Source organism: Grimontia indica, from assembly GCF_000333895.2.
GTDB classification, from domain to species: Bacteria; Pseudomonadota; Gammaproteobacteria; order Enterobacterales; family Vibrionaceae; genus Enterovibrio; species Enterovibrio indicus.
In genome coordinates this window covers 1-57,671 of sequence record NZ_ANFM02000034.1, presented here as the reverse complement: position 1 = coordinate 57,671, position 57,671 = coordinate 1, and the positions used below count along the sequence as shown (strand labels likewise).

Genomic DNA, 57,671 nt, shown 5'->3' with positions numbered 1-57,671 from the left:
AGTCCCTGAACCTTGCTCCCATATTTGGCAAACTTAGCAGGCTTTGCCAGTGCATCCCCCGCATAAGGGATCATAGAAACTAATGACAAACCGGCTCCGAGCCAGTCCCCTTTTGCCGCCGAAATGACGGCAGAAATCCCATCACTTGCCGGTGTCGGGTCAAAAATCCCTGTGATATCTGTGATGATCTGCGGGTTGTTTTTGGCAATCTCTCCCGCTTCTTCCCATAGCTTTTTGTCTCTGGCTTCTTCTAACAAACGCGTATATTCGTTACTCATGACGCCCCCTCACCCTCAGGCCACCAATCCTTGTATTTTTCTGCGCCAGCACGTATCCAGACTTCCTCAAAGTCATCAGACAGCAGCGTATCGAACTTTTCTTCTGTGCTGGATGATTGGGATAACACCTGATGTATGGAGGGTTGTAGATGAAACTGGGGGTTGATCGTCCACATCAGGTTAATGAAAAGCCGCATATGGATAAGGTCCAGAACTTTGTAAGTAAAACAGTGCTCTATGCCCTGATTAACCATGGCTCGGACAAACCCTTTTGGATAGAAGTGCACCGTTTCGACTTCTTCATACTCCAGGTATTCAATCAAGTCATCGATCAGTTCGTCGCGATGGGCGAACAACGGATACTGAAGCTGCTCCTCGGTGAAAAACCAAGGTAGAGACGGGTCATGTTCTTCGGTTTTTAATCCCGGAAGTGGGTAAATGCCTGAATCTTCAATGTTGCCAGATACCGACCAGTTCATGGTCGCGTCCGCATTCAGCGTGTACGTGAAGAAGCCCTCTTCCCCTTCCTCAGCGTAAACACTGTTCATGGCGCTGAAAAACTCACGTCGCTGTCCTTCTGAAAACACAGGTAAATAACGGTTCAGCGTATTGGCATCGTAAAACCGGAAATAAACCAACTCCCCACTCGGCTCGACGACCTCTTTGACCCTTTGAAGTTTGGTGAAGAGGCTGTCTATCCCCTGATTGCTAACAAAGTACAGTGCCTGCTGTTTGCCAAAGGTTTCTTTGAGTAGCCAGTCAAAAAGCGGCTCTCCATGAAGAATTTCAGCTATCCAGGGAGATTCTTCCTGAAATTCTTCTAAATCTTCCCCGACAAACAGGCAACGATGACGCGTCGACATGCCCTGAACCGCGGCGATGAGCTGCTCGTTGTGTGAAGGGTCGAGAAGGACATAAAGGCGACATTCTTCACTTTGATTTTTGGCTTTGAGTAAGGATGCACTGAGGGTTTCTGTTACTGTCATTACCCTTTCCCCTTGGTGCATTTTTCTTTAAATGGCTTGTCCTCTTTGTCGCCACCGCCCGCACTCGAAAAATCAATTGCGTTGCCTTTGATTTTGACTTGATTGCCCTTAATCAAAATGCCGGATGCATCCATTTCAATCATGGCACCCTTTGTACTGAGCACGATTTTCTCCGCTTGAACGACGTATTTCTTGGTGTTGGAGTGAATCGATTTACCCGCAACAATGGATTTAATCGTCCCAACTTGCTCTGCGCTAACCAACGCGACCGATTCATTTTTTGCCCCTCCGACGGTCACTTGATACGCACCGCCCACCGTAAGTGTGCTGGCTATCCCGACCGTTTCAGTCAAAAAGCGGTTGACCTTGATGTGTTGATCATTGCCGACACTGATCTTCTGGGTATCACCGATTTTTACCGTTTCGTTATTCTTAACGTCCCTTTGCCTGTCATTACCAACAATGTCACCTTCGTTGTTTTCGATAACACGATTAACATCCTTCTGAGCATGGACATAAATCTCTTCTTTGCCTGACTCATCTTCGAAGCGCAGCTCGTTAAAGCCATCACCTTTGTGGGTTTGCGTCCGCAACACAGTCTGTGTTTTATGTGCTGGCAATGACTGTGGAACAAGGTTGGCAGCGTGATAGGTTCTTCCCGTTACAATCGGCTGGTCCGGGTCTCCTTCTAGAAAACTGACAATCACTTCGTGACCGATCCTCGGTACACTCACAGCGCCATAGCTCGCCCCTGCCCAGCCCTGTGCCACACGCACCCAGCAACTGGAGTTTTCGTTCCATTCCCCCACTCGGTCCCAAGGAAACTGGACTTTGACCCGCCCATGTTCATCACAGAAGATTTCTTCATTGGCTGGCCCCACGACAATCGCAATTTGAGGACCATCAACACGGGGTTTGATATTCGGCATCGGACGCCAGGTTCTGGTTGCCGGAATCACCAAAGCCTCGTTGTTGTAGGTCGTTTGGCCTTCGCCCCCCGATTCCTGTGCTGCCTGAGGCTGGGTACCTATATGAATAACCCTGACACCAAGCCATTCCATGTTGACGTCAGACGCTTCTTCAGGCCCTTCAACCGTCATTTTCAGACCCGGTGAGATGGCGGGAATATTGCTTAGCAAAGAAGCGGACAGACTTTCGCGCCTCAGAGATTCAAGCCGGAACTGAGTGAAAGGTTTCCCCGAACCGTCGTCTTTAAACCGTCCGGGATAGTCGTAGTGTTCATAACTCGCCCGCTGAAAGCTGAGATCTGTCCCTGTGTGGCTGTGCACCAACCCATAGTCGGGTTTTTTAAAACTGTAATCTTTGAGAGTTGCACTGGACGCCCCCATTTCGCTGGAGGGTTTGAAGCTACGGATATAGGGATATTCAGCCACGCCGCCAATGTTTGGCTCGTAAGTCAGTGGGGTAGATATAGCAGATAGTACGGAGCTGTCGTCCGCAAACACCAGAGAATGCTTACCGCCTGATTGCTCAAAGAAGTAAAACATGCCCTCTTCAGCTGCCAAGCGTTCGACAAAATCTAAATCAGACTCTCGATATTGAACACAATACTCGCGGGTAGCGGGCGTGTGTGTCAGTGAGAATGCGAAATCATCAACGCCCATCTCCTCCAGCAGCGTAGAGATGATTTGAACGGCATCTGCACTTTGGAAGATCCTGCTATTCTGGCGCAAGCTCAACCGCTTCAGCGCAGGAACCAGCTCCAGAAAGTAGTAGGTTTGCGAATGACCGGTGTCCCCGCGGGTAAAACGGCTGACGATGCCATGGAATTGCCGGTACAGCACACCGTCTTTCCATACGCAAAGTAAGCCGTCTTTGTCTACCAGTTGGTCAGGCGAAACGCCTGCTTCACGGCTTACCAGCTCAACTTTTGCCACGAAGGGCGTCGAAAGCCCCTCCTCAACGGAAAAGCCAAGAACACCAAACAATGAAAGATCCAGACTGCTGGTCTGAAAAGTGAACTGTAGCCCTGTCGCGTTCGCCATCGTTAAACCATCCCTAGACGCTTGTGCGGTATCTGTTCGATGGATAACGGGTAAGCATCAACTGAGTAGACGCTTACCCAGTTTTTTTTACCCTTCGATTGGCGCTCTCCAGTCGTCGGCACCTGATGTGCCTGCGACGGTATGTTCCCAATCGATTTTTCGGTAAGCCACGGACACGGTCACTAGCTGAGTAAACTCTTTTTTCTCTAAGTCCTGACAGTGCGGCATATTGCAGTCAATATCGATGATGGTGCCGTCTGTCAAAATGGTCGAGAAAAAGTGTTCCTGCTTACCTTCTACTGATGTCCTGTACCACTTGAGTTCAATCTTCGGCAGCATTTCACCCGATGACAACGCGTTATACATGAGGGGAACCGCTTTATTCAGCGCCACGGTGAACTTGAATGGTTTGTGGACACGTTGACCTGACGGCTGACCACTTTGTGGGTCGGTGGGAACGGTCACGATGTGATCAAATGCCTGAACCAGCATTTCATCTTCATGACCTTCAACATAGATGTTACCGACAGAATCGGCGGTAAATGCACCGGCAGTGATATTGCCTTGGGTTTGACCTTCAATCGCGATATAGCATGGAGTTGGCATTACGTATTCCTTCTGCAGCGAGTGTATGTATCGACCAATACACACAGGCAACACATATGCCAATTAGGTCTTTTCAGATAAACAGACACTTGAGAATTTCAACCAAATACCCGGGCAAAAAACTGCTCAAAATTTACGCAATTCTTGCCCGTTGGGTAATTTCTGGCCTGAAAGGTGAAACCAGATTAATCCTTAGAAACTGATCAGTACCGTTGCGAAAAACCGCTATCCGGCGTCACTGAAAGCTCCATAAATTCACAGAATGCGGTGACCGCATCACTACGCTCGCGCTTTCTCGACCAAACCAAACCCACATCCATCGGCGGTACATGATCAGCCAGTGGACGCACTTCCACCCTTCTCCCTTCCAATGACCAGGGCCGGTAAACCATGTCTGACAGAATGGTGATGCCGTAATCATTGGCGACGAGACTGCGCACGGATTCCACGGAAGAGGTGCGGAAAATGGTATTGGGCTGATAGGGCGTTTGGTTCCAATAGCGCAGAGCGGTATTACTTGCCTCATCGACCGTTAGCATAATGTAGGGATATTGAGCGACATCGTGGAAGGTCACCATTTTGTTTTCCAGCAGAGGATGACTGGAGCTGAGCCACAATCGACGCTGGGAACTCAACAGGGTTTGGAAACTGATGTCTTCCTGGTTAATTAGGTTGGACGTCAGCATAAAGGCAACATCAAATTCCCCTGACACCACGCCTTCTTCGATATCCCCCCGGGTGGCTTCCACCAGCTTCAGGTTCACATTGGGGTAGCTGCGCTGAAACCGGGTGAGGTAGGGTGGCACAAAGTATCCCGCCACGGTGTAAGACATGGCGACGGTAATTGTGCCTTCAACCTGATTGGCGGAGCGGTGCGAAAGTAACATGGCTTCTTCCAGCTCCTTCACAATGTGCGTGGCATGTTGGTAAAACTGGTTCCCCTCATAGGTCAGCAACATGCCATGAGGCTGACGCACAAACAGGTTCACATTCAGCATCTCCTCCAACTGTTTAATGGCGGTGGTAATCGCTGACTGGGAAACGTGCATGGCATTGGCCGCTTGAGAGACCTGCCCGGAGTCCGCCGTCGCGATGAAATAGCGAATCTGTTTCATGGTTGGGAGCATGTTCTGTTTTCCTTAAGTCTTGTATCCATTCTTCTGATATCCAGACCTGTCGACAGGTTTGAAAAATGACACCAAAAAACAATTTAATCATTAAATATCAACAAAATAACTCAGTTTCATTAGGTGATATCACAGCACTTTTTGTTATCTGTTTTTCTAATAACACTAGACAAAACTCTGTAATTTACATACCAGTGATGCAAATTTAACCTGTTATTAACACATCGAGCAATAGTCAAATCCGGCGTTTCTCGCCATGACCATTGCAAACATTGGTTGAAGTAACAGGGAGAAGAAACATGAACGGCAAACCTTCTGCTGTCCCATGGTTAACCTTGGTCGGTGCAATGGCGCTGGCTCAAAGCAGCACTGCAAACAGCGAAAACTGGTACCCGTATACGGTTGATGTCTGGACTACACCATTCGACATGAGCAGTGCCCGCGACGTGATGCAATATCAGCCCGTTGAAAAGGCCAGCAAGGCGTGGGACATCTGCGTCTCCTTCCCGCACCTCAAAGATGCCTATTGGACCGCAGTGAACTACGGCGTTGTGGATGAAGCAAAACGCACCGGTGTCGAAATGCAGTTGGTGGAGGCAGGCGGTTACACCAACCTCAATACTCAGCTTTCACAGATTGAAGACTGTGTGGCTTCCGGTGCAGACGCCGTGATAGTGGGCGCCATTTCTTACGATGGTCTCAATAATCTGGTGAAGAATATCGCCCAATCCGGTGTGCCGGTTATCGACATCGTCAACGGCATGTCATCGCCAGATATCTCAGCGAAGTCTCTGGTCTCATTTGGCGAGATGGGCGCAAAGATTGGCCAGTATCTGGCGGAGCGCCACCAGAATGATAAAGAGAAAGTGAAAGTTGGCTGGTTTCCGGGACCTCCTGGCGCAGGTTGGGTTGAAGCCGGAAACAAGGGTTTTCAATCTGCCGTAGAAGGCTCAAACATTGACGTAGTAGAAACCAAATACGGCGATACCGGTAAGGAAGTGCAGCTCAAACTGGTGGAAGACACCCTCGAAGCACATCCGGACCTGGATTACATTGTCGGTACGGCAGTGACGGCAGAAGCGGCCACCAGCCTGCTCCGCGCCCGAGGTCTCACTGACCAAATCGGCGTCCTTTCCTACTACTTCACCCCCGGCGTTTATCAGGGGATAAAACGTAACCTTATCGTTGCAGCGCCAACCGATTCAGCGGTTATCCAAGGTCGTGTCGCGATTGATCAAGCTATCCGTATCCTCGAAGGCAAACCCTACACCAAACATGTGGGACCGCAGCTTTATGTCATCGATGACAGCAACATAAACAGCTTTGATCGTAACAGCTCCCTCGCACCAGCGAACTTTAAACCGACGTTTACAGTGAAGCCGCAGTGATGGACGCACCGATTCTCAGCCTACACGGGATACACAAACAGTATCCCGGTGTAAAAGCGCTCGACGGGGTGGACTTCACCCTTGAGCCCGGCGAAGTTCACGTGTTGTTTGGCGAGAATGGCGCGGGGAAATCAACGCTGATTTCCATTATCTCCGGCGCTAACCAGCCAACGGCAGGAGAGATGCGCTTTTTTGAAGACACCGTGCGCTTCAAAAGTGTTTACGACGCGAGGCAAAAAGGCATCAGTGCGGTGTTTCAAGAGTTTTCTCTGGTCGACACCCTAACCATTGCCCAAAACCTGTTTCTGGGCGAAGAGCCATTGACCGGACACTTTCTGGATAACGCCACCCTGCACACCGAAGCGCAGGCACTGCTCGAAAAAATGGGGTTTGACCTTGATGCACACCTGCCCGTCAGCGAGCTTTCCCGTGCTGAAAAGCAAATGGTGGAAATTGCTAAAGCGCTTCGTGGCGAATTGTCAGTACTGATCCTTGATGAGCCGACAGCGTCCCTGACGCATCAGGAAACCGAGCAGTTATTTTCACTGATTGATCAGCTAAAAGCACAAGACGTCGGCATTATCTATATCTCTCACCGCATGGGCGAGATCCGCCAGATTGCGGACCGGATTACCGTGCTGCGGGATGGAAAATACATCGGCACCCGCGAGGTTGATACTGTCGAAGAGCAAGACCTCATCACTATGATGACGGGCAGGGAAATCGACAACGTCTATCCGCACGTGCCCTTTTTACCCACTGAAACCGTGTTGGACGTGCAATCCCTGACCACCGACAACCGACTCGTCGAAGACCTTTCTTTCCACGTCAGAGCCGGGGAGATTGTCGGCTTTGCCGGGTTGGTTGGCTGCGGCAAATCCGAAGCGCTCAGAGCCTGTTTTGGTGCAGAGAAGGTCACTGCCGGTTGCGTGGTGTTTAACGGTGAAAATGTCACAGGGCTTAGCATCCGCGAGATGTTGGACCGCGGCTTTTTCTATAACTCCCGTGACCGCAAAGACGAAGGTTTGGTGCTCAATCGCAGTTGCCGGGAAAACATCAGTTTGCCCTCTCTGGGTTCTCATCCCCTTTCCCATCGCCACGGCGCGCTGAATCTTGCCCACGAACGCAAGCAAACCCACAACCTTGCAACAAGGCTCAAGCTCTACCCAATGCAAACCGAGCGCGATGTCGGCCAGTTCAGCGGTGGTAATCAACAGAAAGTGTTGTTGGCGAAATGCCTGACCCGCGATGTCTCGCTGTATGTGTTCGACGAACCCACCGTGGGGGTGGATGTCGGGACACGCGCAGAAATCTATCGCTTTATTGCCGGTTTGTGCGAGCAAGGGGCAGCGGTCGTCATCATTTCTTCCGATCTGCCCGAGGTCGTGCACCTCTCCCACCGTCTCTACGTGATGCGTGAAGGACAAATCGCCGCTCACCTTCAGGGAGCAGAGATAACGGAAACCAAGGCGCTCAGCCACTTTTTTGAATCAATGGAGTATGAAAATGAACAGTGAGCCAGTGAAGGCCAGTTCCCAAGGCGCCGATCTGGGCGCGTCCAAAGGGCAATTTGCCAACCGGATGACACGGTTATTTGTGAAGGTGGGTGTCCTGCCTATCCTGGTGGTGATCGCCGTCGCTATCTTTGCATCGGCATCAGAAAACTTCCTGACTGCGCGCAACCTGCTGAACCTGCTACGCCAGTCCTCGTATCTGGTGATGGTCTCCATCGGACAGATGTTTGTGCTGTTAACCGCAGGGTTTGATCTTTCTGTCGGCACCATTATCGCCCTCTCGTCCGTGGTCGGGGCCACCACCATGGCAGCAACCTATGCGGCTTTCCCAGAATCTGTGTATCTCGCCATTCTTGTAGGGATGGCTGCAGGTGTTGCCGTTGGCTTGGTCGTCGGATTTATCAATGGCATCGGCGTCGCGCATTTTCAGGTTTCACCCTTTGTGATGACGCTGGGCATCTCCTCCATTGGTTTTGGTATCGCCCTTTATATGACAGGCGGATCGCCGGTGTATGGCATGCCAATGGAGTTCGGCAACACCTTTGGCTTTGGCAACATTTTTGGCTTGCCCACACCGATTCTGGTTGCCTTGCTGATGACGATTTTTGCCATGGTCATCGTCAACCGTACCCGTCTGGGCCGCTATTTCTATGCAGTTGGTGGAAACATTAATGCCGCCCGTCTCTCAGGGATCAACACCCACAAAACGCTGATTCTGGCGTACCTGCTCTGCGCGTCCTTCGCAGCCATGGCAGGGATGTTGATCACTGCCCGTCTTGACACTGGCGAGGCCAACATAGGCGCAGCAATGCCCCTCGAGTCCATTGCAGCCTGCGTCATCGCCGGTGTCAGTCTTCGCGGTGGGATCGGGCGAGTGGAACATGTCGTCTTGGGCGCGGTGTTTATCAGTCTGGTGCAAAACGGCATGAACCTAACCCGCGTGGAATCTTACCTGCAAACCGTGGTGATCGGTGCGCTGCTGATTTTTGCCGTCATCGTCGACCAAATTCGTATTCGATTGCGCGCCAAGCTGGGAGCCCACTGATATGCGCCTTACCAACACATTTCAAAAGGAAGGTCTCACTATGATCAACATCAACAGCGACATGGGTGAAGGCTTTGGCATCTACAAACTCAGTGACGACGAAGCGCTGATGCCTTACATCACTGAAGCCAATGTCGCTTGCGGGTTTCACGCCTCAGACCCCAACCACATGAAACGTACCGTAGAGCTTGCCAAGCAATACGGCGTGAAAGTCGGGGCGCATTTCTCGCTACCTGATTTGCAGGGTTTTGGACGCCGTAAAATGCATCTCAGCCAAGACGAGCTGCACAACATGATTGTGTACCAGATCGGCGCGCTGAAAGGCTTCCTCGATATGCTCGATATGCCGCTGAACCATCTCAAACCGCATGGCGCGCTCTACGGCATGGCAGCCTCTGATCCTGACATCGCTGAAACGATTGCCCGGATCGCACACCACTACCAGGTGCCAGTGTTTGGGCTGTCAGGCACCTGCCATGAAACCATTTACAGCGCACACGGTGCAGGCTTCATCCCCGAGTTTTTTACCGACCTCGACTACGATCAAGATGGGCATCTGGTGATCACCCAAACCCACGACGCCACTGATCCTGTCTATGCCGCCAAGCGCGTTCTGAAGGCGGTGGAACACGGCAAGGTCACGGCCAACAACGGTCAGGAGATCCCGGTTGTCGCCCAAACCATCTGTGTGCATTCAGATACCCCGAATGCGGTGGATATCGCCAAAGCGGTCAATGAGGTGTTACAGCCTCACCTTTCCCGCCAAAGCGATGTCTGCACCGCCGAAAAAGAATAGACGTTCGAAGGAGTGATACATGTCTGACAAAGAAATTATCTGCCCGTTACCTGGCATCTTTTACCGCTCGGCTTCCCCCGAACAACCCCGATACAAAGATCCGGGAGACGCTATCGAACCGGGTGACGTGATTGGACTGGTGGAAGTGATGAAATCCTTCCATGAAATTAAAGCGGAGACTTCCGGTGTGATTGACGACTTTTTGATTGAAAACGAAAGCCCGGTCAACGCAGGACAACCTATTGTCCGTCTGAAGTAAGCGCTCTGAATGCACACAAGGAGTCAGTATGACAATCGAAAAATTGCTCATCGCCAATCGCGGTGAGATAGCCGTGCGCATTATCCGCGCGGCCAAGGAAATGGGGATCCATACCGTGCAGGTATACAGCGAGGCGGACAAAGAGTCCCTTGCGGTAAAACTGGCTGATGAAGCCATTTGTATCGGTGCCCCGATGGCGAACCAATCTTACCTTTGCGGTGACAAAGTCATTCAGGCGGCAGAGCAGTCTGGCGCGGATGCTATTCACCCCGGCTATGGCTTTCTCTCTGAAAATGCCAGCTTCTCAGATGACGTGCGTAAGGCAGGCATCATCTTTGTTGGCCCGTCCGGCCAAACCATGACCAAGATGGCTGATAAAGCCCGCGCCCGTGAAACTGCGATGGCAGCAGGTGTACCCGTGGTACCCGGAAGTGCCCCCTCTGATAATCCGGAAGCGGCACTGGAGCAGGCCAAACTCATCGGTTTTCCAGTGATGATCAAAGCGTCAGCAGGCGGTGGTGGGCGTGGTATTCGTGTGATTGAAGACGAAAGCGAGTTCCTGACCCAGTACCATCAGGCATCTGCTGAAGCACAGTCGGCGTTTGGTGACGGCACGCTTTATCTCGAAAAATTCATTCGCCAATCCCGCCATGTGGAAGTACAAATTCTTGCGGATGGCCTGAATGCGGTGCACCTGTTCGAGCGAGAGTGCTCGCTGCAACGACGCCGCCAGAAAGTATGGGAAGAAGCGCCCTGCGCCGTCTTGCCGGATTTGGTGCGCGAAGCCATGTGTCAGTCTGCGGTCTCTCTGGCAAAAAGCGTCAACTACAAGGGCGCGGGCACCATTGAGTTTCTCTACGATGATGAATCTGAGTCTTTCTATTTCATCGAGATGAATACCCGCATTCAGGTCGAGCACCCGATCACCGAAGCCATCACAGGTGTTGACCTGATTCGGGAGATGATTCAGATCGCGTCAGGTCAGCACCTTTCTCTCAAGCAAGAAGACATTCAGCGTAGAGGCCATGCCATTGAAATTCGCCTGAATGCGGAAGACCCCTTCAACGGCTTCCTCCCTTTCCCCGGCGTCATCAAATCTTTCACCCCACCAATGGGCAGCGGTGTGCGTTTTGACGGACTCATCTACTCCGGCTTCGCCATTCCCCCTTATTACGATTCCTTACTCGGCAAGCTGATTGTCTGGGATGAGGACAGGGAAAGCGCGATTCACCGCATGGCAAGGGCACTGGACGAACTGTCGATTGAAGGGGTGAAAACCACACAACCGCTGTTTCAAAAGCTGTGTGAAGCGCCTGATGTGATTAACGGCAATTTTCACACGGCGTGGCTTGAACAATGGCTGGAGACACTCGACGCCCCAAAGCCTGAACAAGGTCAGTCTGACAACAAAAAGGATTGCTCGCTGCCACAAGCAAGCTAAGGAAGGACAATGAAAACACGCTATTCATACGGCGGCGACGAGCATATTTTCGTCGAAGTCAGCGAAGAAATGTCGCTCGCTGCCTTTTTCAAAAGCTTGTCGATCACCCAGGCCATCCGTGAAGCGAACCTGCCCGGCGTTGAGGAAATCTGCCCGGCAAACGCCTCATTTCAGGTGAAGTACAATCCCGACGTTTGCGCGCCTGAAACCATGCTCGCCGCGATTCAGGACATCGAAAAAGCGCAAGCGGCAGGAAAAGCAGAAATCGATACCCGCATCGTTGAGGTGCCGGTTTTCTACCAAGACCCCTGGACCCATGAAACCCTGATGCGGTTTCGCGATCGCCATCAGGATCCGGAAGGCACCGATCTCTCTTACGCCGCCAGAATCAACGGCTATGACTCCATTGAAGCCTTTATTGAAGCACATTCCGGTTCCCCCTGGTTTGTCACCATGGTGGGGTTCGTTTCCGGTCTGCCGTTCATGTTCCAAATGGTTGAACGCGACAAGCAAATACAGGTACCGAAATACGTCAGACCCAGAACCGACACCCCCAAGCTGACGGTGGGCTATGGTGGCTGTTTCTCCTGTATTTACTCCGTGCGGGGCGCCGGTGGCTACCAAATGTTCGGTGTCACCCCTGTCCCTATTTACGACCCGGCGCAAAACGCGGCACACCTGAAGGATTTTCTGGTGTTCTTCCAACCGGGCGACATCGTGAAGTTCAAACCTATCTCAGAAAATGAGTATCACGAGATCGTCAAACAGGTCGAAGACGGTACCTACCAACCTCGCACAAAATCGGTTCGGTTCTCACTGTCTGAGTTTGAAAAAGACATGGCGGGCTATAACGCAGCAATGCAGGAGGCGCTGTATGAGCATTAATGTTATCCACCCCGGGCTCGCCACCTCTGTGCAGGATTTGGGCCGCAAAGGGTATTTTCATCTTGGCATTCCGGTCTCAGGTGCGATGGACAGATTCGCCTGTCGTTGCGCCAACTGGCTGGTTGGTAACGACGAAAACGCGGCAGTGTTGGAAGCGGTGTTTATGGGGCCCAAACTGACGTTCAATCAGGACGCCACCGTGGCCGTTACAGGAGCAGATATGACCCCCATCCTTGATGGGGAAGAGCAGGTCAATTGGGCAAGCTTTGCGGTGAAAGCAGGTCAGACCCTATCCTTCTCACATCTGACAGGCGGCGCGCGAATTTATATCGCCATTGCTGGAGGCATTGATGTGCCTGAGGTGCTGGGAAGCCGTTCGACCTATACGCTCGGGGCGCTGGGCGGATTTGAAGGCAGATTGCTACAAGCCGGGGACGAACTGCCTGTCGGCAGCGATGAAGCGCCGTTTGAAGAACGCTATTTACCCGACTTTCTACGCAGGCCAAGGTTGAATCAGTTGCGGGTGGTTCCCGGCCTTTACTGGCACCGGATCACCAAAGCGGCTGGCGAGCAGTTTTTCAACGATACCTGGCAGGTAGCGCCAGAAGCAGACCGCATTGGCTACCGGTTCAAAAACGGCACGCCATTAGAGTTTGTCGAGCGCGAGCAGCCGTTTGGCGCCGGATCCGACCCTTCCAACATTGTCGACGGCTGTTATCCCTATGGCTCAATTCAGGTGCCAGCAGGGAAAGAACCCATTGTGTTGCACCGAGACGCCGTTTCAGGCGGAGGCTACTTCATGATTGGCACCGTGGTGTCGGTAGACATGGATCTTATCGGTCAGATGCAGCCCAATTCACAGACCCAGTTTGTGCAAGTCTCGCTGGAAGATGCGCTGAAAGCCCGCAAGGAATATGACGCGCTGTTGAAATATGCCAAACAGCATATCGAGAAAAGCGGGGCCGCACGATGACGTTGATTCGAGATAAGGCATTCATTGGTGGCGATTGGGTCGACAGTGAAAGCGGGAAAACCTACCCCATTTTCGATCCTGCCTACACCAACATCATCGCCCATGTCCCTGAGATGGGTGAAAGCGACACCCAAGCCGCGATTGATGCAGCCCAAAAGGCATTCAGCAGCTGGCGAACAACCACGGCTAAGCAGCGGTCAGAAAAGCTGATGAATTGGTTTAACCTCATTATGGAAAACCAATCGGATTTGGCAGCGCTCATTACACAGGAATCGGGCAAGCCTTTGGCTGAGTCCATCGGTGAAGTTGGCTACGGCGCTTCATTCATCCAATGGTTCGCGGAAGAGGGGAAACGCACTTATGGTGATGTTATTCCGACAACCGCGATAGACAGACGTTTGCAAACCATCAAGCAACCTGTCGGTGTCTGCGCGGCTATCACGCCATGGAATTTCCCCATCGCGATGATCACCCGCAAAGTCGCCCCCGCCCTTGCAGCAGGATGCACCATCGTCGTCAAACCGGCAGAAGCGACACCCCTTTCCGCGTTGGCGCTGGCGTCATTGGCGCAGGAAGCCGGTATACCGGATGGTGTCATTAATGTGGTGACCGCCTCCCACGGTGCCGAGGTGGGCAAAGTGCTCTGCGACAGCCCAGATGTACGTAAGCTCTCTTTCACAGGCTCAACAGCGGTTGGCAAAACGCTGATCAAGCAATGTGCCGATACCGTTAAACGGGTGTCGATGGAGCTCGGCGGCAACGCACCCTTTATCGTCTTTGATGATGCAGATATCGATGCTGCTGTCGAAGGGGCTCTGGCCTCCAAGTTCCGAAATGCGGGGCAAACCTGCGTGTGCGCAAACCGCATCTTGGTGCAGTCCGGCATCTATGACGCCTTTGCAGAAAAGTTTGCCAATGCCGTCAGCAACCTCAAAGTCGGCGCAGGGCTTGAGCCCAGAAACCAGATTGGCCCACTCATCAACCGCTCAGCACTCGATAAAGTCGAATCACACATACGCGATGCACTGGTTTTGGGAGCACGGCGGCTAACCGGCGGAGCCAGCCATTCGCTGGGTGGCCTCTTCTATCAACCTACCGTATTGGCCGATGTTACCCCTGCCATGCGGATTGCTTCTGAAGAGACCTTTGGCCCCGTCGCTCCCCTTTTCCGCTTTGAAGATGAAGCGCAAGCCATTGCGATGGCCAACGACACGGAATATGGCCTCGCTGCCTATTTCTATTCGCGGGACACCCAGCGCTGTTTGCGTGTCAGCGAAGCGTTGGAATACGGCATGGTCGGCGTGAATGAAGGCGTGATTTCTAATGAAGTCGCCCCCTTTGGCGGTGTGAAAGCCTCCGGCTTAGGCCGGGAAGGATCGCGACAAGGCATCGAAGAGTACCTCGAAACCAAATACGTCTGCTTTGGCGGACTCTTGTAACTCACCAGTATCAGGAACCAACAATGAACAACCAGTCACTGATGGATCGCCGCAATGCGGCGGTTCCCAGAGGCGTGGCTTCGGCTACCCCTCTGTTTGTAAAACGTGCCAAAAATGCAGAATTTTGGGATGTGGAAGACAACCGTTATATCGACTTCGCGGCGGGAATTGCAGTCGTTAATACCGGTCATAATAACCGCGCTGTCACGCAGGCAGTCACTGAACAAATCGAGAAATTCAGCCACACGGCTTTTCAGGTCGCGGGCTATGAGAATTACATTGAGTTAGCCGAACGTTTAAATGCCATCGCCCCGATTGATGATGCTAAAACCATCTTAATGACCACAGGTGCTGAGGCATTGGAAAATGCGGTAAAAATCGCACGTCATTACACCAAACGAAGCGGTGTTATCGCCTTTCATGGTGGGTTTCATGGCCGGACGCTTTTAACCATGGGCATGACCGGAAAAATTGCCCCATACAAAGAAGGCTTCGGTCCGTTCCCGAATGACATCTACCACATTCCCTTCCCGGTTCCTTATCAGGGCATTGATACCGCCTATTCGCTGCAACAACTGGAGAAACTGTTCAAGACGGACATTGCTCCCTCTTCCGTTGCCGCCATTGTGCTGGAACCTGTTCAAGGGGAAGGCGGGTTTTATGCCGCGCCAAATGCGCTGATGGAACACCTTCGCGCCCTTTGCGATGAACACGGCATTGTGCTGATTTTCGACGAAGTGCAGACAGGCTTTGGTCGCACAGGGAAAACCCTCGCTAGCGAACATTTTGATGTGCAGCCCGATTTGATCACAGTGGCAAAAGCGCTGGCAGGTGGCTATCCACTTTCTGGCATTATCGGCAAACGCGACATCATGGACAGCCCAACGCCGGGCGGCCTTGGTGGTACCTATGGTGGTAGCCCAGTGGGATGCGCAGCCGCACTAGCTGTTTTGGATGAATTGGAATCCAAATGCCTTAATGACCGAGCCGAGGCTGTGGGAAGCCGCCTGCATCAGGCTTTTTCCGAGATAAAAGAACTGAATCCTGAGCTGCCTATCGATCATATCCGCCACAAAGGTGCCATGATTGCGTTTGATTTCGTCTTCGATGGACAACCCGAACCCCGCCATGTGCAGCCTTTTATCAAAGCCTGCCGGAGCAAAGGGCTTATCTTGCTGCCCTGTGGTCAGTTCGGCAACGCAATCAGATTGCTACCACCACTCACTGTCGAAAACCATATCGTCGAAGAAGCGATAGACATTATGAGGAAGGCGTTGCTCTCTTTGCGCTAACGGAAAACAGAGAAGCCACCCTGCGGGGTGGCTTTTAGGAATGCTGAATGCCATCGATAGCTAACATGTTTTTGCCCCTTTTCCCGTTAGAGAACGGTAAATCCATACAGTCCTACTTCAAGATTTTTCGATACATTTTCTCATGCAAACTTAGAGATTTGTGGATAAGCGCCCCATAAACCTCAAATTTTCATCATGCTGAGTCCACCATAAGGTCAAGCCACGCACCGACCAAAAATGGAAATCCTGTTCGAAAGCTAAGAATCTAGCCAGCTATCACAACATGTTTTTTGTGAACATCACGGTCTGAGCCTTTCCACTTTCTATACCAAACGCCAACAATTAACGCGTTCAGAAACAGTAAGCTCAGGTGGCTTTGTCAAAGGCGAAATCATCGAAAAATCGACACGCTAACATCTGGTCAAATGCCCGTTGCCAACATGACGCTATTCATTATGAAGTTGAACTATGCATTCCCCAGGGAACACCTGCGACCAAGTTAGCCGACTTATTCGGAGCACTGTCATGAGGAGAATGTTAAGTGCACTGAACGTTTACTTGTATTGTGAGCGCTCCACGATCCCACAGGGGAAGAAACCGGGCCGCTATCCTCGGGAGGGTGTACGGGATATCCCGGCGGCATGTGATGAATATTGTTAGGGGTTAGCAAATCAGTCATCTAGCGGTAAAACCGGAAAACTGGGAATGCTTTTACCACACGCGAGTTCTTCATCTCTTATAGCGAGATGCCAGTTAAATGAATCACGTAACTTTTCACACGTTTTTTCATCGTAAAGGGTCGCTGGATCTTCTGTAAAGTCAACTCTTAGAAAGTAAGCACCCGATAAATCGGCTTCATAAAATTCAGCATTGACAAGGTTTGAGTCGGTAAACGAAGCTTCTGACAAATTAGCGGCTATAAAACTAACGTTTGCTAAGTCAGCATCATTAAATTTAGCTCGTTTCAGCCGCGCGAAGTCAAAATTTGAGTTCGTTAAATTGGAACCAATAAACTCTTTCCTATCCAACAAGCCATATGAGAAATCTTCATCAGTTAATGTTTTGTTGTTGAAGTCTGGTGTGCTACTAGTTGTTGGAGGGATCCTTTCCCCACAAGCAATAGCCTCGTCTCTTACTGCATGCTGCCAATCAAATGCTTTCTGCAAAATGGAACAAGTTTTTTCATCATAAAGGCTAGATTCGTCCTCAGTAAAATCAACATTTACGAGCATTGCGCGTTTGAGGTCAGTGAATTCGAGATTTGCATTCACTAGCGAGACATCTCTAAGTTTAGTATCGTGAAACTTAGCCAAGAAAAGATTGGAACCCGACAAATTCACTTTGTGAAAATTAGCGCGTTTTACTTCGGAGTGAGCGAAATCCGTATCTCTTAAATCTGTTTTGAAAAATAGTGAATCATTTAAATTTGCGCCCATGAATTTTGCCGATACGAGCTCAGAAGAGGTGAAGGAGCTGTTTGAAAGGTTCGCTCCAGACGCCTTGAATTCCACGAAATTAGATCGCGAGACACTAATAGACGACAAGTCGGCATGAGTGACGTTGGTATTTATAAATTCAGAACTTAGTATTACAGCTTTCTCGAGAGCTGAATTTTCTAATGTTGCGTCTTCTAGTTTTAGATTATAAAAATAGGGTCCTGAACTATTGGGATTGGCATCTAGGTGACTAGATAGGTCAATTCCGATTAATGATTCTCCTTTTCTGTTGAGATACTCTAGAGCTTCTTTTTTTCCACTGTTCCCTGGTGCCTGTGACGCTAGAAGTTGCCAGGCATTCACAGTTCTTTGCTCCTCTCTCCCCGTATAATCCCAATAGAAGCTTAATAGAGTGAATATCAGCAGTAGAGAACTCAAAGCAGAAAAAATTCTCGTCAAATGAAGGTTTTCAAGCCTCAAAGCTAAATGGCGCAGCGGAGTAGAAATGTGGCGCGGGTTCTTTTTTTGATAACGTCTAAACCCCGGACCTACCGACTTCTCAACCAAACCTTCCCCCTCGGTGAACATCTTCACTTAAACCGTCAACAACAAAGCAGGCATTTTCGGGTCATGAATCGTCTTTTATGGCCTGCATCTATGACCTATAAGTTGGGCAACCGCTCCCGTCAACGCCTTGAGGGGCTCCATCCGCACCTCGTCCAAGTGGTGAAACACGCGACAAATATTAGTGACGTAGACTTCACGGTGCTTCAGTGTTAACTGATAAAGAGAATGGGCGTAGGCAACTATTCATTGTTTGGCCTTTAGTATCGATTTGGTGCTTAATTGCTTCTAGGCACATAGCGAAAGATTATGAATGCCCGATGACAAAACATTTCGCATTTAGTGAAGGTGGCGGAGGCACATTTTATGGGATTTTATGCTACTTCTAAACTTTCATTATCTTTACATTGGCTTCATTAGCAGGTGCTCTAGCACAAGAAATCTGGATGCTACGTTTCCTCAATCTAAAATTATCAGAAGCTGGGTGTTTCAATAGCAACCCAAAACTCAAAATTGTCCCACCTCGTGCCAGGTCGATCTGTTCTGGCACGTTTATGCCCCAAAGTGAGCCAGCATTACTTTTAAAGCGGTATGTTATAGACCCCCGTTTATCATGCCTTTTTATCATCCAATCCTCACTTGTTCATTGTTGATACACTCGACAGGTGAAATTGTGTCGCATGCTAATGATACCCCCTAACTTCTGGGCATTTTCACCAGCTTATTTTTGGCTTTGCTAAAAATGGTTTTAAAACAAAGGGAAAGTCAGCATCAATAGACAGTGGCTTGTTATTTGTGGACAAAAGGGGGTGTTTAAATGTCCATTTAGGGACCTAATAAATTATTATATCGCTTTATCTTTTTACGAGTATTCATTCTGAGGTTTAGCAAGCTAAGCCAGTTTTCCATAGCAGGTGGATTAAATCTGTATGGCTTTAAATTTCAGTCTGGTGACTTGATTAAAGTGTTTATTTCTCAGTGTTCGGATTTTAATTCAAAAAGTCTTGTTCATAAAGGTGTTATCGGCAAGCCGCGATCGTCTTTTGGTTGCGGATAACAAGACTATACACGGGGCGCTTTGTTACTGCGGTAAGCTTTTCAAAGTTCTTACAATACATGCAGTTAAGTGGTTTTTGGTGGTTTGGTAAGCGCCCATTATTGCGACATTAGCATTAAGATTAGATATAAGGTGTTGTAATCATCACCCAAATGGAGGATGTCAAAATGAAGACAACAATCACAAAAACTATATTGATCATGGCCGTTTCAGCAGCCCATGCAGAGAATGTTCCAGAATTCTCTCATGCTCCTCAATGCCAAGTTCATCAGGAGCAATTAAATAATATTAATGAAGGGTTCAAACAGCAATATGACAATTACAATGATGAATCCGAAGAAGTAAAAGACAAGTCTGATGATTGTGGTGCTTGGATTAAAGGCGATATAACATGGGATATTACCACAATGCGTTTTGGCACGCCGTCAGTAACAATGAAAACGCAGGAATGGAAATTCCATGTACCGCAAGTAACAATGAAAAATGAAAGAATGTCTTTTGATTTCGTGTCCACATATATGGCACCAACAAAAACAGGGCAATACCCTGAGATTTATTGTACAAAGCACTTGATCCCAAAATGTACTGTGAAGTGGTCGGATATCATTACATATCTCCCTCAATTCAAAACTGAGAGAAAAGAAATTGTTATAGGCATTCCACATTTCAAGTGGGAAATAACCTCTGTAAAGCTAGACGTTCCTGAGTTCTTTATACAGCAGCAAGAGTGGAAGATGCATTTACCTCAATTTACAGCAACTGATGGGTTTATAGGCTGTGGAGAAGAAGTGAAAAACCGGTCAGAAAACCTTCAGTCTGGTATCTCGTCCACAAGATCTGCTCAAATAAAGCAGTCATCAGCAGCTATGGCTGGTATGTTCGGCTGTCTTCGAGATGATCTGATGGCGAAAAAGGCAGAAGTAGCAAACAAATTCAATGGCTCTATTATGCAAATGAATCAAAGTATAGAGGCCGTTAAAGCCGCTGGAGCAGACCCCACAAAATTGAAAGATCAATCAGGTAAGGATGTCAATCTTGTTGCCAATAGAGATGAACTTCTTGTTAAGCAGACAGAATCACTGGAATCATTTGATAATGCAATATCTCAATTAAACGAACAGGAAAAGAAGGCAATTGAAAAAATGACGGGCAGCTCAGTGTAGAAAAATGCTAACACATATAACCCCTTCTCCGGTCAACTGGCAATATCCTTATTTTGGCTGCATCAGCAGCCAATGCTCTCAAACAATAGCGCCGTCTACTTCGATTTTCCCTACCTGAAGTTATCCGAATCAGACGCTTTCGAGCACCAATCCTAACTCGTTTTTGTCCAATTATACGCTACACCACCCTACTCACCCACGCTGCCTTTGTGCTGTTCCGAAGGCGGTGCGTTGACCATGATGGGCACAGGTTGGTGGGTTGGGTGAAGTGAGGAAAACTGGTGGTATTAATTCTTTAATGTTTTATGGACTTCATCCCATAGCGCTTCAGCTTCTGTGGCCAATTCTTTATCCCAGATAGACACAAATAACTTTTTCGCTCTATCTTCTGGATTTTCACTTGCACAGTATACCTCTAACTTTCTATGGCCACTTTTTGAAAGATATCCATCAAAATGAACGAGTTCGACACCATCAATAGTAGAGTTTGAGATAACTTTTTGGCCTTTGTATCTCAAATCAAAGTACCGGACTAACCGCTGAACTTCAGCGAGACATTCATCGCCATCATTAAAATTATATTCGCCTTGTATTGAATAAATTTTCTTCGATGAGTCAATTAATTGAATTCTCACATCTTCAAATGGAAACTGATCGTTCTCAGCAAGTAAAGGTACATAAAGCAGTTGAGTTGGATACTGGTTATCTTTACGAAGTTTTGCGTTCAACTCACTGGGAAGAGCACCACCAACAGGTAAACCAAACACTGAGTTTATATCGTCGCTCTGTGCAAAAGACATTGCACAGAAAAAATATAGAGCCATTAGAGTCCATTTCATCAACCTAATCTCTCTTCATTTGGCATTATCGTTTTTATGTATTTTTATCATATCTAACATTTAGATCAGTTAGGTGTAGCAGTTTGAAAAAACACCGCACAAGGCCGCGCGGCCTTTGTTCTGTTTCAAAGGCAGTGCATCACCCATAGCGTTGCCAGTGCGCCAGTGGTCAGTAACACCTATTGGTCACATCACTCTGACTCTCCGCACTCAGCTGTTGGTTTCTCGCCAGAATATCGATGCCTTGCTGATGGAAAAAATACAGTAAATCAATAAACACCCAGTTTTCAGCGAGCTTATCGCCATCTCGGCGGTAGATATCAATCACGCGCATGTCGAAGTAATTGTCACTCGCCGCCATCCCCATAAAACCGCCCGAAGGTTTCAGGCTAAGATTCGGCCATCCGAAGAATCCGCCGAAATGCCCTTCGGCGAACTTACAGACATGACCGTTGAATATGCGGTCTGAAAAGCTGGCTCTGAAAATACCCGAATGTTGCTTGGCATAGCGTTCGATCGTGTAACTCGCGCCGATGCCGGTCGGCCCCCACCAAATCATGTCGTCGTGCCAGGTGAGCGCCAGTTCTTCTTCCAAACTCAGTTTGTTGTCCCAATTGCCCAAATCAGAAATCATCTTGTTGATGACATTGAGAGTTTTTGCCCCTTCTTGCGCAGGTTGAAGGGTTGTCATGATGCCATCATGGGTCATCGGACCGGGCTGCACCAGCTGCGCGCCACTCTGCGGCGGAAAAGGATTTACCCCCGCTTGCACCATGACACCGGGAATATCCGCAAAGAAAGCAGACTGAGCGATCTTGCCGTCCACGACTTGTGTGAACTCACAGTAGCGCAAGAATGCCATGCGGCCTGTTCTCGGTATGCCGAGCCAATGTTGATCGAACAAGCCCATCAGGTGGCCCATCGATAGCACCCAAATACTGCCATCCTCATCGAGGCTATTTTCACCTGCCATGAAAATATCCTGACGACGCTGAAGCGCACGGAAGGAAGCTTTGAATGGCTGCCAGACTGTCTTGATGACATCACTGGCATTATCGATTTCGTTAAAGGGATGGCAGCCCCGAAAGTGGTAATCCGGCGAGCAATATTCGGCAAACACGGCTTCCAACTGATCACCTGAAGTAGCGTCCAATGCCTGATAAAACGACCATGCTTTCTCTTTCGCTTGTTGTAGCACTGCCGACATAACTTACCCTTTTACCGCGCCAGCGGTCAGGCCGGACACAATTTGTTTTTGGAAGAAGAGAACCAGGAAAAACAGCGGGATCATCGCCGACACCACCGCAGCAACCGCAAACATCACGTTACCTTCCACCTGCGTGGTGCCAAGGAAGCTGGCGATCTTCGGCACCATGGTTTGGTTTTCCTGACTGAGCAGCATGCCCGTAACGGCAAAGTCGTTATAGGCCAGCAGGAAGCTGAACAAACCTGTGGTGATCACACCCGGCCACATCACCGGGATAATCACGTGCTTGAAGGCTTGGAATCGAGTGCAGCCGTCCACCATTGCACTCTCATCCATGTCTTTTGGAATGTTGAGGAAAAAAGAGTGAAGCATCCACAGCGTGAAGGGTTGGTTAATGGCCACCAGCACAATAATGGTGGTGCCAAGGTGCCCCCACAAATTCCATTCGAAGAATGGCAGCATGTAACCCGAAACCAAAGTGATGTGAGGCATGGCGCGAAGCACCAAGGCAATCATCAAAATCCATAGCGAGTAACGAAAACCGGATCGAGCCAGCGCGTAACCACCCAAGGTGCCAATGGTCAGGGAAATGATGACCACAGAGAACACCACCACAAAAGTATTGATGGCGGCGAGCCAGAAATCCTGCTCAATCCATGCGCCGTAGTAACCTTGCCCCGTGAACTCGGAGCCCGTTTCCAGCAAGGTCTTTACACCGTAAATCGCGTTCATCCAATCAGATTTGGAAAAGAAATCTGCCTGCACTTTGAATGAGCCCCAAGCGGTCCAAAGAAACGGGCCTGCAGCAATGAGTAGCCAAACAATAACAAAGGCAATCGAGACCGTTTTTAGCCAGACAGGCTTCTTACGTACTTCTTCCATGATGGTCTCCTAGGCTGACTTACGGTTGAAATCGCGCCAGGTTCGAATGAACACAGGCATCAGAAGAATCGCCACACCCAGAATGGTGAGCATGGATGTGGACGCAGCAGAACCAAAGAGCTGAGAATCCGTGCCACGCAAATCGTTGTAGATAAGCCAACTGAGCGATGTGGCGTGCGCTTCGGCCGCAAAGCCGACAATGGGCTCGAACACCCGGAAGTTATCCATCAGCTGCATCAAGGCGACGAAAGTCACCAGCGGTGCCATATGCGGGATCACGACAAAACGAATCGTCTCCCAACGCGATGCACCATCAATCATTGAGGCTTCCAGCGTATCGGTCGGCACGGTCTGAAGACCGGCGTAGAAGACGATGAAAGAGAAAGGCACCGACGACCAAATGCCGTAAATAAAGAGTGTTATCCAGGTCAGTGTCGGCGAGGCTTTCAATGACAGACTGTCGTCATCAAACCAGATTTGTAGGGTCGCCCCGATAACGCCATCGGCGTCAATCATCCAGAACAAAATCAGTGAACCAATCAATGGCGTCACAATCATGGGGAGCAACGAAAGGAAGATCGTGGGACCTTTGACTAACTTGGGCAATGCGTTGACGCAAAGCGCCACTACCAGCCCCAGCACAATCACCAACGGCGTGACGATGAAGGTATACGCCAGCGTAAAGACCAGCGCTTTGTAAAACGGCAGATTCATCATGCGGTCGACAAAGTCACCCATGGAAGATGAAGCATCCCACGCTTCGCCTAACTCCTGAAAAGCCAGATGGCTTCGGTTGGTGTAGGTATCCATGCCGTTAAAACGCCCGAGCGGCTCCTCTTCGCGAAGTTTGTCTGTCGCTTCGCGATCAACCGCAACCGTGGTTTTACAGCCAAACGGACCACAGTTTTCCGTTTCCAACACAATTTGCTCGTGTTCCACATAAAGCGACTGAACAAATACTGAAACGATCGGCAATGCGATGAGCAAAAACATGACCAATAACGATGGCCACATGAATTTTAAGAATGTGCGATGTGGCATGAACTCCACCTTTCGTTCGGTAAGCCCCGAATTCCTCCGGGGCTAAGGTGTGATAGAAGCCTATCTATTACAGATGCTTGGGTAGTAAAGTTTTTTAGTCCTTACAGAAAGCCCTGTTCACGGGCTGAAGTCATATACGCTGCTTCAATGTCCTTGAGCGCTTGTTCTGCCGATTCATTACCCAACAGAAAATCCGGTAGTTCTGCACCTAACGCGGAGTGCAGCAAACCCATGTAAGGCAACATAGGGTAAGGGTTAGCTTGCTCTTGAACCGTTGCAATCACTCCCATCGCGGACGCGTCTGGCTCATAGCCTTCAATCAACCACACCGCTTTTTCTTGGTTGGCCTGCATCATCTCTGTCGAAATGGCATGGGTCATCACTTTGAACGTTGCCTCGGCGTCTTGCGGGGAAAGGTTACTGGCGACTGTCCATCCGTCCCACCAGAGCGTCGCACCCGGTGTACTGCCACCAGAGAATACTGGTGTATTGGTGAGTACTGTGTTGGCAACAATCTCTGGACTTGAGCCTTCACCATCCAGAATCGCAGTCGCCCGCGAGCCCCATAAAAGTGCCAGCGCGACTTTTCCGTCTTCCCACAAAGCTTGGGTGCTGTTGGAATCAAAGGTCAAAAAGTCAGGGTTAGAAAGCTCCGTCAGTGCTTTAAGCGTATTGAGCGTTTTCACACCATTGGCATTGTTAAGGTTCGGAATCGCACTGCCCGGTTTGAAGAAGCTCTCTCCGGTGGCACTAAAGACATTGATAAACTCTTCACCGAGATTCCATCCGGTTTTGGTATTCAGAGCGACAGGGTATTTCATCAGTCCCATCTGTTGAATTTTCTTGCCTGCAGCAATCATGTCCTCAAAGGTTTTCGGTGGTTCGACACCCGCTTCTTCGAGGATATCTTTGCGGTAAAAGAGGTGTTGCGAATTCGCCATGAAGGCCACAGCCATCACCTTGCCATCAATCTTGATCAACTGTGACGGCTGAAGACTTTGCCCGTATTTTTCCACCATGTCGTCGAGAGGCTGGATCAGACCTTCATTCAGTAACGGCACAATAGAACTGGTTGATACAACGGCTGTGGAGTACTTGGCAGGATTCGCTTTCAGCGCGGCGTTTTGTAGGTCGCGGTGGTCTTTGGTTTGGTTTTTGGTCACGCTCAGCTTGTCCGTGGCACATCCCTCAGCCTGCGCTGCTACCGCGTGCAATGCGGGAAAGTCATTCGACAATATGTTGACGTTTCCTTCCCCTGCACCGCACCCGTCTGCGGCTGTCACCTGATGGGTGATAGCGAGCAAACTCGCCATGGCTATCCCTTTCACGCTGCAATTCATGTTGCTCTCCTACTTCATCCGATAAGCAATAACTAACGATTGCGTCTCTCACTAACTTGCCTGACTTCAAATCCAGACAGAAATAGATACGTATGCAAAAACAAGATTTATTGGTTTAGGTAGATTTAGCAAGAAATCTTTAATTCCGTCCCGAACAAAAAATAGTCAATTTTTATTTCCATCAACTCATTGAAAAACATTGAAATATTAAATTTTGTGATAATTTTCATTCATTTATAAATAGATGATTTAACTAACATTCTTATTAATAAGAAAACAATCCAAGTAAATATATTTGTGTGACCGCACTCAAATATCGCCAAACTCAGCATTCTAAAACTCATATTTCTTTGCTTATTTTGAATACGTACCCATTGAGTTTCATTCAACGTGGAGAGCAATCATGGCTGAAGTGCAGTTGCGTCATATCGATAAACGCTGGGGTGATTTTATCGGCGTCAAAGATTTCGATTTGACCATTCCTGACAAGGAGTTTCTGGTCTTACTTGGACCATCAGGCTGCGGTAAAACCACCACAATGCGCATGATTGCCGGGCTAGAGGAAGCGACCAGCGGGGAAATATTGATTGATGGCAAGGTAGTGAACGACCTTGAGCCGAAAGACAGAGACGTCGCCATGGTTTTCCAAAGTTATGCGCTCTACCCCAACATGAGCGTGTACGAAAACATTCGCTTTCCACTTAAAGTTCGCAACATCGACCCGGCCACCCATGATGAGAAAGTGATGCGTGCAGCGGAAATGGTCGAGCTCACTAATTTCCTCCACCGTCGCCCTGCGGATCTGTCCGGCGGTCAGCGTCAGCGTGTTGCTTTGGCGCGCGCCATTGTCCGCGAGCCCAATGTGTTCCTGATGGACGAACCGCTCTCGAACCTGGATGCAAAACTGCGCGTTTCAACGCGGGCGCAAATCAAGAACCTCTCCCACGAGCTGCAAATCACCACGATTTACGTCACCCATGACCAGATTGAAGCCATGACGCTGGCAGATCGTGTGGTGGTAATGAGCGCAGGTAACGTGCAGCAAGTGGGCACACCGACAGAGATTTACAACTACCCAGCCAACACCTTTGTGGCGAGTTTTATTGGTTCACCCGCGATGAACCTGATGAAAGGCAAGATTGCGGGCGGAGTGTTTACCGCAGAGAACGTCACCATCACAGGGTTGGATACAAGCCTTTCCGGCAACATCACGCTGGGGTTCCGTGCTGAAGATGCCGTTGTCACTGATGGCAGTGAAACGTCCAGCGGCATTAACGCCAAGGTCTTCTCCATCGAGCTGTTGGGTGATGCCACCATGATCACTGTCAAGGTCAATGATGAACTCGTCGCCATCAAAGCGGATAAAGAGTATGTCACCGACATTGGCCAACCCTTCTCAGCCACAATTTCCGCCAGTATTTGTCATCTCTTCGACGCAGAAACTGGCGAACGACTCTCTCAACCGGAGTCAGCGTAAATGAAAGGCTCAAGGCCCGAACAAGCGGCACTCACCAAAGACACAGACATAACAAAGACGGATGAAACCCGTCAGGTTATCGAATCCATGGTGGACGGCCTTAACGATCACCGCATTGCCGACATCGGCGAATTCTTCTCGCAAGGGTTTCGCTGGTTCGGTAATCAGGGTTGTGGCACCAAACATGGGTTGGAAGCATTTCAGAGGAACTGGCAAAAACCCTTTCAGGCTGCCTTTTCAGACAAAGTTTGCGTAGACGAAGCGAGACTTTACATGGGTGAGTGGGCAGCCGCATTTGGTCATCAAACCGCCAAGCATACCGGCACATTCATGGGCGTGGCACCGACCGGAAAAGAAGTCGAAATCCGCTACATGGATTTTTGGAAAGTACAGGACGGCAAAATCGTCGACAACTGGGTCATGGTGGACTTTCCCTATGTACTCGCCCAACTCGGCGTCGATGTTTTTAACGGCGAAGGATGGGAAGCGTTTGATCGCAACGAAAAAGTCCCGCCATCACCGGCTTCTTAATTCTCACGCACTACCGCCTTTAGAGGAAAAATACATGACAGTCAGATATTTAAAATCAGGGAAGTCGGAATCTGATAGAGAGAGCGACAACGAAAAAGTCGTCCAGATCGTCGCAGATACCCTGAAGAAAATTGAACAAGAAGGTGATGCAGCAGTGCGTGAGCTGGCGATCAAATTCGACAATTACGCGCCAGAATCTTTCCTTCTGTCCCAAGAGGATATCGAAAGCATTATTGCCAAAGTCTCGCCGGAAGACATGGAAGATATCCGCTTTGCCAATGAGCAGGTCACTAATTTCGCTAAAGTGCAACTCGCATCAATGAGCGACGTGGAAGTGGAGACGCTTCCGGGAGTCATCCTCGGGCACAAGAATATTCCGGTGCAAAGTGTGGGCTGTTACGTCCCGGGTGGAAAATTCCCTATGGTGGCCTCGGCGCACATGTCTGTCGCTACCGCCAAAGTTGCTGGCGTACCACGCGTAATTGCCTGTACACCGCCGTTTAATGGTGAACCTAACCCTGCAGTTGTCGCAGCGATGCATCTGGGCGGTGCCGACGAAATCTATGTGTTGGGTGGTATTCAGGCTGTGGGCGCGATGGCGCTGGGCACCGAAACCATCGCGCCGGTGCATCTGCTCGTCGGTCCGGGTAATGCCTTTGTGGCAGAAGCGAAGCGCCAGTTGTTCGGGCGCGTGGGTATCGATCTCTTTGCTGGGCCAACAGAAACCATGGTGATCGCTGACGATACCGTGGACGCCGAAATGTGTGCGACAGACCTTCTCGGTCAAGCAGAGCATGGCTACAACTCACCTGCAGCGCTGGTCACGACCAGTGAAAAGCTGGCGACCGACACCATGGCGGAAATCGAACGTATTCTGAAAATTCTTCCCACCGCAGACACCGCCAGTGCCAGTTGGCGCGATTACGGTGAAATCATTCTGTGTGACAGCTATGACGAAATGCTCGCCGTCTCAGAAGAAAAAGCTTACGAGCACGTACAGGTGATGACCGACCGGGACGATTGGTTCCTCGACAACATGACCTGTTATGGCGGCCTGTTCCTTGGCCCACGTACCAATGTGTCCAACGGTGACAAGGTGATTGGCACCAACCACACCCTGCCGACCCAGAAAGCTGGCCGATATACCGGTGGACTGTGGGTAGGCAAGTACCTCAAGACACACAGCTACCAGAAAATCCTGACCGATGAGGCCGCAACCCTGATTGGTGAATATGGCTCACGCCTTTGTATGCTCGAGGGCTTTGTTGGCCATGCGGAGCAATGCAACGTGCGAGTAAGACGCTATGGCAACAAAGACGTGCCATACGGCGAAGCTGCGGCAAGAGGATAAGCGTCCGTGACGATGGAAAATCACCGCATTGCCGACGCCTTTTCTCGCTGGCGTCAGTGTCAGAAAAACGCTGAGCTTGGCGCGCTGGAAGCAGCCGCCGAGGGGCTGTTCGCCCCCAATGCCGTGATCCACATGTGTCATCCTTTCGGGGACATGACTGGCGCATCGCAATGGATTCGTCAAAGCTATCAGCCTTTGCTTGAGGCCATGCCGGATCTTGAGCGTCGGGATACCATCGTCATTCATGGAAAAGACCAACACGGTCAGCAATGGATTGGCTGCTGCGGCTATTACTGCGGCACCTTTCTCAGTCCGTTTTTGGATATTCCACCCACCGGGCACTTCACCCACATGCGCTATCACGAGTTCTATCAGATTGCTGATGATCGCATCGTTCAGGTGCAGACCATCTGGGATGTGGTCGAAGTGATGATGCAAGCCAATGCCTGGCCCATGGCGCCGTCGTTAGGACGGGAAGGACTGGTTCCGGGGCCAGCGACCCAAGATGGCGTGAAAGCGTTGTCGCCTGAAATGGATGATACGCCATCCAGCGCCAAGCTTGTTTTAGCGATGCTCAATGACCTGATCCGTCACCCCGCCCAAGGTGGCCCCGAGGTGATGAACCTGACGCATTATTGGCACCCAAATCTGACTTGGTATGGCCCAGCAGGTATTGGTACTTGCCGCGGTCTTTCAGGTTTTCGTCATTGGCATCAAATCCCCTTTCTCAACGCGATGCCTGATAGGGGAAAAGTACACAGTGAAACGGATATTCACCTGTTCGCACAAGACAACTATGTCGCGGTCACGGGCTGGCCAAATATGCGACAGACGCTCAGTGCCGACGGCTGGCTGGGAATCGCCCCCTCCGGTCAACAGGTCTCGCTGCGCAGTCTGGACTTCTGGCGTATCGAAGATGGGAAGATCGCTGAAAACTGGGTTTTGGTTGACCTTTTAGATGTTTACGCCCAGCTCGGCGTAGACGTTTTTGGCAGACTGAAGGAATTCAACAAAGCCAGACCGCACCGCGCGGTCGAATTACCAAAGGAAGTATTATGACCATTGCCCTGCCCAAAACCCCTTCATTTGATCTCACTGGCATGCGTGCATTAGTCACGGGCGCATCGTCAGGGATCGGTCTCGCGTGCGCCACGGCTCTGGCGCGAGCAGGCGCACATGTCACCTTGATGGCACGAAGAAAAGACCAGCTAGTGGCCCTTCAGCAAGCCATGGCCGACGAAGGGTTACATGCAGAAGCGCTACCCTTGGACATGACAGATCTTGCTGCGCTGGAGCGTGAAATGAACGCCCGCGAACCTTTTGATGTGGTACTCAACTCAGCAGGCCTGGCCAAGCACTCACCCGCTGTTGATACCCAGTCCGATGACTACGACCAGGTCTTCAACCTGAATGTGAAAGCGGCCTATTTCCTGTTCCAGTTTGCCGCCAAAAAGCTCATTGCCGCGGGCAAGCCGGGCAGCCTGATTTCAATTTCCAGCCAGATGGCACATGTGGGTGGTCTTGATCGCGCCGTTTATTGCGCCAGCAAACATGCCGTCGAAGGATTTACCAAAGCCATGGCAATCGAGTGGGGGAAACAAGGCATTCGCGTGAACACCGTTTGCCCCACTTTCATCAAAACCGACCTCACTGCATCGACGTTTGCGGACCCGGAAAAGCGCGCCTGGATAGAAAGCCACATCAAACTCGACCGCGTTGGCGAAGTGGAAGATTTGATGGGCGCTGTGGTTTATCTCGCTTCAAATGCCTCAGCCATGGTGACAGGAACCTCGCTGAAAGTAGACGGAGGTTGGACAGCAGAATAATGGCAAACGATAAAGTCACCTCAACCGACGTCGCCAAACGCGCAGGCGTCAGCCAGTCCGCCGTCAGCCGGGTGTTTACACCAGGTGGTTCGGCGTCGAAAAAAACCATCGAGAAGGTCAAAAAGGCCGCAGAAGAGCTAGGATACAGGCCAAACGTTTTGGCGCGCGCCATGGTCTCGGGCAAAAGCCGGGTCATTGGCCTGGTTGTCGCGTACCTCAATAACCAGTTCTATCCCGACGCGCTGGAAAAGCTCTCCAATCAGCTGCAGGAGCAGGGCTACCACGTCCTGATCTTCATGGCGAACAACTCCGATAGTGTTATCGAAGAAGTGATTGAAGAGATCTTGGATTATCAGGTCGATGGCATCATCGCCGCATCCGTCGATTTGTCCTCGGAGCTCGCTGCACGCTGTCGCTCAGTGGGTGTGCCTATCGTTCTTTTTAACCGCTCCCAACAAGGCGATGATTTCTCTTCTGTCACCTCTGACAATTTCAGTGGCGGCATTGCTGCTGCAGAGTTTCTTGTCGCAGGTGGCCATAAAAAAATCAGCTACATTGCCGGGCTGGATTGCACATCCACCCAACGTGACCGGGAAATTGGTTTCCGTGCCGGATTGCAGCAGGCAGGTATTGATGTTCACTCCCGAGGCGATGGCATGTTCGACATGGACAAGGCTCGGGAAGCAACCCGCGCGATGTTCAAGAACGATCCGCCAGACGCTGTTTTTGTCGCCAACGACCATATGGCCCTGGCCGTCATGGACACCATCCGTTTTGAGCTCGGCCTACACATTCCAGAAGACGTGTCCGTGGTTGGGTTTGATGATGTTCCCGCCGCTTCATGGCCTGCTTACAACCTCACCACACTGGCGCAACGCGCCGACATCATGGTGAGTGAAACCGTCAGAATTTTGCTGCAACAGATCAGCCATGAGAACGATGCGCCTCAGAAGGTTGCCATTGGTTCGCCGCTGATCGTCCGCGGCTCAGCCAGACTACCGAAAGGATACTCATCATGAAGGGCTTTGACGAAAAGTTTGTCGACTTTCCGGACTACATCATCTCAATAACGCATGAAATTTGGGAAGGGCGCAATCTCGCTTCGCTTCATGATTACTATGGTGAAGACATCGTCGTCCGCTCCCCTGCCGGACTGACCATTGGCAACAAAGATGTGATTGCCCAAACGGCTGGCACACTCAATGAATTCCCAGACAGAACCTTGTATGGCGAAGATGTTATTTGGAGCGGAACGCCAGAAGACGGCATGCTCTCATCACACCGTATTTTGTCCGAAGCAACGCACATGGGCGATGGACAATTCGGCGCAGCAACGGGCAAAAAGCTTCGTTACCGCATCATTGCTGACTGCCACGCCATCAACAATCAAATTAACGACGAATGGCTCATCCGGGATCTGGGTGCCATCGTGCGTCAGTTAGGGCACGACCCCAAAGCTTTCGCTATTCAGCAAATCGCCGATCAGGGGGGACACGAACATTGCGCCCGCCCCTTCACGCCCGCGATGGACAAGCAAGGCCCTTATCTCGGTAAGGGGAACGACAACGAATGGGGACAGCGTTACGCCGAGGTGTTAACCCGCATGATGAATGCCGAGTTTTCCTGCATTCCCGATGATTATGACCGCGCTTGTCAGGCGGAATATCCAGGTGGGCTGACAGTCAACTCATGGGGCGCAATCGACCAATTCTGGATTGGCCTTCGCGCCAGCTTCCCCAATGCCACATTCAAGATTGAACACCAGATTGGGCGCGACGACCCAATGATGCCACCCCGCGCGGCGATCCGCTTTTCCCTTCACGGAAAGCATGAGGGTTGGGGCCACTTCGGTCAGCCAAGCGGTGCAGATGTTTACTTGATGGCAGCAGCGCATGTGGAATTTGGCCCTTACGGTATCAGACGCGAATTCGTGTTGTTTGATGAAACGGCGATATGGAAACAGATCGCGCTTCACACAGGTTGAAGTCAGTTATCAGGCTCGCGCCTACAAGGAGAAAATAATGGAACAGCCTCAATGGGTGAGATTCGGCGAATTGATCCCGTGTCGTACAGCCTTTATCGATGCACATACACCGGGTTCCTCAGAAAAAGAGAACTTCACCATTATTGGCGGTGGTGTGTCGGAAAGTCCTGATCAGCACGTGCATATCAACGCCACGCCGGGCTTCAATATTGGCGCGGCAGGCCAACCTCCCCGCTGTTTCAACTCTCTGCATTCCCACAACACGGCGGAGGTGTTCTTTGTCCTGAAAGGACGCTGGCGTTTCTTTTGGGGAGAAACCGGAGAAGACGGTGAAGTCATCCTCGAAGAAGGGGACATTTTCAACATTCCTACCCGCTTATTCCGTGGCTTTGAAAACATCGGTAGCGATTACGGAATGATCATGTCGATACTGGGTGGCGATGATGCCGGCGGCGGCGTCATTTGGGCACCGCACGTTCGCGAAGCAGCACAAGCCCACGGTTTAGTGCTGGGTGAAACGGGTCGCCTGTATGACACCAAGAAAGACGAAGCTCTGCCCGATGATGAGCTCGAGATGCCATTGCCAGAGCAGGACTGGCTAAATGCCCTGTTGCGTCCTGATGCCACCACCGTCGTCAAACACTACGTTGCCCGTTACTGGGACATGATGGCAATGGCTGCTCAGGGAGCCGTAAAAGTGATTGGTGAGCATGGGTTATTAATCGACAAACCGGGTTTTGAAGTCGATTTTCTTTCCCGTCAGTCACCGCTGCCCGAAACACTTCACGCAGAAAAAGACGTGGTCCTAATGGTGATGCGAGGACATTGGTCTGTCAGTTGGCAAGGCAAGACAGAAATCTTCAATCCTGGAGACACTATTTGGCTTCCCGGAGGTACCGACTACTCACTCAAGGTCACTGCCTCCGGTGAAGCCAGCCTTTTTCGCGTCACGCGCACTGATGACCCAGCAGGCCTCACTTGGACTGAGGAAAACGTATGAATGAGCCATTAGTCCTGCTTCCCGGCATGATGTGCGATCACCGCCTGTTTGAGCATCAGGTTGCTTCATTGGGCGAAGAACGTGAAGTGATCGTGATGAATATCGATGGTCATGACAGCATGTCAGCGCTCGCAGCGGAAGTATTGGAAAATGCCCCCGAGAAATTCGCGCTGGGTGGGCTGTCAATGGGTGGCATACTGGCAATGGAAGTGTTTCGTCAGGCACCGGAGCGTATCACCCGACTCGCTTTGATGGACACCAACTCCCGCGCTGAACTTGACGAAGTGAAAGAGGGCAGGAAAGCGCACCTTGCCCGCACCGCTAACGGTGAAATGTTGGACGTGATGCAAGAGGTCATGATCCCAAAATACGTTCACCGAGACATCCCGCGCCCTGATATCGAAAAGCTGTGCCTTGAGATGGCAGCTAACCTAGGTGATACCTGCTTTATTAACCAGTCTCTCGCCCTTCGCGATCGTCCGGATCAGCAGGGCACACTGCGCGCGGTAACCGTTCCTACCCTGATATTGATGGGAGAAGACGACCAGCTCTGTCCGAGAGATCGACACGACACCATGAAGTCGCTCATTCCCCATGCCGATTTCATCATTATTCCTTTTGCCGGGCATTTGCCCACACTTGAAAAACCGGAGGCAACCACACGTGTCCTGCACGCTTGGTTGAACGCTTAATGGATAAAAAGCTCTATAAACTCTTGCTGAGTGTCGACACACCCACAGTCTGTAATGCAATAGAAGTGGCTCAGGGAGCGCGCGGTTTTGACCAGTTTACACGAGGTACACTGCTTGCGTCCGACCCCACCAGCAAAGCCATGGTGGGCTATGCGAAAACGGCGCAAATTGCCGCCATTGAGCCTTCCAGCTTGCCGCCGGAAGACGTTAAAGCGCTGCGCATGCAGTACTACAAATACATGTCGCAAGGCCCTTTCCCCTCGGTCACTGTGATTGAAGACTTGGATTATCCCAACGCAGTGGGCGCTTTCTGGGGCGAGATTAATACCAATGTGCACAAGGGCTTTGGCATTTCAGGCGTGCTCACCAATGGCGTGATGCGAGATTTGGGCGATTTGCCCGAAGCATTTCCGGTTCTGGCAGGTTCCATTGGTCCAAGTCATGCGTTCGTGCACATCGAATCCATTGGCGAGCCCGTTTCCGTGTTTGGCTTGACCGTCAATGAAGGCGACCTGATCCATGCAGACAGGCACGGTGCTGTCGTCATTCCCAAAGACATCATTCCCAAGCTTCAAGACGCGATAGAAACTTTGCTCCGCAATGAGCAAATTGTCCTGCAAGCCGCCAAAGAAGAAGGCTTTGATTTCGAGCGGTTTGAGCAGGCTTGGGCAGAGTTCGAACGCGTTCGTACCTGATTTCCAACGGCAGCATATTGCTGCCCGTTTCCTAACAATCAACGCAATACGGCTAAACACAAGGAGTACACCATGAAGTTGTCACTGATGATCGCTGTCATAGCCGGGCTACTCACCTCTACCGCATCCTTTGCCGACACCACGATTCGAATAGGCCATGCCACCCCTGAAGTGTCACCCATCCACCAATCGCTGTTGTATTTCGAAAAGGAAATCGAAAAACGCTCTAACGGCGAGATTGAAGTGGAAATCTATCCAGGCGGCCAGCTTGGTGGAGTGCGCGAAATGACCGAGCTGGTTCAATCCGGCAATATCACCATGGCCACTGGCGCGTCAGTGCATCTCTCCTCCACCGTTAACGAGCTTGCTGTGCTTGACCAGTTTTTGCTGTTTGCAGATGAAGACACCGCGCGTAATGTACTCGACGGAAAGGCAGGTCAGTCACTCGCTAAAGCCATGGAAAAGCAGGGCCTCAAGTCCATGGGCTTTATGGAACTGGGCTTTCGAAGCTTTACCAACAACCGCGCCCCGCTCGACAGCTATGAGGCCTTTGAAGGTCTACGAATGCGTTCAGCAGACAACCCTATCGCGATTAAAGCGTGGCGCTCTGTGGATGCCGTACCGATTGCGCTGGCATGGGGTGAGATTTATTCCTCCCTTCAACAGAACCTGATTTTCGGTCAGGAAAGTGCACTGTCTTCCATGCTCGTAGAACGCTTCTTCGAAGTGCAGGATTACGTGTCCCTGACCAACCACATCTATTGGCCTGAGCTGTGGATGGCGAACCTGGATTGGTACAACGATCTCAGTGATAAAGACCGCAAGCTTATCGACGAAGTCGCCCGTGAAACCATCGTGCTTGAGCGTGACCTCACCATGAAGACCAACAACGAAACGCTGGCCGCTCTGAAAGAAAAAGGGCTCAAGGTGAACGAACTTCCGTTGGCAGATCGTGAGCGTTTGGGGGCAACCATGAATGCAGCGATTGAGCAGGATATCCGACAGAAAGTCGGTAGCGACTTTTATGACGAGTTCATGTCGAACCTGAACCCGCAATAACCCTCCCTGTTAGCAAGCGGGCTTAAGCCCGCTTCTATCCCAAACCCAGCAAGAAAAGCACAAGGAAGGCAGTATGTTCCGAGCTCTTGAGAAATACTTTGAGCCCACGGTGATTGTCGCCAGCCTGCTCACTATCATCATCATGGTTTTTGCGGACGTCATAGCGCGCTTCGCTTTCTCGACATCCATCGTTGTTGCCAACGAAATCGCAAGGATCTGTTTTGTGTATCTCATCTACTTTGGCATCAGCTATGCCATTCGTGAGCACAGGCATATGCGCGTGACGTTTTTTATCGATAAGTTTCCCGCTAAGTTCAAGCGCATGATCTTGCTTGTCAGTGAGTCGATTTTCCTGATTTATTCCATCACGGTCTGCGTATTGGGCATCGAGATCACCCAGCAAGCCATTGCCCGGGGTAAAACCTTATCTGCCACCCAGTGGCCAACGTCTGTGCTTTATGCAGCGATCATTTTTTCCGGTCTACTGTGTGCGCTGCGTTTGCTTTACTCTCTCTATCTGATTGGGGTACGTGGCGATATCTCCATGTACCAGAATGAGGAGATGCCACAATGACCTCTCTCATCCTCTTTCTTAGCTTCTTTGTCATGTTCCTGATTGGCGTGCCCATCGGCATTGCGCTGGGCTCAGCCTCTCTCGTGGCAATCATGTACATACCGTTTTTAAAACCCGACCTCTATGCGCTAGGACTTGTCAGTGGCATCAACAGTTTCACCCTGATTGCTGTGGTGTTGTTTACATTGGCAGGTAATGTGATGAGTAAAGGCGGTATTTCCAAGCGTTTAATCGCAGTCGCCGATACCCTGTTCGGACGTGCGCCGGGGGACTTAGGTACGGTGACCATCATGGCATGTCTGTTCTTCGCAGCCATTTCAGGCACAGGCTCTGCCACTGTGGCAGCAGTCGGGTTGGCCATGATTCCAGCCTTGGTGAAACGTGGCTATGACCGTGCCTATGCTGGTGCAATGGTCGCCAGTGCCGGAGGTTTGGGTGTGATGATCCCACCCTCTGTGGTCATGATTGTGTATGCTGTCGCGGCCGGTGTCTCAGTCACCGCGCTCTTTATGGCGGGTATTCTGCCGGGTTTGGTCATCGCGTTAACCTTGATGACTTACAACTATTTCTACCGCAAGCAAGCCACTCAAACGAGCATGACAGAGTTGCGTCCGGCTCCCACCTGGAAGGAAATCTTTCATGTGCTTAACGAGGCCAAGCTCGCACTCATTATGCCCGTGGTGATTCTGGGCGGTATCTACGGCGGCATCGTCACGCCGACAGAATCATCTGCCGTGGCGGTCGTCTACGCCTTGGTGGTGTCTTGTCTGGTTTATCGCGAATTACCGCTCAAGGCACTGCCAAAGATCATGCTGGAATCGGCCATGTTGGTATCAGCGGTGCTGGTGATCATCGGTGCATCAGTCGCGTTCGGTCGCATCATCGCGCTGGAGAAAATTCCCACTGAACTCGCGCAGTTCGTACTTTCCATCACAGAAAACAAGTATCTGGTGTTGGTGGCGATTCTGGTATTGCTCCTGATCATCGGCACCTTCCTCGAAACTCTTGCATCCATTGTTATCCTGACGCCAGTGTTGTTGCCTGTATTGACCAAACTTCAGGTGGACTTGGTGCATTTTGGGATTGTGATGATCGTGGCGCTTGCCATCGGATTTGTCACTCCACCCTTGGGGGCAAATCTGTTCATGGCCGCTCAAGTCGGGGAGATTCCTTTTGAACGAATAGCCCGTCGGATACTGCCTTGGGTATGCGTACTGATTGCCGCTCTGCTCATTATTACCTTTGTGCCCGCAATATCGCTGATACTCCCTACGCTCTTTCTCGGGTACGGGTAGTCCACAAGCGATAACGAAATACCTTTAAGAAGCCATCCGTTAGGGTGGCTTTTGTATCTATCCAGCGATTGACTAAATAGTTCGTCTAAACACATAAATTTCCTATTAATGTTAAATGTTCTCAGTTGACGTCTCTTGGTATAAAAACCATTCATTAATCATATAAAAATAAAAGTACTTTAAATAATCTAAAAGACTCCTATTTCCAAAATTATTATCTAACGGTAGATCCTACCTCATTATCACGTAGCTACTTACTCTTACAATCTCAGTATCATAATTTACTTTTGATTATGCTACTTGATTTTGCGACTATCTTTTCATGTTCTTTAGGAATTCCATTATGATTTCAGTAACACTTGTTGATGATCACTTAGTAGTTCGATCTGGCTTTTCTCAATTGTTGTCGGTAGAAGATGATATTGAAGTACATAGTGAATTTGGTAGTGCAAAGGAAGCCTTTCACTCACTCTCAGTCTCAGATGTGGATGTCGCAATTATAGATGTGTCCATGCCGGATGAAAGTGGTTTAGTATTGCTTGAGAAAATACGTACAAAGAAGCCAGATTTTAAGGCAATTATTTTGAGTATTTATGATTCGGCTACTTTTGTTAAAAAAGCCCTTGAAGTAGGTGCATATGGCTATCTATCAAAACGTTGTGGTCCAGAAGAACTTGTTACCGCTATACGCACTGTAGCCAAAGGAGATCACTATCTCTGTACTGACGCACTTATCAATTTAAGCAATGCCTCAGTAGAACCAAATGTATTGCAGGCTCTAACAAAAAGGGAAAGAGAGGTCTTTGAACACCTCATTCTAGGAAAGAATGTAAAAAAAATCGGGGCGGAGCTCTATATTAGTCATAAAACAATTCACGTCCATAGAGCTAATATCCTCAGTAAGTTAGGGCTATCAAGCAATGTTGATTTGATTCGCTTTGCTCTACAACACAAGTTACTCGATGATGACCCTCTATGAATGAAACAAAGCTAACCCGTCAGTCTCTAGTCAACATATCCACGAAAGGTTTTGTGTATGTGTTTGCTTTGTTTTTGTATCTAATCAGTTGGTTCTGTCTCTGGAATATTAGCCAGTACTTTCTCACCGATTTCATCTTGTCAGCCCTTTTCTTGCCTTCAGGATTAAAGCTTGCAGCTCATGTACTTAGTGCCCGACACTTCCTACCCTTATATACTCTTGGCGAGATGGGACTTATCGCCTTTCTTATATTTCTTCTTGATGAGCCTGGCTCTACCTTAATCCTGTTATTTTTTTCAGTTGTCGGGCATACGCTGTCTATTGCGTTTCGAAACATATGGAAGGATCTAGATGTTTATTGGGTACGAATCGTGGCGCTTTGCTATCTGGTTTTTTTCTACTCGACTATTTGTGGTATCTCATTAATTTTATTGAGTAAGCCACTTGGCTGGGAAGTCAGCTACGCGCTGAGTGGTGCTGTTTCAGCCCTAACGGGCGGTATCCTCTTGGTACCCTTCTTTTACCTTCTTTACGACTATGTTTTTCGTCACGCTTGGCAGCCTCTAAGTCCGGTTTTAATTAATCAGGGAGTGGTGCTTCGTCCTTCAGCGATTGTTTGGTGCATGTTCTTTTTCTGTGTTGGTATGTTTGCAGAGCTGGTTTTACTCGAGGATATGAAGCCACAAGCCCTTCTCATTTTTATGCTGCCTAATATTTTTATGGCCTATCGCTACGGGTGGCAAGGTGCAGTGTTAGCTTCGGTAATGAACAGTATCTTACTTGCCACGGCGAAACACCTATCGGGACCTTTTGATACAGTTTTGGAATTACAGAGCTTTATTTTCACTCAAGCAGTGATCGGATTAGGACTTGGTATCGGGATCAGTCGCCAATACCAGCTTTCCCATAAGCTACAGATCGTAAATAAAAATTTACAAAAGGAACTAAAATCAAAGAACCTTTTGGCCCAACAACTCGTTCACTTAGAGGAAGGCATCAGAAAATCACTGGCCAGAGAGTTGCACGACGAAATTGGTCAGAACATCACTGCCATTCAAATCCAGAGTATGTTGGCAAAACGACTGGCACTGACACCTGATGCTAAGAAAGTGGCTATCACAATTAATGATATGGCCATGCGAATTCACTCCTCTACTCGTCAACTTCTTAATCAGCTACGCCCCCAAATTTTAGATGAAATGGGTATTGAAGAGGCCATCCGCCAACTCGTAGATGAAATGGGCTTTAAAGAGAGAGACATAAGCTTTCGGCTAACCTTTGGAATACAAGAAGAAAAGTTAGATGAAGTGGTTGCTGTTACCCTGTATCGCATTACTCAAGAGCTTTTAAATAACATCTGCAAACATTCTGGAGCCACTCGCGTATACCTAACCCTACTTCCTGGTAGTCAGTTCGTCTTAGAACTAAAAGATAACGGGATTGGGCTACCAGAAAATTGGAGATCAAAAGGTCATGGTCTAAAGGGCGTTGAGGAGAGAATTCAAGCACTTGGGGGGAACATCAGTATTCACAGCAATAAAAACGGTAGCCAAATCACAGTTAAATTACCTATAAGGCTCAACGAAAACGATCAAAACTAGGAATTTTTCCTATTAATTTATAAATCAGTCTGATTTATTTCCTTTATTTTAAAATTAATATGATTTGAGTTCCTAAGGGGAAGCGATGACTTCAGAAAATAGGTTTAGTTCTCAAGAAATAAATGAAATATATACCTATTGGCGTATACATCTAATGGTCGCTATGTATATCGGCTACGGGGTATTTTATTTCACTCGAAAGAGCCTAAGTTTTACAATGCCTATTATGGAGGAAGAACTCGAGCTGAGTACTGCTGATTTCGGTACACTAGGGACCCTCTTTTACATAACATATGGGATCTCTAAGTTTCTTTCTGGAATTGTTAGCGATCAAAGTAAGCCAAGTTATTTTATGGGATTGGGTCTTATTGCTACAGGCATTATTAATATCTTATTCGGATTTAGTTCTTCACTTGCTACTTTTTCTATTCTCTGGGTATTAAATGCAATTTTTCAAGGCTGGGGTTGGCCACCGTGTGCAAAAATATTAACACACTGGTATTCACGATCTGAACGGGGTTTCTGGTGGTCTATATGGAATACTTGTCACAGCCTAAGTGGAGTGATTATACCTATATCTATTGCCGTAATTGTTGTTAATTGGGGTTGGCGTAGCGGTTTCATTGCTATAGGAATATTTGCAATTACTGTTGGAGCCATTCTCTGTTTTAGATTAAAAGACAAGCCAATAAGCCTTGGACTACCAAGTGTAGGAGATTGGCGAAATGATGAATTAGAAAGACAGCAAGAACGAGAGGGCCAGCATTTAAAATTTACAAAAATAATTAGTACCTATGTGATTTTCAATAAGTACATATGGCTACTATGTGGCTCTTATCTTTTAGTCTATGTCGTCCGTATTGCGATTAATGATTGGGGAAATTTATATCTTATCAAACGCCACGAATACGAGTTAATTACTGCTAACACTGTGGTATCTATGTTTGAAGTGGGTGGAATTTTCGGATCACTCCTAGGAGGCTGGGGGTCAGATCGTTTTTTTCAAGGTAATCGTGCACCCATGATTTTAATTTTTTCGCTAGGTATTTTCGTTTCTGTTGCGGCGCTATGGCTGACACCTCTCAATAACATTTGGGTTTTATCAGGCTGTTTATTCTCAGTTGGCTTTTTTGTTTTTGGTCCTCAGTTACTGATTGGTATGTCAGCGGCCGAGTGTTCACACAAAGATGCCGCAGGCACAGCAACCGGATTTGTTGGCTTGTTTGGCTATCTTGGCGCAGCCCTCTCTGGGTACCCGCTTGCGGTAGTGATAGAGAGTTTTAGTTGGGAAGGCTTTTTTGCAGTTATCACGCTCTGCTCTGCGTCGATCGGATTGCTGATTTTGCCTTTCTTAAATGTACAACAACGGGCAGGGACTGCCGATACTTAGACAATCATATTCCCTCTCGTTGGTATTCAAAACCGGCCCTAGTAGGTCGGAACAACAACAGGAAATAGCAATGAAAGCCAGATTAAAACATTACCCACTTATAACCAGCATTCTTGGATCGATATTTTTTACATCTCACGTTACAGCTGAAGGACGCTTAGTCGTATATTGCAGTACAACTAATACTATGTGCGAAGCAGCAACAAAAGCATTTTCAGAAAAGTACGATATCGACACATCATTCATACGAAGCAGTTCAGGTAGTACATTAGCTAAAATCGAAGCAGAAAAGAAAAACCCTCGTGCAGATGTTTGGTACGGCGGTACGCTCGATCCTCAATCTCAAGCAGGCGAAATGAATCTGCTTCATGCATATAAGTCACCCCAGCTCAAATTCATCATGGAAGAATTTCGAGATCCAGCAAAGCGGAAAGGTAATTACTCTTCCGCAGTTTACATGGGTATTCTCGGTTTCGGAGTTAACAAAGACCGACTAGCAGAAAAAGGGTTGCCTATCCCACGCTGTTGGAAAGATTTAACCAAACCTATCTATAAAGACGAAATTCAGATTGCTGATCCACAAAGTTCAGGTACTGCCTACACCGCTCTTGCAACTTTTATTCAGCTCTGGGATGAAGAAAAAGCCTTTTCATACTTTAAAGAACTAGGCAAAAACGTTTCTCAATACACTAAATCTGGTGTCGCGCCATCAAGGAATGCTGCTCGCGGTGAAATTGCAATAGGTATTGGCTTTTTGCATGACTATTCATTGGAGCTATCCAAAGGAGCGCCTTTGGAGCTTATATCACCTTGTGAGGGTACTGGATATGAGATTGGGGGAGTGAGCATTCTCAAAGGTGCCAGAAACTTAAGCAACGCCGAGAAATTTCTTAATTTCGTGCTCTCTAGAGAAGGGCAGGAAACAGCTTGGAAGAAAGGAGAAACATTCCAGATATTGACGAATACAACCGCCGAGCAGTCACCAAGTGCGCTTAATCCGAAACAACTGAACCTCATCAATTATGACATGAGCAAGTATGGTGATTCCGCTGAACGTAAGCGATTGATTAATAAATGGGTAAATACAGTTAAAAGAGGTCAGTGATCTGACCGGTAGATTTCCTGCCAAATATTAACTTCTGGAGGTGCAGCGCCTTGGCGCCTGCACCTAACGCCTTCAAGTATTCAGGTACCAACAATGAACGAACTTACCGAATGCAGCCATACCATTACTGCAAAACGGGATCCTGTATTTTATTGGATAATGATTCTACCAGTGGCCTTTATCCTTCTACCTATTTTTTCTCTAGACTGGGGTTTTTTTGAATCTACTTCTGAAGAATTTCATGACGCAATGGGCTGGAGCAGCGTAAACATCTCATGGATATGGTTCTCCATACCAGCCATACTGCTTATACGGCCTATTTCGCCCTTAGATAAGCACGCCAAAAAGCGCCACTACTTAGATATCGGATTTAGTGCCTTCTGCATGCTTTTTGTGGTGCTTTCTTCATGGTATACAGAACAAGGCTTGGGCTATGCCACGATTGCGCTTTTCATTGTACTTGGCGCCATTATGACCCTAGCATTTTCACGTCTAGAATATCTAGGCGGTGATACTTTTGTGATTGGATCAATTATCACCATCGTGCTTCTAATCACCACATTTATTATCTTTCCGAGTATCTCTATCTTTATTCCTATGTTTCAGAATGATCTGGGAGCATTTACTCCTTGGCAGTTCTTAGAAATTTTAGGACAAGCTCAGATCACTCAAATTATTCTAAATTCCATTATGCTAGGCACAACTGTCGGTATAGGGGCTACTTTCTTCGGTCTCATTTTTGCTATTTACACCAGCCGGATAGCAAAGCGCAGTGCTTTTATCGCAAGGGTGTTTTCGATATTGCCGATAGTCACTCCACCGTTTGTCGTTGGCCTCGGTGTAACGCTAATGCTGGGGCGATCTGGCTATATTACCGAGTTGATGGCGGACAGCTTCGGCTTGACCCAAACCAACTGGTTATACGGTTTTACAGGGATCTGTTTAGCACAAGTGCTCGCGTTTTCACCGATGTCATTTATGATCCTTGATGGCGCGATGAAATCGCTACATCCATCACTCGAAGAAGCCTCCTATACACTGCGTGCCAATCGATACCAGACGTTTTTTAAGGTCGTCATACCATTACTCAAGCCTGCAATGGCCAACAGCTTTTTAATAATCTTTGTTCAGTCGCTGGCGGATTTCAGTAACCCCTTAGTACTCGGAGGTAGCTTTGACGTTCTAGCCACTCAAATCTACTTCTATATAGCTGGTGCACAGCTAGATTATGCCTCCGCCAGTACTCTCGGCGCAGTCTTATTGCTGTTTTCTCTAGCTATTTTCGTCGTACAGTATCTTTGGATCGGGAAGAGGTCATATGTGACAGTTTCCGGTAAGTCCTATCGAGGAGAAGTACAACCCCTTCCAAGCACGCTCAAAGCCCTAGTATCAGGTATGCTCTACGTGTGGATGGCATTTAACGTCCTGCTCTATGGAAGCATCATATTCGGTAGTTTTACCGTTAACTGGGGAGTAGATTACAGCCTTACCTTTGCAAACTATATCAATCTATTCGGCATGGGGATCGGAGAAGGGGCATGGCCATCATTTCTAACCACATTAACCTACGCAGCTATTGCCTCACCATTAACAGCAATTTTTGGCCTACTCATTGCCTACATCGTTGCACGCCAGCAGTTCCACGGTAAGAAAGTCATTGAATTCACCACAATGCTCTGTTTCGCGGTACCAGGTACCGTTGCTGGTGTCTCATATATCTTAGCGTTTAACGACGCACCGGTTTACCTAACTGGTACTGCAGCAATAGTCGTGATCTCTATGGTAATGCGCAATATACCTGTGGGTATACGCTCTGGCATTGCAGGGTTAGGTCAGTTAGACAAATCACTGGACGAAGCATCTCTCAGCCTGCGCGCTAACTCATTCAAGACCATCGTGAACATCCTACTACCATTGCTGCGACCGGCGATATTATCAACCATGGTGTACAGCTTTGTCAGAGCAATGACGACAGTAAGCGCGATCATCTTCCTTGTAACGCCCGAAACGCGTGTTGCTACATCGTATATTTTAAACCGAGTGGAGGATGGCGAATACGGTATTGCCATCGCATACGGCTCAATCTTAATAGTGGTGATGCTCGTTATCATCTTAGCTTTTGATTTTCTTGTTGGTGAAGCGCGGATCTCTCGTTCCAAAGCCAAAAAACAAGAGTAATGTTTGGAGAGTTTATTCATGGAAAATGAAAACTATGTAGTACTCAAAAATGTCTGCAAGCGTTTTGGAGATAAAACGGTGATTGGAGAGTTGAATCTTGAAATTAAAAAAGGATCACTCGTGACATTACTTGGGCCATCCGGCTGCGGAAAAACCACCGCTCTTCGCCTTGTTGCAGGCTTAGAAAAGCCAACTTCAGGACAAATATTTATCGACGGTGAAGATGTCACGAATACGTCGATCCAGGACAGAGATATCTGTATGGTTTTCCAGTCCTACGCTTTATTCCCACATATGTCACTTTTCGATAACGTAGCATATGGCCTAAAAATGCTCGGCCTGCCAAGAGAGGAAATCCTCCGCCGAGTGAATGAAGCCTTAAAATTGGTAGACCTTGAAGGCTTTGGGGGGCGCTACGTTGACCAAATCTCCGGTGGTCAGCAGCAGCGCGTTGCTCTCGCTCGTGCACTCGTGCTGAAACCTAAAGTGCTGCTCTTCGATGAGCCCTTAAGTAATTTAGATGCCAACCTACGCCGCAATATGCGTGAGACCATTCGCGACCTTCAAAAACGTTTTAACATTACCTCAATATATGTAACCCACGACCAGTCTGAAGCATTTGCTGTATCAGATACAGTAATTGTAATGAAGGATGGAGACATCATGCAGCAGGGGTCTCCTATTGATTTGTATAAATATCCGGCATCCATGTTTATGGCTAGCTTCATGGGAGAAGTAAACATCTTTGAGGGCGTGTTTGACGGTGAGCAAATCAACATAAGTGGGTATCAATTTCCGGTAGAAAAGGGCAAAGTAGCTGGAATTGAACCAGGCCAGTATCAGATTGGTGTCCGCCCAGAAGCAATCACGCTACAAAACGATGGGGAAGCGTCTCAACAGTGCCAGGTGGAGAGTGTTGCGTATATGGGCTCTATGTACGAAGTCATGGTGAGATGGAAAGACTATGAACTCCTCCTTCAGATCAACTCGTCCAAATTTGACCCATCTTTTGCCGATCATGTTTACTTAGAAATCGCTCCTAAAGGTGTTTTCTTGCTTCCACCAGAAGTCAGTTAAACGTCATCTATCTTGTCTGTCGGGTTATCATTAAGGAAATAGCTATCTTTTGCCTAAGGGGCTGTTTTTATGAGCACATTGCTTATCATCACCTTTGTGCCTGCAATATCGTTAATTCTTCCAGCGATCTTCCTCGGGTACGGGTAACAAAAAAGCCATCCGCAAGGGTGGCTTTTTGGAAATATTACCTAGATCAGTCTCTTAAGGCTGCTGACGGGTAGCGGTGATGACAATCTCGCGCACACACACGTTTTGTGGGAAGGAATACGCATAGCAAACAGTGCTGGCGATATCATCTGCAGCCAGAACGCCGCCCATTTCGTCTTTCCAGCTGTCGTAACCTGCTTTGATTTCATCACTGGTGGTATGGGAAAGCAGCTCGGTTTCTACCGCGCCAGGAGCAATGGTGATGACACGAACATTGGCATCCGCCACCTCTTCACGCACGTTTTCAGAAATCGCGTGAACCGCAAATTTAGTGCCGCAGTAAGCCGCATGATTCGGGAAGGTTTTGCGGCCAGCCACTGAGCTGATGTTTACAATGGTGCCGCCGTTGCGCGCTTTCATCGGTTCAAGCACGGCCTGCATACCATTCAGCAAGCCAACCACGTTCACGTTGAACATGGTTTGCCACTCTGCGGCATTTTGTGTTGCCACATCACCCAGCAGCATCACACCTGCGTTGTTCACCAGTAGGTCTACCTCGCCGTATTCCGCCTCGGCTTCTTTAATTGCTGCTTCGAATGCGGCTTTGTCAGTCACATCGACTTTACGACAAAGGGTGTTTGGCAGGTTCAGCGCTTCTAAACGCTCGACACGGCGCGCCACCAGCAGCAGCGGGTGACCCAGTGCGGACAGTTGTTTTGCGATCGCTTCACCGATACCTGAACTTGCACCTGTAATGACAGCCAACTTTTTCATGATGTTCTTCCTCAAAGACCTTGTTGTTTTGGTTGAGGCTGCATTCTAAATAAGTCATCATTGTTGATATATATGTCACAATAAAACTCAGTGTTACCAAATGAACACCAATAAAGAAATCCTCGGCGAAAGCCTGAGTGACATCCGCGCCTTTGTAGCCATCGCAGAAACCGGTAGCTTCTCGAAAGCCGCAGAGTCGCTGAATGCTTCCCGCGCCCATATGTCTCGCCAGTTAAGCCAATTGGAAGCCAGGTTGGGTGTACAGCTGATCATCCGTACGACCCGATCTCAGCGCTTAACCGCGGCAGGAGAAACCTTCTTTAGTCGTTGCCGAGCAGCGCTGTCGCAACTGGATGAAGCGATAACTCTCGCCAGCAATGATGCTGATCAGATGCGAGGCCATATTGCGGTGAACTGTGTTGGCGGTATCTTGGGAGAGTCTTTGATTGGCGATGTGATTCATGCCTTTTGCGCCGAAAACCCGGAGATCAGCATCGAGCTTGATTTCAGCTCAGAACGGGTTGATCTGGTACAGTCCCGTTTTGATTTAGTGCTTCGAATGGGGGCGTTGGCAGATTCATTGCTGATTGGCCGTGAGCTGGGAGAAATCAAGATAGGCACCTACGCCTCTCCGGACTATTTCGCACGCAAAGGTAGGCCATCACATCCCAAAGAACTGCAGCAGCATGACTGTCTGACCGGGTCTGTCTCCAAGTGGCGATACGTGAAATCCGACGACCCAGCGCAGCATACCGATGTGGAAGTTCACGGCCATTTACAATGTAAAAACGGTCATGTGCTTTTAAATGCGGCACTTCAAGGGAATGGGATTTGTCGCTTGCCCGCGCTGTATTGCACGTCTTATGAAGCAGAAGGAAAACTCGAGTCGGTGTTTACGGAATGGAAGGTGGATAAGGTGCCACTCTATTTGCTGTATCACAGAGATCGGCACCAACCCGCCAGATTGAAAGCGCTCATTAGTTACTTGGTCGCTAACATTCCGGCGAAATTAAAGGATTAGAAGCGGCCTGCGCTCAACTCAATACGTTGGGCTGCGTTGTCTTCATTCAGATCTTCAGGAGTACAAAGGTAAGGGCCTTTGCGGGCAAACACATCAATCGCGGTTTTGGCTTCATCGTCAAACACCGACACAGTGCATAGGCCGTCTTCCAAGCTGAATTTATGGTTCACTGTGTAGCTTTTCCCTTCATCGACGTTGAAGGTAAAGGTGTTCACACAAGACGCACCACCCGCGGCAAAGCTGTTAGCGTGGAAAGACACATTCAACGTTACTTTCTCGCCCCGCGGCATGGTCATGCTCTTGGTGCCCAGACTTTCCATGCTCAGCCCCATCGGGTCTTTGCATTCCAGATGATCCGTGAAGAGAGTGACTTCATGGTCGCCGTTGGCAATGAGCAGCTTCTGTTGGTTAGTTTTTTGAGTATCGTCCCACTCGGGATCGTAGTCTTGTGAGTCGTTGCTACTGACAAAATACAGAGAAGCGGGCTCCGGTAGCACTTCTCCTTTTTTCGCGGCGTCCTGCTCTTTCTCCTGCTGAGCCGCGATATCAAAGGTCGGTTTTTCTGAAGACGAGCAGCCAGCCAAGATCACTGGCAATAACGCTGCGAAGACGTATTTATACATGAGAGATTCCTTTGCCAACCGTGTGAAGGAGTTATCCCTACCCTCACTTTTCTTTTGTTTTACCTCACTTTATTGACTGTCTTCTGGCAGTTCAACCAATCTGCCCGGCATTTCACCTTCCAGTATTCAAATTAAGAAAAATGCATTTCATTTTGCGGCTGGGCATAAAAAAACGCTCCCCCGGTTTTGCAAGCGGGGGAGCGTTTTAGGTTCTCTGTTCTTCGTTCAGTTATGCTGGCTCAGCAATCTCTTCTGGCGCTTTTGCCATTGCAGCCGCTTTGGCTTTGCGGGACTTTCGTTTCTCACGTCCTGCCAGCCACAGCAAAGGTACAAAAATCAGGGTCGTACCCACCACCATCAGCATGTCTGGCACTTCACCGAAGAAAACCAAACCCACACCAACCGCACACACCAAGCCGCTGTATTCGGCGCTGGCAATCTTGTTGCTTTCCGCTGCGCGATACGCGATCACACAGGTCGCAGCATAAACCAGAATGAATGCAGTCGAGCCAGCGGCGCGCCAGAACAAGTCCAGGCTGAACGGCATACCTTCATAAAGTGCCAATGCAAAGGCCACTGGAATACCAATCAGGTTATGCAGCAGCAGAGTTTGTGGCACCGTCTGAACGCGTGGAATTTTCGGGATCAACAGGTTGTTGATGGCCAGCGTGACAGCCACAATCAGTGCGGACATCGCCGCCCAGCTAAACTCGGTTGGACGCACCAGAATTAATACACCAATAAACCCCACCACGGCAGCAATGATAGATGCTACTGAGAGTTTCTCTCTCAAAAAGATCGCCGCAAGCGGAAGCATGATCAAGGGTGCCGCATAGAAAATCGCATTCGCTGTTGCCAGTGGCATGGTCGTGAGTGCCACAATCGCAAAGAACACACCAAGCAACCAAATGTGCGCGCGCAGTGCGTGCCATTTCAGTCCCAACGTCAAATTCTTCACAGGTGCCGTCAAACAGAAAGGCAGCAAAATGAGCACGGCAGATACCTGACGAAACAGCGCGAACTGGAAGATGGCGCCGTCTGGCCCTCCTTCCATGGTTTTGACCAGCGCATCGGAAAACGTTGCGCTGAGGTTTCCTATCACCAGCAACGTCATGGCGAAACCTACTGAGATATTGCGCATACCTAATACCTCCTTTAAGCGAGAAATAGCAACATAGCTCACAGAATCCTCATAGTAGCGGCAGTTTTTCATGACGTATAATGATGATTATTCAGGTTCTATGAGTTTTTTAGATAATGAAACTTCCACCGCTCCGAGCCGTTCAATATTTCGAAGCCACTGCCCGCTTGAATAGCTTCTCGCGCGCAGCAGAGTCTTTGAACGTGACCCAAAGTGCCGTCAGCCACCAGATCCGTTTACTGGAAGATTTTCTGGGAGAGTCCCTTTTTGAACGCCAGGGTCGGAACTTGCACTTAACCCCGGTGGGGCAACGTTACTATGACGATATTGGCGACCCACTCCAGGCCATTGCCCGCGCCAGTCTTCAGGTTCGAGAGGGGGTTTCTGGCAATCTTCGTCTGGCCGTGTTTAGCTCGCTTGCGGTGAAATGGCTCATGCCCCAACTTTCAGATTTTCGCACCAAGCACCCTGAAATCGATCTTTCCCTCGAGATGTACGCTCATCGCCCGGATCTCTCAGACAAAATGGGCGACTGCTTTATCACCGACTTTGCGCCCGGTAAAAACTACGAATACGAGCTTTTGTATACCGAATACATTTACCCTGTGTGCAGCACCAAAATCTGGCAACAAATCAAAGACAAACCCTTGCCTGATGCGCTTTGGGAATATCCTTTGCTGTCTGTAAGATCCTTGATGGAAAACGACTGGAAAGAGTGGTGTAAGGTCGGAGGCTACACACTGCCCAGAGACGTAAAAATTCACACCTTCAGCCATATGTTGCTCGCGACAGAAGCGGCGCGCTATTCCCATGGCGTCACCCTGCTCAACCACTACTTTATGAACGAGATAGACCGCGAACAGCTGGTACGTATTCCCCTGCATGAAATTCCTACCGGAGACAGCCTCTATTTCGTCTACAAAAAACACCGCGCAAGGCAGCCAGAAATCTTGAAACTGGGGCGCTGGCTACAGCAAATTGCCGCTGCCGACGAAGCCGCTTTTTAATGCGGCTTTTTGTTTTTCAAACTTCCGCACTTCCCCTACTCTTCAACAACCAGGGACTCTTTCATAAACAGGGAGTTAGAGAAAAGCCTGCTACCACACGTTTTGCCATATCGGTCTAGACTTAAATGTGGACCAAAGTCACGTTATTGATTCAATCGTATCAATCTCAGAAATGGCAAATGTGGTGATGAAAGAAGTGCTGCAATTAAAGAACCAGATGCTTTGTCAGATGCCGTGTTTTGGCAGGTGGGTTACAGCCTGCTATCTAAGTCTTGTGATTTTTATGGCGTGCCCAGCCTTTGCGAATACACATGACACCAAGGCCTATGGTTATTCGGACCGTTACGGGGAGCTGACCCCTACCGAGGTGTTCTCGCTGGTTAAAAATGTTGATGCCATCGTGATGCACTATGCCTACCGATACAAACCTGAACTCACCTCTTCATTGCCAAGAAAAATCATTCCCGTGCAGGGCTACACACCCGAGCAGGTCTTCGTCGCCCTGAGCCAACTAGCCAACCGCATTGACCAACTCGCCGACGACTACGGCATCGATCTCGTTGAACGTGTCACCCGTGAAAAAGCCCAGGCCATCCCCGCTGAAGTTTTTCTGTTGGCCGGATCCTGCCTTGACACCATTGCCGCCACCCTTTCCGTCATGGAACCCGAAAACAGCTTTGGTGACTTCTACAGCAACCGGACTTATCAGCGCCCAAAAACACCGTCAGATGTTTATGCCATGGTCGACCTGATCGACCGCAAACTGATTGTTCTCCTTAGCGAGTAAATGCAGCAGATAGAGTGAGCAAAGATGAACCATAAAATATTTCGCATCACGATAGGTAAACGCTTGGCATTTGGCTTTGGATTAATCCTTGCCATTCTTGTCACAGCCGTGGTCATCTCAAATGACAGATTACGCAACCTGCAGGCATTGGAAAATGAGCTGGTCAATTCAACATTTCCCAGCACATTGGCTGCCAGCGGTCTGGTAGGGGAAATCAATAAGTCTCTTGCCATTTTGCGCGGATATCTGGTGCTGGGCGATGAAAAGCTGAAAACACAGCGTCAGGAAGTTTGGGACAGCATTGACCAGCAAATGGCCGTCCTCAAAGAAAATACGTTAAACAATCAACATATCATGGGCTATGCCGAAAAACTGTCCGCGCTGGAAGTCAGCCTGAAACAGTACCGAAATGCTCAGGACGAAGCAGAACAAATTGCCCATACCGAAGATGAGCAACCCGCGATGAAGATGTTCAAATTGGATATTTCTCCCGTCGCGATGAGAATGCTTGATGACATCAATCAACTCGCCCAACTGGAACAATCTCTACCGTCTACACCTGAGAGAAAGAAGTTGCTTGGTGTCTTTGCCCACTCAAGTGCCTCACTTTCTCTCGCTTTTGCCTCAGCCCGCTCATATCTCATCAGTGGCGATCAGAATTACAAAGCCACCTATATCCAGCATTGGACCGCGAACAGTGGCGCTTTCTATGACATTGAAAGTAAACGTTACCTGCTAACCCGAGAGCAACGGGAGCTCTTTGACAGCTATTCACCGCTGCGTGACCGCTTTGCCGATGACGTAGACAAAATGTATCAAATACGTGAGTCAAAACGCTGGAATATGTCGCAGTATCTGCTGGGAACCAAAGCCTCTCCCCTCTCTGTACTTTCACAGCAACTGGTGCAAGACCTGGATGCCCTGCAACGGGCACAGCTTAATAAAGAAGTTGCGCAACTGGCGGAAATGAACGCCTCCATCACACAGGTTTTAAAGCTTACCGGTATTATTGGCGTCGTCGTGGGGGCAATCATCGCCCTGACCATTACCCGATCAGTGACGCGCCCTATCATCAACATGACCCGAAGCTTGAAAGCCGTTTCAAGGGAAGGCGACTACTCCATCCGTCTGCCCGTCAGGGGCTCAGATGAAGTGTGCCAATCCGCCAAAGCATTCAATACGCTAATGACAGAAACCCAAAACGCGCTCAGCGAGATAAACAGGGTCATGGAACGCATTGCGGAAGGCGACTTGAGCCTTCGCATCAACGGCGACTACAAGGGCGATTTGCATTCAATCAAAGAGGCCACCAACGCGTCATTGGAAAACGCCGAGAGGGCAGAGTTTGTTAAACAGGCTTTTGAGCAGGAAGCACGAACCATTGCCGAAGAGAACGCCAGAGTCAGACAAGCGCTGGATTGCGTTTCGAACAACATCATGATGTCTGACAGTGAACACCAGGTCATCTACCTGAATAACGCCGCGAAAGAGATGCTGCAAACTGCCGCGGACGATTTCAGGCAAGAACTTCCAGACTTCGACCCTGATTCGGTGGTCGGTCAATCCATCGACCTGTTCCACAAGGACCCACACCACCAGCGACAAGTGTTGGAAAACGTCTCAGAAACCTTCACCAGTGAATTCTTTGTCGGCACCAAAGTGATGGCTATCAGCGCCCAGCCGATGTTTGACGATGAGGGTGAACGCATAGGCACAGTGATCGAATGGACTGACCGCACGAGTGAAGTGGCTATTGAACGGGAAATCGACAATGTAATATCCGCGGCGGCGCGGGGCGATTTCAGTGCCCGCATTGAGATGACAGGAAAACAGGGATTTTTCTACAACCTCGCTGAAGGGCTCAACACCCTGACCAAAAACATCGATGACTCCTTGGCAGACATGCAGCGCATACTGGCGGCGATGGCGCAGGGTAACCTGACAGAGCGCATGGATAAAAACTACACAGGTCGACTCGGCCAACTCAAGAAAGACACCAACCAGACCATCGACAAGCTCACCGATGTGATCCGTCGTATCCGTGAAACAGCAGGGACGGTTTCTGTGTCATCACGGGAAATTGTGGCAGGGAATCAGGATCTGAGCCTTCGCACAGACGAACAGGCAACCTCACTGCAGGCAACATCGAGCAGAATGGAAGAAATGACCAGCACAGTGAAACAGAGCGCTGAAAACGCACTTTCCACCAAACTGGTCAGCATGAAAGCACGGGCTAAAGCCCGAGAAGGCGGTCAAGCCATTACCCGCACTATCAACGCCATGGAAGATATCAGTACAGCCAGTAGCGAAATTGGGGAGATTATTGGCGTGATTGATGAGATCGCTTTCCAGACAAATCTGCTAGCGCTCAATGCTGCTGTTGAGGCGGCACGAGCAGGTGAACAAGGCCGTGGTTTTGCCGTGGTGGCAGGTGAGGTCAGAAACTTAGCTCAACGCTCTGCCAGCGCAGCCAAAGAGATTAAAGAGCTGATTGAAGCCAGCAACAAGAAAGTGGAAGTCGGGGCAGAATACGTCAGCAACTCAGGAAAGACTCTGGCAGAAATCGTTTCTATGGTGGAAGAGATGGGCGGCAAAATGGCAGAAATCTCTGACGCTGCCCAAGAGCAAAGTGTTGGCATAGAGCAAGTGAATATCTCGATCACCAAAATGGACAGCGTCACCCAGAAGAACGCAGCGCTGGTCGAGCAAGTCACCACCGCCAGTGAAGGCATGTGGAGCCTTTCACAAGACATGACGGAAATGGTCGCCTTCTTTGACCTGCCAGAAGAGCAAGACGCTTCCCTTCTTGAAGAGGAGCTTGACGACGAGGATGATGGCTTCCTCGAATTCAGTGATGACAGCTATCGCGAACTGGATGACGATATCGAGGTGCAAAGCCCACCCTCAAAACCAAAATTCCAGTTCGCATCGAAGGCAAAAGACGATGTGGAAGACGATGACGACGACATTGAATTCGAGTTCTATGACGGCGATAACGACAAATAGACGTTGAGACGACGAGATGCAGAGAGCTTCCACAACCTGAGCTCGTCAATAAGATACGCAACAAATAAATAAGCCGGACATGAGTCCGGCTTATTTAGTTATCCGCGAAAGATCAGGCGCTGCGGGTTTTAAAGAACCTGACAAGCTCCTGCAGGTTTTCTGCTTCCACCAGCATGTTTTCACTCGCCGCGGTTGCTTCTTCAGCAAGCCCGGCATTTTGCTGCGTCATGTTATCCATTTCGGTGACCGCTCGGTTAATTTCACCGATCCCCTGATACTGTTCCTGTGTTGCCGTGCTCATGTTGTCGATCATGGAAGATACACTGCGAATAGCATCCACAATTTCTACCAAGTTCTCACCCGACTCACGCACCAGTTGTGTACCGTCTTTGACCTTGTTAACGCTGGCATTGATAAGGTCTTTGATTTCCACCGAGGCTTTGGCACTTCGCTGGGCAAGGTTACGCACCTCACCGGCCACCACCGCGAATCCACGGCCTTGCTCACCAGCGCGTGCTGCTTCTACCGCGGCGTTCAGTGCTAACAGGTTAGTTTGGAAAGCAATCTCGTTGATAACGCCAATGATGTCTGAAATCTGCTTACTGGAGTTTTCAATTTCAGCCATGGCGTTGACCGCATCTTCCACCACCGAGCCGCCTCGCTCAGCCTTTTTGGTAGCTTCGCTGGCCTGCTTAACGGCGCTTTGCGATGTATCGGCATTTTGCTGCACCGTAGAGGTCATTTCCTGCATGCTGGCGGCAGTTTCTTCAAGGCTACTCGCTTGCGATTCAGTGCGATCACTCAGGTCACTGGTACCCACCTTGATTTCGCGGGCAGCGTTACTGACAGACGTCGCCGTGCGGTTGATATCCACCACCAGCTCGTTCAATCGCTCGATGGTGGAATTCAGTGCTTCCCTGACAGGTTCAAACTCTTCATCCAATTTTGAAGGAATAGATACGCTCAAATCCCCTTTCGACAGAGACACCAAACACGCACTGATTTTTGCCACTGCCCGCTTTTTAGCGGTAATGTCTGTGGCGTATTTCACCACTTTGAATGGCTTGCCACTGGCGTCGCAGATGGGGTTGTATGAAGCCTGAATCCAAATTTCCCTGCCACCTTTGGCAAAGCGCTGGAACTCGGCAGACTCATACTCACCGCGGTTGAGTTTGTCCCAGAAGGCTTTGTACTCGGCTGAGTTTTTATATTCAGGGTCAACAAACATGGAGTGGTGACGCCCTTTCACTTCGCTCAGGGAGTATCCCATCGCTGCCAAGAAATTCTCGTTAGCGTGGCGAATGGTGCCGTCCATGTTGAATTCAATCACTGCCTGAGATTTGCCAATCGCTTCAATCTGGCCTTCGTAATCGGCATTTTTCAGTTTTTGATCGGTAATGTCAGACGCATACTTCACGACTTTGAATGGCTTACCGTTAAGGTCAAAAATCGGGTTATAAGAAGCCTGAATCCAGATTTGGCGGCCGCCTTTTCCGACGCGCTCGAATTCCCCGGAAAAGAATTCACCCGCCGCAAGCGATTTCCAGAATTCTTTGTACTCCCGGGAGTTTTTCAATCCTGGGGGGGCAAACATCGAGTGGTGTTTACCCTGCACTTCTTCCAGTGTGTAGCCTACAGTGTTAAGAAAGTTTTCGTTGGCGGTGCGAATGGTGCCGTCCAGCTCAAATTCAATCACAGCCTGCGATTTCCCAATAGCTCGGATTTGACCAGAGAAATCAGCATTACGCATCTTCTGTTCGGTCACATCTGTCGCGAACTTCACCACTTTGAATGGTTTACCATTGTCATCGAAAATTGGGTTGTACGAAGCACTGATCCAAACTTCTCTGCCGCCTTTGGCAAAACGCTTGTATACGGCACTTTGGTATTCACCTTTGGCCAGTTTTGCCCAAAAGCCTTTGTATTCTCCAGACTGTGCCGTCGCAGGTTCCACGAACATGGAATGGTGTTTGCCCACCACCTCTTTTTCGGTGTACCCCATCGCACCCAGGAAGTTTTCGTTGGCACGCAGGATATTGCCTTTAAGGTCAAACTCGATCACCGCCTGACTGCGGTTAATGGCTTTAATCTGCCCCAAGGTGTCGAGGTTCTTATTTTTTTCCTGAGTAATATCGGTCGCGAATTTCACCACTTTCACGACGCCTCCTTTGGGCGAATAAACAGGGTTATAAGTTGCCTGAATCCAGACATCGATACCGTTTTTGCCAATTCGCTTGAACTCACCAGACACTGACTTACCGTTTGACAGTCTTTGCCAAAAATCCCTGTACTCACTGGAACTGGCAAATGCCTTTTCCACGAACAAGGAATGATGTTTTCCGATGATTTCGTCCGGGGTATAACCCATCACTTTCAGAAAATTCTCGTTGGCTGAGAGAATATTCCCTTTGGTATCAAATTCGATGATGGCGAGAGACTTATCCAAGGCAGCGATCTTGGCGTTCGCCTCCGACTCGAGTTCTGCATCGAAGCCAAAAATACTGCTTATGGCTCGTTTCAGTGGTGACATGAAAGAGTTTTGCATTTTTGAGACTCCTGTTCCTCTCATAGAATACTAGTTGAAAAATCCCATTATTCCTCTTGAGGCACGCAATTGAGCGAAAAAGCTAACTTAATGGTTTCTGGGAGAAAGAAGCCCGATCTGGAGCAACAAAAAAGCCGGTGCACGAATCGTGTCACCGGCTTATACCCAAACAACCTGAAGATGCAGGATTCAGCGAGTTTGACTGGCGTTGTGATCGCGGCGTTCCTTTGCAGGTGTAGTCA

Annotated in this window: 49 protein-coding genes and 1 pseudogene (1 of these 50 running past the window's edge); 35 read left to right on the top strand and 15 right to left on the bottom strand. The window is 49.2% G+C overall.

Annotation, left to right across the window (positions count from 1 at the left end; translation table 11 throughout):
• The 5 genes from D515_RS18455 to D515_RS18435 all read right to left on the bottom strand — a co-directional run.
• Positions 1-278 carry the 5' portion of an HNH endonuclease gene (locus tag D515_RS18455; RefSeq protein WP_002540656.1) on the bottom strand. 574 nt of this gene lie to the left of the window's left edge, so 278 of the gene's 852 nt are visible here — the first part of the coding sequence; its start codon is at positions 276-278; its stop codon lies beyond the left edge, outside the window.
• Positions 275-1,264, bottom strand: a complete 990-nt coding sequence (locus tag D515_RS18450) for a DUF4123 domain-containing protein (RefSeq protein WP_002540655.1) — start codon at positions 1,262-1,264, stop codon at positions 275-277. Before D515_RS18450 ends, D515_RS18455 begins: the two co-directional genes overlap by 4 nt.
• Entirely contained in the window at positions 1,264-3,270 is a 2,007-nt protein-coding gene (locus tag D515_RS18445) for a type VI secretion system Vgr family protein (RefSeq protein ID WP_002540654.1), read from the bottom strand. The genes D515_RS18450 and D515_RS18445 overlap by 1 nt, the downstream gene beginning before the upstream one ends.
• 87 nt (positions 3,271-3,357) lie before the next feature.
• Positions 3,358-3,876: an Hcp family type VI secretion system effector gene (locus D515_RS18440; protein WP_002540653.1), complete on the bottom strand. Its 519-nt coding sequence runs from the start codon at positions 3,874-3,876 to the stop codon at positions 3,358-3,360.
• 203 nt (positions 3,877-4,079) lie between these two features.
• On the bottom strand, positions 4,080-5,003 hold the full coding sequence (locus D515_RS18435; RefSeq protein ID WP_002540649.1) for a LysR substrate-binding domain-containing protein: 924 nt from the start codon (positions 5,001-5,003) through the stop codon (positions 4,080-4,082).
• A 299-nt stretch (positions 5,004-5,302) separates the two neighbouring features.
• On the opposite strand from D515_RS18435, the gene torT reads away from it, so the two are divergent.
• The 11 genes and pseudogenes from torT to tnpA all read left to right on the top strand — a co-directional run.
• On the top strand, positions 5,303-6,391 hold the full coding sequence (gene torT, locus D515_RS18430; protein WP_002540648.1) for a TMAO reductase system periplasmic protein TorT: 1,089 nt from the start codon (positions 5,303-5,305) through the stop codon (positions 6,389-6,391).
• Positions 6,391-7,908: a sugar ABC transporter ATP-binding protein gene (locus D515_RS18425; protein ID WP_002540647.1), complete on the top strand. Its 1,518-nt coding sequence runs from the start codon at positions 6,391-6,393 to the stop codon at positions 7,906-7,908. Before torT ends, D515_RS18425 begins: the two co-directional genes overlap by 1 nt.
• Positions 7,898-8,950, top strand: a complete 1,053-nt coding sequence (locus D515_RS18420) for an ABC transporter permease (protein WP_002540646.1) — start codon at positions 7,898-7,900, stop codon at positions 8,948-8,950. The genes D515_RS18425 and D515_RS18420 overlap by 11 nt, the downstream gene beginning before the upstream one ends.
• A 40-nt stretch (positions 8,951-8,990) precedes the next feature.
• The gene (gene pxpA / locus D515_RS18415) at positions 8,991-9,746 is read left to right on the top strand and encodes a 5-oxoprolinase subunit PxpA (RefSeq protein ID WP_002540645.1); all 756 of its coding nucleotides are present in this window, start codon (positions 8,991-8,993) and stop codon (positions 9,744-9,746) included.
• A 19-nt stretch (positions 9,747-9,765) separates the two neighbouring features.
• Positions 9,766-10,005: an acetyl-CoA carboxylase gene (locus D515_RS18410; protein ID WP_002540643.1), complete on the top strand. Its 240-nt coding sequence runs from the start codon at positions 9,766-9,768 to the stop codon at positions 10,003-10,005.
• 28 nt (positions 10,006-10,033) lie between these two features.
• A complete protein-coding gene (locus tag D515_RS18405; RefSeq protein WP_002540641.1) occupies positions 10,034-11,446 on the top strand; it encodes an acetyl-CoA carboxylase biotin carboxylase subunit in 1,413 nt (470 codons plus the stop codon).
• A 9-nt stretch (positions 11,447-11,455) separates the two neighbouring features.
• Positions 11,456-12,331 carry a 5-oxoprolinase subunit B family protein gene (locus tag D515_RS18400; RefSeq protein ID WP_002540640.1) on the top strand — a complete coding sequence of 292 codons (876 nt, stop codon included), beginning with the start codon at positions 11,456-11,458 and terminating at the stop codon, positions 12,329-12,331.
• Positions 12,321-13,304, top strand: coding sequence for a 5-oxoprolinase subunit C family protein (locus D515_RS18395; protein ID WP_002540639.1), 984 nt, complete (start codon positions 12,321-12,323; stop codon positions 13,302-13,304). Before D515_RS18400 ends, D515_RS18395 begins: the two co-directional genes overlap by 11 nt.
• Entirely contained in the window at positions 13,301-14,743 is a 1,443-nt protein-coding gene (locus D515_RS18390) for an NAD-dependent succinate-semialdehyde dehydrogenase (protein WP_002540637.1), read from the top strand. The genes D515_RS18395 and D515_RS18390 overlap by 4 nt, the downstream gene beginning before the upstream one ends.
• Positions 14,744-14,766: 23 nt before the next feature.
• Positions 14,767-16,035 carry a 4-aminobutyrate--2-oxoglutarate transaminase gene (gene gabT / locus D515_RS18385; protein WP_002540635.1) on the top strand — a complete coding sequence of 423 codons (1,269 nt, stop codon included), beginning with the start codon at positions 14,767-14,769 and terminating at the stop codon, positions 16,033-16,035.
• 217 nt (positions 16,036-16,252) lie between these two features.
• A pseudogene (gene tnpA, locus D515_RS26230) lies at positions 16,253-16,564 on the top strand (IS66 family insertion sequence element accessory protein TnpA); the annotation flags it as partial.
• 142 nt (positions 16,565-16,706) lie between these two features.
• Here the strand turns inward: tnpA and D515_RS18380 are convergent.
• Positions 16,707-18,059 (bottom strand): pentapeptide repeat-containing protein, encoded by a 1,353-nt coding sequence (locus D515_RS18380; RefSeq protein ID WP_002540634.1) that lies wholly within the window; start codon positions 18,057-18,059, stop codon positions 16,707-16,709.
• 1,200 nt (positions 18,060-19,259) lie between these two features.
• Here D515_RS18380 and D515_RS18370 point away from each other — a divergent pair.
• A complete protein-coding gene (locus tag D515_RS18370; RefSeq protein WP_002540633.1) occupies positions 19,260-20,255 on the top strand; it encodes a hypothetical protein in 996 nt (331 codons plus the stop codon).
• 287 nt (positions 20,256-20,542) lie between these two features.
• On the opposite strand, the gene D515_RS18365 is transcribed toward D515_RS18370, so the two are convergent.
• From D515_RS18365 to D515_RS18345, 5 genes are all read right to left on the bottom strand, one after another.
• The gene (locus D515_RS18365) at positions 20,543-21,094 is read right to left on the bottom strand and encodes a hypothetical protein (protein WP_039850297.1); all 552 of its coding nucleotides are present in this window, start codon (positions 21,092-21,094) and stop codon (positions 20,543-20,545) included.
• A 169-nt stretch (positions 21,095-21,263) separates the two neighbouring features.
• The gene (locus tag D515_RS18360; RefSeq protein ID WP_002540631.1) at positions 21,264-22,301 is read right to left on the bottom strand and encodes a nuclear transport factor 2 family protein; all 1,038 of its coding nucleotides are present in this window, start codon (positions 22,299-22,301) and stop codon (positions 21,264-21,266) included.
• A gap of 3 nt (positions 22,302-22,304) precedes the next feature.
• Positions 22,305-23,183 (bottom strand): carbohydrate ABC transporter permease, encoded by an 879-nt coding sequence (locus D515_RS18355; RefSeq protein WP_002540630.1) that lies wholly within the window; start codon positions 23,181-23,183, stop codon positions 22,305-22,307.
• A 9-nt stretch (positions 23,184-23,192) separates the two neighbouring features.
• Positions 23,193-24,224, bottom strand: coding sequence for a carbohydrate ABC transporter permease (locus D515_RS18350; RefSeq protein WP_002540629.1), 1,032 nt, complete (start codon positions 24,222-24,224; stop codon positions 23,193-23,195).
• A 101-nt stretch (positions 24,225-24,325) separates the two neighbouring features.
• Positions 24,326-25,564 (bottom strand): ABC transporter substrate-binding protein, encoded by a 1,239-nt coding sequence (locus D515_RS18345; protein WP_002540628.1) that lies wholly within the window; start codon positions 25,562-25,564, stop codon positions 24,326-24,328.
• 403 nt (positions 25,565-25,967) lie between these two features.
• Here D515_RS18345 and D515_RS18340 point away from each other — a divergent pair, with 403 nt between their 5' ends.
• The 19 genes from D515_RS18340 (at position 25,968) to fbpC (ending at position 46,378) form a co-directional block, all read left to right on the top strand.
• Positions 25,968-27,041: an ABC transporter ATP-binding protein gene (locus D515_RS18340; protein WP_002540627.1), complete on the top strand. Its 1,074-nt coding sequence runs from the start codon at positions 25,968-25,970 to the stop codon at positions 27,039-27,041.
• The gene (locus D515_RS18335) at positions 27,042-27,572 is read left to right on the top strand and encodes an ester cyclase (protein WP_002540626.1); all 531 of its coding nucleotides are present in this window, start codon (positions 27,042-27,044) and stop codon (positions 27,570-27,572) included.
• Between the two features lie 34 nt (positions 27,573-27,606).
• The gene (hisD, locus tag D515_RS18330) at positions 27,607-28,923 is read left to right on the top strand and encodes a histidinol dehydrogenase (RefSeq protein ID WP_002540624.1); all 1,317 of its coding nucleotides are present in this window, start codon (positions 27,607-27,609) and stop codon (positions 28,921-28,923) included.
• A 12-nt stretch (positions 28,924-28,935) separates the two neighbouring features.
• Positions 28,936-29,982, top strand: a complete 1,047-nt coding sequence (locus tag D515_RS18325; RefSeq protein ID WP_039850296.1) for an ester cyclase — start codon at positions 28,936-28,938, stop codon at positions 29,980-29,982.
• Positions 29,979-30,749 (top strand): SDR family NAD(P)-dependent oxidoreductase, encoded by a 771-nt coding sequence (locus D515_RS18320; protein WP_002540622.1) that lies wholly within the window; start codon positions 29,979-29,981, stop codon positions 30,747-30,749. The genes D515_RS18325 and D515_RS18320 overlap by 4 nt, the downstream gene beginning before the upstream one ends.
• The gene (locus tag D515_RS18315) at positions 30,749-31,768 is read left to right on the top strand and encodes a LacI family DNA-binding transcriptional regulator (protein WP_002540621.1); all 1,020 of its coding nucleotides are present in this window, start codon (positions 30,749-30,751) and stop codon (positions 31,766-31,768) included. The genes D515_RS18320 and D515_RS18315 overlap by 1 nt, the downstream gene beginning before the upstream one ends.
• On the top strand, positions 31,765-32,733 hold the full coding sequence (locus D515_RS18310) for a nuclear transport factor 2 family protein (protein WP_002540620.1): 969 nt from the start codon (positions 31,765-31,767) through the stop codon (positions 32,731-32,733). The genes D515_RS18315 and D515_RS18310 overlap by 4 nt, the downstream gene beginning before the upstream one ends.
• Positions 32,734-32,770: 37 nt before the next feature.
• Positions 32,771-33,733, top strand: coding sequence for a cupin domain-containing protein (locus tag D515_RS18305; RefSeq protein WP_002540619.1), 963 nt, complete (start codon positions 32,771-32,773; stop codon positions 33,731-33,733).
• Positions 33,730-34,425 carry an alpha/beta fold hydrolase gene (locus D515_RS18300; protein WP_002540618.1) on the top strand — a complete coding sequence of 232 codons (696 nt, stop codon included), beginning with the start codon at positions 33,730-33,732 and terminating at the stop codon, positions 34,423-34,425. Before D515_RS18305 ends, D515_RS18300 begins: the two co-directional genes overlap by 4 nt.
• Complete coding sequence (locus tag D515_RS18295; RefSeq protein WP_002540617.1) at positions 34,425-35,120, top strand: RraA family protein; 696 nt, start codon at positions 34,425-34,427, stop codon at positions 35,118-35,120. The genes D515_RS18300 and D515_RS18295 overlap by 1 nt, the downstream gene beginning before the upstream one ends.
• 72 nt (positions 35,121-35,192) lie before the next feature.
• Positions 35,193-36,179: a TRAP transporter substrate-binding protein gene (locus D515_RS18290; protein WP_002540616.1), complete on the top strand. Its 987-nt coding sequence runs from the start codon at positions 35,193-35,195 to the stop codon at positions 36,177-36,179.
• A 73-nt stretch (positions 36,180-36,252) separates the two neighbouring features.
• Positions 36,253-36,753 carry a TRAP transporter small permease gene (locus tag D515_RS18285; RefSeq protein WP_002540615.1) on the top strand — a complete coding sequence of 167 codons (501 nt, stop codon included), beginning with the start codon at positions 36,253-36,255 and terminating at the stop codon, positions 36,751-36,753.
• Positions 36,750-38,048, top strand: a complete 1,299-nt coding sequence (locus tag D515_RS18280) for a TRAP transporter large permease (RefSeq protein WP_002540614.1) — start codon at positions 36,750-36,752, stop codon at positions 38,046-38,048. Before D515_RS18285 ends, D515_RS18280 begins: the two co-directional genes overlap by 4 nt.
• A gap of 343 nt (positions 38,049-38,391) precedes the next feature.
• Positions 38,392-39,027, top strand: a complete 636-nt coding sequence (locus tag D515_RS18275) for a response regulator (protein WP_002540613.1) — start codon at positions 38,392-38,394, stop codon at positions 39,025-39,027.
• Positions 39,024-40,628: an MASE1 domain-containing sensor histidine kinase gene (locus D515_RS18270; RefSeq protein WP_002540612.1), complete on the top strand. Its 1,605-nt coding sequence runs from the start codon at positions 39,024-39,026 to the stop codon at positions 40,626-40,628. The genes D515_RS18275 and D515_RS18270 overlap by 4 nt, the downstream gene beginning before the upstream one ends.
• 85 nt (positions 40,629-40,713) lie before the next feature.
• Entirely contained in the window at positions 40,714-42,018 is a 1,305-nt protein-coding gene (gene uhpC, locus D515_RS18265) for an MFS transporter family glucose-6-phosphate receptor UhpC (protein WP_002540610.1), read from the top strand.
• Positions 42,019-42,088: 70 nt separating this feature from the next.
• Complete coding sequence (locus D515_RS18260; protein WP_002540609.1) at positions 42,089-43,123, top strand: ABC transporter substrate-binding protein; 1,035 nt, start codon at positions 42,089-42,091, stop codon at positions 43,121-43,123.
• Between the two features lie 93 nt (positions 43,124-43,216).
• Entirely contained in the window at positions 43,217-45,301 is a 2,085-nt protein-coding gene (locus D515_RS18255) for an ABC transporter permease (RefSeq protein WP_002540608.1), read from the top strand.
• 18 nt (positions 45,302-45,319) lie between these two features.
• Positions 45,320-46,378 (top strand): ferric ABC transporter ATP-binding protein, encoded by a 1,059-nt coding sequence (gene fbpC, locus D515_RS18250; protein WP_002540607.1) that lies wholly within the window; start codon positions 45,320-45,322, stop codon positions 46,376-46,378.
• Positions 46,379-46,579: 201 nt separating this feature from the next.
• Here fbpC and D515_RS18245 read toward each other — a convergent pair whose 3' ends face one another.
• A complete protein-coding gene (locus tag D515_RS18245) occupies positions 46,580-47,299 on the bottom strand; it encodes an SDR family oxidoreductase (protein WP_002540605.1) in 720 nt (239 codons plus the stop codon).
• Between the two features lie 100 nt (positions 47,300-47,399).
• Here D515_RS18245 and D515_RS18240 point away from each other — a divergent pair, with 100 nt between their 5' ends.
• The gene (locus D515_RS18240; protein ID WP_002540603.1) at positions 47,400-48,320 is read left to right on the top strand and encodes a LysR family transcriptional regulator; all 921 of its coding nucleotides are present in this window, start codon (positions 47,400-47,402) and stop codon (positions 48,318-48,320) included.
• Here D515_RS18240 and D515_RS18235 read toward each other — a convergent pair.
• Both D515_RS18235 and D515_RS18230 read right to left on the bottom strand, forming a co-directional pair.
• Entirely contained in the window at positions 48,317-48,943 is a 627-nt protein-coding gene (locus tag D515_RS18235) for a putative periplasmic lipoprotein (RefSeq protein WP_002540602.1), read from the bottom strand. The genes D515_RS18240 and D515_RS18235 overlap by 4 nt on opposite strands.
• A 229-nt stretch (positions 48,944-49,172) precedes the next feature.
• The gene (locus tag D515_RS18230; protein WP_002540601.1) at positions 49,173-50,084 is read right to left on the bottom strand and encodes a DMT family transporter; all 912 of its coding nucleotides are present in this window, start codon (positions 50,082-50,084) and stop codon (positions 49,173-49,175) included.
• 116 nt (positions 50,085-50,200) lie between these two features.
• On the opposite strand from D515_RS18230, the gene D515_RS18225 reads away from it, so the two are divergent.
• From D515_RS18225 to D515_RS18215, 3 genes are all read left to right on the top strand, one after another.
• Complete coding sequence (locus tag D515_RS18225; RefSeq protein ID WP_002540600.1) at positions 50,201-51,091, top strand: LysR substrate-binding domain-containing protein; 891 nt, start codon at positions 50,201-50,203, stop codon at positions 51,089-51,091.
• A gap of 187 nt (positions 51,092-51,278) precedes the next feature.
• Positions 51,279-51,878, top strand: coding sequence for a hypothetical protein (locus D515_RS18220; protein ID WP_152442395.1), 600 nt, complete (start codon positions 51,279-51,281; stop codon positions 51,876-51,878).
• 24 nt (positions 51,879-51,902) lie between these two features.
• Positions 51,903-54,884, top strand: a complete 2,982-nt coding sequence (locus D515_RS18215; protein ID WP_002540597.1) for a methyl-accepting chemotaxis protein — start codon at positions 51,903-51,905, stop codon at positions 54,882-54,884.
• Positions 54,885-54,996: 112 nt separating this feature from the next.
• Here the strand turns inward: D515_RS18215 and D515_RS18210 are convergent, their stop codons facing one another.
• Complete coding sequence (locus tag D515_RS18210; RefSeq protein WP_002540595.1) at positions 54,997-57,429, bottom strand: methyl-accepting chemotaxis protein; 2,433 nt, start codon at positions 57,427-57,429, stop codon at positions 54,997-54,999.
• Between the last annotated feature and the right edge of the window lie 242 nt (positions 57,430-57,671).

Excerpts from the sequence above, each read along its gene's own strand:
- D515_RS18340 (WP_002540627.1), top strand. The coding sequence starts at position 25,968 with ATGGCTGAAGTGCAGTTGCGTCATATCGATAAACGCTGGGGTGATTTT.
- D515_RS18400 (WP_002540640.1), top strand. The coding sequence starts at position 11,456 with ATGAAAACACGCTATTCATACGGCGGCGACGAGCATATTTTCGTCGAA.
- D515_RS18435 (WP_002540649.1), bottom strand. The coding sequence starts at position 5,003 with ATGCTCCCAACCATGAAACAGATTCGCTATTTCATCGCGACGGCGGAC.
- D515_RS18335 (WP_002540626.1), top strand. The coding sequence starts at position 27,042 with ATGAAAGGCTCAAGGCCCGAACAAGCGGCACTCACCAAAGACACAGAC.
- D515_RS18270 (WP_002540612.1), top strand. The coding sequence starts at position 39,024 with ATGAATGAAACAAAGCTAACCCGTCAGTCTCTAGTCAACATATCCACG.
- torT (WP_002540648.1), top strand. The coding sequence starts at position 5,303 with ATGAACGGCAAACCTTCTGCTGTCCCATGGTTAACCTTGGTCGGTGCA.
- D515_RS18355 (WP_002540630.1), bottom strand. The coding sequence starts at position 23,183 with ATGGAAGAAGTACGTAAGAAGCCTGTCTGGCTAAAAACGGTCTCGATT.
- D515_RS18305 (WP_002540619.1), top strand. The coding sequence starts at position 32,771 with ATGGAACAGCCTCAATGGGTGAGATTCGGCGAATTGATCCCGTGTCGT.
- D515_RS18395 (WP_002540639.1), top strand. The coding sequence starts at position 12,321 with ATGAGCATTAATGTTATCCACCCCGGGCTCGCCACCTCTGTGCAGGAT.
- D515_RS18440 (WP_002540653.1), bottom strand. The coding sequence starts at position 3,876 with ATGCCAACTCCATGCTATATCGCGATTGAAGGTCAAACCCAAGGCAAT.
- D515_RS18215 (WP_002540597.1), top strand. The coding sequence starts at position 51,903 with ATGAACCATAAAATATTTCGCATCACGATAGGTAAACGCTTGGCATTT.
- D515_RS18290 (WP_002540616.1), top strand. The coding sequence starts at position 35,193 with ATGAAGTTGTCACTGATGATCGCTGTCATAGCCGGGCTACTCACCTCT.
- uhpC (WP_002540610.1), top strand. The coding sequence starts at position 40,714 with ATGACTTCAGAAAATAGGTTTAGTTCTCAAGAAATAAATGAAATATAT.
- D515_RS18225 (WP_002540600.1), top strand. The coding sequence starts at position 50,201 with ATGAAACTTCCACCGCTCCGAGCCGTTCAATATTTCGAAGCCACTGCC.
- fbpC (WP_002540607.1), top strand. The coding sequence starts at position 45,320 with ATGGAAAATGAAAACTATGTAGTACTCAAAAATGTCTGCAAGCGTTTT.
- D515_RS18405 (WP_002540641.1), top strand. The coding sequence starts at position 10,034 with ATGACAATCGAAAAATTGCTCATCGCCAATCGCGGTGAGATAGCCGTG.
- D515_RS18365 (WP_039850297.1), bottom strand. The coding sequence starts at position 21,094 with ATGAAATGGACTCTAATGGCTCTATATTTTTTCTGTGCAATGTCTTTT.
- hisD (WP_002540624.1), top strand. The coding sequence starts at position 27,607 with ATGACAGTCAGATATTTAAAATCAGGGAAGTCGGAATCTGATAGAGAG.
- D515_RS18380 (WP_002540634.1), bottom strand. The coding sequence starts at position 18,059 with ATGTTCACCGAGGGGGAAGGTTTGGTTGAGAAGTCGGTAGGTCCGGGG.
- D515_RS18410 (WP_002540643.1), top strand. The coding sequence starts at position 9,766 with ATGTCTGACAAAGAAATTATCTGCCCGTTACCTGGCATCTTTTACCGC.
- D515_RS18445 (WP_002540654.1), bottom strand. The coding sequence starts at position 3,270 with ATGGCGAACGCGACAGGGCTACAGTTCACTTTTCAGACCAGCAGTCTG.
- D515_RS18210 (WP_002540595.1), bottom strand. The coding sequence starts at position 57,429 with ATGCAAAACTCTTTCATGTCACCACTGAAACGAGCCATAAGCAGTATT.
- D515_RS18345 (WP_002540628.1), bottom strand. The coding sequence starts at position 25,564 with ATGAATTGCAGCGTGAAAGGGATAGCCATGGCGAGTTTGCTCGCTATC.
- D515_RS18425 (WP_002540647.1), top strand. The coding sequence starts at position 6,391 with ATGGACGCACCGATTCTCAGCCTACACGGGATACACAAACAGTATCCC.
- D515_RS18390 (WP_002540637.1), top strand. The coding sequence starts at position 13,301 with ATGACGTTGATTCGAGATAAGGCATTCATTGGTGGCGATTGGGTCGAC.
- D515_RS18235 (WP_002540602.1), bottom strand. The coding sequence starts at position 48,943 with ATGTATAAATACGTCTTCGCAGCGTTATTGCCAGTGATCTTGGCTGGC.
- D515_RS18280 (WP_002540614.1), top strand. The coding sequence starts at position 36,750 with ATGACCTCTCTCATCCTCTTTCTTAGCTTCTTTGTCATGTTCCTGATT.
- D515_RS18255 (WP_002540608.1), top strand. The coding sequence starts at position 43,217 with ATGAACGAACTTACCGAATGCAGCCATACCATTACTGCAAAACGGGAT.
- D515_RS18320 (WP_002540622.1), top strand. The coding sequence starts at position 29,979 with ATGACCATTGCCCTGCCCAAAACCCCTTCATTTGATCTCACTGGCATG.
- D515_RS18240 (WP_002540603.1), top strand. The coding sequence starts at position 47,400 with ATGAACACCAATAAAGAAATCCTCGGCGAAAGCCTGAGTGACATCCGC.
- gabT (WP_002540635.1), top strand. The coding sequence starts at position 14,767 with ATGAACAACCAGTCACTGATGGATCGCCGCAATGCGGCGGTTCCCAGA.
- D515_RS18310 (WP_002540620.1), top strand. The coding sequence starts at position 31,765 with ATGAAGGGCTTTGACGAAAAGTTTGTCGACTTTCCGGACTACATCATC.
- D515_RS18295 (WP_002540617.1), top strand. The coding sequence starts at position 34,425 with ATGGATAAAAAGCTCTATAAACTCTTGCTGAGTGTCGACACACCCACA.
- D515_RS18245 (WP_002540605.1), bottom strand. The coding sequence starts at position 47,299 with ATGAAAAAGTTGGCTGTCATTACAGGTGCAAGTTCAGGTATCGGTGAA.
- D515_RS18300 (WP_002540618.1), top strand. The coding sequence starts at position 33,730 with ATGAATGAGCCATTAGTCCTGCTTCCCGGCATGATGTGCGATCACCGC.
- D515_RS18230 (WP_002540601.1), bottom strand. The coding sequence starts at position 50,084 with ATGCGCAATATCTCAGTAGGTTTCGCCATGACGTTGCTGGTGATAGGA.
- D515_RS18285 (WP_002540615.1), top strand. The coding sequence starts at position 36,253 with ATGTTCCGAGCTCTTGAGAAATACTTTGAGCCCACGGTGATTGTCGCC.
- D515_RS18275 (WP_002540613.1), top strand. The coding sequence starts at position 38,392 with ATGATTTCAGTAACACTTGTTGATGATCACTTAGTAGTTCGATCTGGC.
- D515_RS18420 (WP_002540646.1), top strand. The coding sequence starts at position 7,898 with ATGAACAGTGAGCCAGTGAAGGCCAGTTCCCAAGGCGCCGATCTGGGC.
- D515_RS18350 (WP_002540629.1), bottom strand. The coding sequence starts at position 24,224 with ATGCCACATCGCACATTCTTAAAATTCATGTGGCCATCGTTATTGGTC.
- D515_RS18325 (WP_039850296.1), top strand. The coding sequence starts at position 28,936 with ATGGAAAATCACCGCATTGCCGACGCCTTTTCTCGCTGGCGTCAGTGT.
- D515_RS18370 (WP_002540633.1), top strand. The coding sequence starts at position 19,260 with ATGAAGACAACAATCACAAAAACTATATTGATCATGGCCGTTTCAGCA.
- D515_RS18450 (WP_002540655.1), bottom strand. The coding sequence starts at position 1,264 with ATGACAGTAACAGAAACCCTCAGTGCATCCTTACTCAAAGCCAAAAAT.
- D515_RS18315 (WP_002540621.1), top strand. The coding sequence starts at position 30,749 with ATGGCAAACGATAAAGTCACCTCAACCGACGTCGCCAAACGCGCAGGC.
- D515_RS18360 (WP_002540631.1), bottom strand. The coding sequence starts at position 22,301 with ATGTCGGCAGTGCTACAACAAGCGAAAGAGAAAGCATGGTCGTTTTAT.
- D515_RS18260 (WP_002540609.1), top strand. The coding sequence starts at position 42,089 with ATGAAAGCCAGATTAAAACATTACCCACTTATAACCAGCATTCTTGGA.
- D515_RS18220 (WP_152442395.1), top strand. The coding sequence starts at position 51,279 with ATGAAAGAAGTGCTGCAATTAAAGAACCAGATGCTTTGTCAGATGCCG.
- pxpA (WP_002540645.1), top strand. The coding sequence starts at position 8,991 with ATGATCAACATCAACAGCGACATGGGTGAAGGCTTTGGCATCTACAAA.